The organism is Burkholderia sp. BC1 (assembly GCF_052683555.1).
Genome location: NZ_JBQYLP010000007.1, coordinates 1 through 57671, shown reverse-complemented (window position 1 = coordinate 57671; position 57671 = coordinate 1). Strand labels below are relative to the sequence as shown.

Genomic DNA, 57671 nt, shown 5'->3' with positions numbered 1-57671 from the left:
TGCGGTCGACGCGCTGCTCGCGCAGCGCGGTGCGCCGGCCGTCGCCGACAAGGCCGATCTGCCGACCGTGTCGTGGCTCGACCTGTTTCGCTACCGCACCGTGTGGGGCATGATGATCGGCCTGTTCTGCCTGAACTTCGCGATCTACTTCTTCATCACGTGGTTCCCCAGCTATCTGCTGCAGTCGCGCGGCTTCTCGCTCGCGTCGCTCGGCACCTGGGGCATGCTGCCCGCGCTGCTCGCGATTCCGGGCGGCTGGCTCGGCGGCTACGTGTCGGATAGCCTGTTCCGCCGCGGCTGGAGCGCGACCGCCGCGCGCAAGACTTGTCTCGTGCTCGGGATGCTGCTGTCGTCGTCGATTGCGCTGTCCGCGTTCGTCGATAACGTGTGGGTCTGTCTCGCACTGTTCGCGCTCGCCTATGCGAGCCTGTCGTTCGCGGGGGCGAACGTGTGGACGCTCGTCGGCGAAGTCGCGCCGACGCCCGCGCACGTTGCGTCGCTCGGCGGCATCCAGAACTTCGCGGGCAATCTCGCGGGGATCTTCATCACGACGTTCACCGGCGTGATGCTGTCGCTGACCAAGGGCTCGTTCGTCGTGCCGCTCGCGGTGGCCGGCGCGCTCTGCGTGGTCGGCGCGCTCTCCTACCTGTTCATCGTCGGCAAGGTCGAACCGCTGCCGGTCCCGCGCGGCCGCGCCGCCGCGCGTAGCGCGGAGCCGAACGCGGCGTAATGCGCCGGCCGGCGATGTGCGGGACGGCGACGGGCCGCCCGCGCGTCGCCGCGTCGCTTTCCTTTTCCGCGCACGCATCGGACAATGGCTCGCGCCCGCCGGCGCGGCCTTTCCCTGGCCCGCTCGGCGGCACCGCCGCCCTCCCAGCCCGATGAAACGCTACGAAACCCTCGCGCATACGATCGCCGACGAAATCCGCCACGGCAACCTCGCCGCCGGCACGCGGCTGCCTTCGCTGCGACAGATCATCGCGCAGCACGGCGTCAGCCAGTCCACCGTGTTTCGCGCGTACTACCTGCTCGAACAGTGGGGGCTGATTCGCGCACGCGAACGTTCGGGGTACTACGTCGCGCCGGGCGCCGTTGCGCCGGGCGCCGCCTCGCCGGGCGGCGGACCCGGGCCTGGCCCTGGCGCGTCGGAACCGCGCGCGTCGGGCCGCGCCGCATCCACGCGCAAGGTCGACATCAGCGATCTCGTGTTCTCGGTGCTCGACGCCGCGACGCAGCCCGGCATCGTGCCGCTCGGCTCCGCGTTTCCGTCGCCGCAGCTGTTTCCGCTGCCGCGCGTCGCGAAGTCGCTCGCGCAGGCCGCGCGGCGCATCAGCCCGTGGAGCACCGTCGTCGATCTGCCGCCCGGCAACGAAGCGCTGCGCCGGCAGATCGCGCTGCGCTATCTCGCGACCGGCATCGCGCAGCCGATCGACGAGCTGGTCGTCACGAACGGCGCGCTCGAAGCGCTGAATCTCTGCCTGATGGCCGTCACGCGGCCGGGCGACGTGGTGGCCGTCGAATCGCCCGGTTTCTACGCGGCACTGCAGGCGATCGAGCGGCTCGATCTGCGCGCGGTCGAGATTCCGGTCGATCCGCGCACGGGCCTCGATCTCGATGCGCTCGCGAATGCGCTCGATCGCCACGACGTGCGCGCATGCTGGTTCATGACGAATTTCCAGAATCCGACCGGCGTCACGTTGTCGATCGAGAAAAAGCGCGCGCTCGTCGAACTGCTCGCCGCGCGCGACGTGCCGCTGATCGAGGACGACGTCTACGGCGAGCTGCATTTCGGTCCCGACTATCCGCTGCCGGCCCGCGCGTTCGACCGCCACGGACTCGTGATGCATTGCAGTTCGTTCTCGAAGACGCTCGCGCCCGGCTACCGGATCGGCTGGGCGGCGGCCGGCCGGTTCGCCGAGAAGGTACAGCGGCTGAAGCTGATGACGACGCTATCCGCGAGCATTCCCGCGCAGGCCGGCATCGCGAACTACCTCGAATACGGCGGCTACGATCGCCATCTGCGCAAGCTGCGCGGCGCGCTGCAGGCGCAGCTCGACCGCATGGACGATGCGCTGCGGCGCTGGCTGCCGCCCGGTGTCGAGTGGGTGCGCCCGGAAGGCGGCTATTTCCTGTGGCTCGCGTTCCCCGACGCGATCGACGCGATGGCGCTGCATCGGCAGGCGATCGCGCGCGGCATCAGCGTCGCGCCGGGGCCGCTGTTTTCCGCGGCGCACGGTTTCGCGCGCTGCGTGCGCGTGAACTTCGGCCATCCGTGGAGCGGCGACATCGAACGCGCGATCCGCGTGCTCGGCGAACTCGCCGCCGCATCGGCCGTGCGCGGCGCGGGTTGATCGCGCCGGGCGTGCGCCGCTTCGTTCCGACGAAAAAAACGGGCCGCCCGCAGGCAGCCCGTTCGGTCTCGCCGGCACCGGCCGACGCTGTCATGATGCGCGCGCCGGCGCGCGTTCAGCGTGCGGCGACCGGCCGCTCGAACGCGCGCAGGATCTTCTTCTCGAGTGCGATGTAGTCGCGACCGAAATGATGATCGCCGCCGGTGCGGATCACGTCGACGCCGGTATTCGCGAGCGCCGGGCACATCGTGTCCTGCTCTTGCGCACCGTAGAAGCACTGGACGATCTGCGGCGGCACCTTCGCGATTTCCGGCGCAACCTTCAACGCATGCTCGCTCGCCGGCATCCCGAGCCAGCCCGTCACGCGGATCTGGAAGTCGGCAGCCGGCGCGAAGCCGAGCAGCGACATCACCTGCACCTTGTCGCGCAGATCGGCCGGCAGCCGGTTGTACGCGAACGGCATGACGTCCGCGCCGAACGAGTAGCCGACCAGCGCGACGCGGCTCGCGTGCCAGCGCTTCATGTACGTACGCATCACGCGCGCGAGATCGCGGCTCGTCTGCGCGGGCGGCTTCTCGCTCCAGAAGTAGCGCAGGCTGTCGATGCCGACCACCGACACACCGTCGCGCTGCAGCGCTTCGGCGATCGTCTTGTCGAGATCGCGCCAGCCGCCGTCGCCCGAGATCACGATCGCGAGCCGGTCGCTGCCGCCGTTGGCCGGCAGTTCGACGAGCGGCAGGTCGGACACGTCCTGCTCGTCGGCACTGCCGTCGTCGTGCAGATGCGCCGCGACGAGCGACACGAGCTTCGCCGTATCGCCGGCCGGCGCCATGTCGACGAAGCCCGGCATCGCGCGGCGCACGATCGTCGGATCGGGCGGGCACGGCTTGAAGCGCGGATCGAGCTTCGCGGCCGGCGCGACGGCGACGACGCCGGCGATCGTGTTCTCCGGCGCCATCGCGAGAATCTGCTTCGCGATCGCGCCGCCCTGCCCGACGCCCGCGACGATCGGCGTGTAGTAGCGCGACGACTGCGCGAGCCGTTCGAGCTGATGGCTGACCGCCTCGGCGTCGCCGTCGAGATGGTGGCAAGTCTCGGCCTTCGCGGCGAGCGTCTTCGCATAGCGTTCCGCATCGACGCCGACCGTCATCGCGCCGGCTTTCGCGAGCGCGTCGGCGGCCTGCTGATCGGCGGCGGTCCAGCCGCCCTCGCGCGAGAACAGCACGACGAAGCCGCGCAGCGGGCCGTTCGGCTTCGTCACCGTGACGGGCCCGTAGCGGCCGCCCGGCACCGTTTCGGTCTTCGTCGCGACCGGCTGCGCGGCAAGCGCGGCGCCGGCCAGCATCCATCCCGCGCAGGCGATGGCGGCCCGCGCGATTCCCTTCTTCGACATCATGAGCGCCGACCTCCAGCCAGCAATGACAGATCCGCGAGCGTGACGAACACGCCGACCGAACCGGACGCCGCGAGGTAGCGCGGTTCCCAATGCGGTTCGAACTTGCTCTTGAACGCACGCAAGCCGCGGAAGTTGTAGAAGCGTCCGCCGAAGCGCCACACCATCAGCCCGACCCGGTGCCACGGCGACGGCATCTTCGCCGCCCCCATCCCCGAGAACGGCGCGATGCCGAGGCTCAGCTTGCGGAAACCCGCTTCCTTCAGATGCAGCGCGAGCTGCGTAAACAGATACTCCATCGCGTACGGCGACGCCTCCGGCAGATGGCGCATCACGCCGACCGTCGCCTCGGTATTGAGGTCGGTCGTCATGAACGTGACGAACGCGATCGGCTTGTCGGCCTGGCGCACGAGCATCACCGATTGCGTCGCGAGATAGCCGTCGTGGAACGCGGCAACGGAAAAGCTCTTCTCGCGCGCGTCGCGCGTGTCGAGCCACACGTTCGAGATCTCGCGCAGCACCGGCAGCGCGGCCGGCACGTCAGCCGGTGCGATGACCTCGACCGACAGCGCGTCCTTGTCGCCGCGACGCAGCGCATAGCGCAGATGCGAGCGATGCGAGCCCTTCAGATCGAATTCGTCGAGCGCGATATGCGCTTCCTCGCCGAGCTTCATCAGCGTGAGCCCGGCATCGAGATAGAGCGGCAGCGCATTCGCGCGCACCTGATAGAACGCGGCGCGCCCGCCGTGACGGTGCGCGAGCGCGATGAACTTGCCGATCAGCGCCGGCCACTCGTCGCGCGGGCCGACCGGATCGTAGAGCGCGGCCCACGTGCGGCCGTATTTCGCATACATCAGGAACGCGCGGCGCGAATCGGAGAACAGGAACGACTTGTCGCCCATCAGCGCGAGACCGGCATCACTGCACTCCTGCGCGCGGACGATCCGCTCGGCGTCGAGCAGATCCTGCGGCGTGGGCTTCGTGAAGCGGCCGGGCGCCGGACGCAGCAGCTGCCACAGCGCGAACATCGCGACGAACACGCCGGCCGCGAGCGTCGCGCGCAGCGCCCGCGGCGCGCGCGCATCGAACGAGAAATGCGACCAGAGCTCGCGCGTGTAAGGCACGTCGCGGAACGCGAAGCACAGCACCCACACGGCGAGGATCAGCACCATCGTCACGGACACGAACCAGCTCAGCGTGAAGCGCTCGGCGAGCAGCGACGAATGACGGTTGAAGCGGCGCCGGCTCACGAGCAGCAAGACCAGCAGCGTGCCGAGCACGCCCGCCTCGACGAATGCGAGACCCTTCGCGAGCGACAGCGCGAGGCTCGCGAGCGTCAGCACGAAGGTCATCCACCATGCGCCGTCGAGGCGGCGCAGCAGCCCGCGCGCGACGAACAGCAGCGCGACGCCGAGCACGCTGCAGATCACTTGCGAGCCTTCGAGCACCCAGAGCGGGATGACGTTGCGCAGGATCGCGATGCGATGCCAGAACGCGGGCGTCGCGCTCGAGATCACGAGCATGCTGCCGACCGCGAACGTGACGAGGCTCAGGAACAGCGGCGCGAGCTGCGACACGCGCGCGGCCTGACGCGAGACGAGCCGGCGCCGCAGCGCGCGGCCCTCGAATGCAGCGAGCAGCCCCGCGGACAGCACGAGCGGCACGCCGAAATAGATCGCGCGATAGGCGATCAGCGCGGCCAGCATCGCATGCGCGGGCACGGCGCTGCCGAGCGTGAATACCATCGCCGCTTCGAACACGCCGATCCCGCCCGGCGTATGGCCGATCATGCCGAGCAGCAGCGCGGCCGCGTAGACGGTGATGAACGTCGGGAAGCCGACCGGCGCGGCCGGCAGCAGCACCCAGAGCGTGAGGCCCGCGGCGATCACGTCGAACACCGCCGACACGATCTGCGCGACGAAGTCGCGCCGCGCGGGCACGTCGAACGCGAGCCACTTGAAGCGCGTGACGACGGGCCGCGCGACGGCGCCGCACATCATCGTCATCGCGGCCAGCACGACGAGCAGCACGATGCCGATCGCCGTCATCGCGCCGGGCGCGACGTGCAGCATGGCGCCGAGCGTGCCGGGCACGCACACCATGCCGATCGCCGTCATGAACACCAGCGCGAGCGCGAGCGTGGCGCTCGTGAATACCGTCATGCGGCCGATCTGCGCGGGCGTCACGCCCGACACGCCGTACACGCGCGCGCGCACCGCGCCGCCCGTCAGCGCGCCGAAGCCCGTCGCGTTGCCGAGCGCGGAGCCGGCGATCGCGCCGATCCACAGCGCCGCGCGCGGCACCTTCGCGGCGACGTAGCGCAGGCCGACCGCGTCGCGCGCGACGAGCGCGACGTAGCTGAGCGCGGTCGCGGCGAGCGACGCGCCCCACTCGCCGGCGGACATGTGACGCAGCTCGCGGATCACCGACCGGTAATCGACCGATTGCGACAGGTGCTGGAAAACCAGGATCAGCAGTACGCCGATGCCGAGCGCGAGCAGCGGCGACAGCACGCGCTCGTTGCGGATCAGCGCCGCGACACGGCCGATCGCCGACGCGGCACGGCCGGGCGAACCAGGGTGGCGGGAGGACATAGATTATTCGCGGTGATGCATAGCGGTCGCGGCGCGGATGCGAGGCGGCGACGAATCGGGTTGTTCTGCATGGGCGGCCCGCTGCGGAGCAACGCGAGCGGCGCCTGGATCAGAAACGGTGAGTATACGAAAACTACATTACAAAATCTTTCAGTTTTTTCGCGGGTGGGGCTCTGCGGATCGCATCACGGCGATCGCGCCCGCGGCGCACGTCAAACATGCGCACGGAGCGCATGATAGCCGGAATCGGCGAGGCTGTTTCATCGGATGAATACCCGCGTGGGCGATGCGGAAATTGCCGTGTCGGGGAGCGGCGAAGCCGGTGCGGGAGCGCTCGCCGAACCGCCGGTAAAGACCGGCCGTGAGCGGTTTGCGCGTGAATACGTTTGGCTCGTTGAAGCTGGCAACGCCGGCCGCACGCGCGATGCTCGCACGCGTAAGGTCCGCGAAGGCGGCGCAGTCGGAACGCTGCTGTCGAAACCGGCCGAAGCGTCCGTGCGCGACTGGCGACTGGCGACTGGCGACTGGCGACCGGCGATCGCCGGCGCCGGCGCCGACGCGCACGCCGTCACGGCCGGCGCAGCCGCGCCCGAGACTGCTCAGTACACGTCGCGCACGTAGCGCCGCGCCTTCGCGAGCCGCGCGACGTAATCGTTCGCGGCGTCGTCCGACATCCCGCCGTGCTCGGCGACGACGGCCTTCAGCGCCGCATCGACATCCTTCGCCATCCGCGCGGCGTCGCCGCACACGTAGAAGTGCGCGCCCTCCTCGAGCCAGGCGAACAGCTCGGCGCCGTGCTCGCGCATCCGGTCCTGCACGTAGATCTTGTCGGCCTGATCGCGCGAGAACGCGAGATCGAGCCGCGTCAGGAAGCCGCTGTCGCGCATCGCGGTCAGTTCGTCGCGATAGTAGAAGTCGGTCTGCGCATGCTGTTCGCCGAAGAACAGCCAGTTGCGTCCGCGCGCGCCGCACGCCTGCCGCTCGTGCAGGAAGCCGCGGAACGGCGCGATGCCGGTGCCGGGCCCGACCATCACGATCGGCACGTCGCCGTTCACCGGCGGCCTGAAGTGCGCGGATTTCTGCACGAACACCGGCACGCGGCCGTCTTCCGCGCGATCGGCGAGAAACGTCGAGGCGACGCCTTTGCGTGCGCGCCGGCCGTTGTGATAGCGGACGGCCGACACCGTCAGATGAATCTCGCCCGGATGCGCGCTCGGGCTCGATGCGATCGAGTAAAGCCGCGGCTGCAGCCGCTTCAGCATGCCGACCAGTTCCGCGCCCGACAGCTCGACCGGAAACTCGTGCAGCACGTCCGCGAGCTGCTGCCCCCACAGCCACTGCTTCAGCTCGGCCTTGCGGTCGTCGCGCAGCAGCGTCTTCAGCGCGCCGTTCGCGCTGCGCGACGCAATGAACGCAAGCGTGTCGGGATGCGGGCGCGTGATGTCGAAATGGCGCGCGAGCGCGTCGCCGAGGCGCGTGTCGCCGACGCCCGGCACCGACACCGGCGTATCGGCCTTCAGCGCCGTGACGGCCAGCAACTCGTCGACCAGTTCGGGGCAGTTGGTCGGCCACACGCCGAGCGCGTCGCCCGTTTCGTATTCGAGGTTCGCGCCGTCCGTCGACAGCGACACGTAGCGTGTATCCTTCGCGGCGCCCGGACGGTTCAGCCGCAGGTTCGCGACGAGCTTCGACGGCGCCGGATGGGCCTTGCTCGGCAGCAGCCCCGCTGCGTTGTCGGCGCCGGCCGGCACCGCGTGCAGCGCGGCGTCGGTGTCCTTGATCCGCGCGACCACGCGTTCGAGCCACTGGTCGGCGTCGCGTTGAAACTCGACGTCGCAGTCGACGCGCGCGCAGAGCCGCGTCGCGCCGAGCTCCGCGAGCCGCGCATCGAGCCGGCGCCCGTGGCCGCAGAACTGGTCGTAGTTGCGGTCGCCGAACGCGAGTACCGCAAAATGCACGCCGTCGACGCGCGGCGCCGCGTCGGCCGCGAGCGCGTCCCAGAACTCGCGGCCGTTGTCGGGCGGATCGCCGTCGCCGAACGTGCTCGTCATCAACAGCACGTATTGCGCGCTCGCGAGCGACGCGACCGGATAGTCGGCCATGCATGCGGTACGGATCTCGAAGCCGGCGTTCATCAGCTGCGTCGCGTAATCCTCGGTCAGCGACTCGATGTTGCCGGTCTGCGATGCCCACAGCAGCACGACCTTGGGCCGCGTGCGCACGATCCGCACGCCGCCCGGTGCGGGCGCGGAGGCGTCCGCCGGCCGTGCGCGCGCCACGGCGTCGGCCGCATCGGACGGCGTCGCGCGGCTGAACAGCCCCGCCAGCATGCCGTCGAGCCAGTAGCGCACCGGCGGCGCGAGCGGCGCCAGCGCGGGCAGCACCGGCACGCCGCCTTCGCGGCGGCCCGCGCTCGCCTTCAGCCCGCTGACGAGGCCGGCCACGTACGACCGTTCCGCGTCGGTCAGCGGCGGCGGCGCGAAATCGGCCACGCCGAGCGCGGCCGCGAATGCATCGATGTCTGCCATGTCGAATTCCTGGGTAGCGGCGGCCGGCACCGGCGGCGTCGCCGGCGCGCTGCCGACCTCGTCGGCGTCGGCCGATTGCATCGCCTCGGGCTCGGCCGCGAATGCGCCGGTGTCGACGCGGCGCAGCGCGACCGCGCAGTATTTCAGTTCCGGCTGCTGCGATTCGGCATCGATCGCGTCGTGCGTGACCGCGTTGATGCAGAGGTCGTCACCGTACACGTCGTTCCAGTGCATCGGCGCGAAGCACTGGCCGCGCTGCACGCGCTCGGTCACGATGGCCGGCAGCACCGCGCGCCCGCGCGCCGAGCGAATTTCGACACCGTCCTTCGCACGCACGCCGAGCGCATGCGCGTCGTCGGGGTGCAGCTCGACGAACGGCCGCGCATTGAGCTTGTTCAGCATCGCGACCTTGCCGGTCTTCGTCATCGTGTGCCACTGGTGCTGCAGCCGGCCGGTGTTCAGCACGATCGGGAACGTGTCGTCTGGCAGTTCGGCCGGCGCGACGTGCGGCCGCGCGAAAAAGCGGGCCTTGCCGGACGGCGTCGGAAACGCGAGACGCGGCGTGCGCGCCGCATCGTCCTCGCCCTCGCGCTCGGTCACGGGCGCCGTGCGCAGCGTCTGACTCACGCCGTCGTTCAGATAGCGCAGCGGATGGCGCTCGCGCGCCGTGCCGGGCGCGACGGGCCACTGCACGGGCCCTTCGCGCAGCACCGCGTGGCTCGCGCCGCGCAGGTCGTAGCCGGTTGCCGGATTCGAAAAGCGCACGATCTCGTCGAACACGTCGGCCGCCGACGCGTAGTCGAACGCGTCCTCGAAGCCCATCGCGCGCGCGACCTCGGCGACGATCCGCCAGTCGGGCAGCGCATCGCCGGGCGGCGCGATCGCCTGCCGCATCAGCGTCATGTTGCGTTCCGAGTTCACCATCACGCCGTCGCCCTCGGCCCACAGCGCACCGGGCAGCAGGATGTCCGCGTAGCGGTTCGTTTCGGTATCGAGAAACGCATCCTGCGCGATCACGAGCTCGGCGGCCTGCAGCGCGGCGATCACGTTCTGGCGGTTCGGCACGGTCGCGACCGGGTTCGTGCAGATGATCCAGCACGCTTTCACGTCGCCGGCCTGCATCCGCGCGAACAGGTCGACGGTGCCGCCGCCCGCTTCCGCGCGCAGCGTGCCGTGCGGCACGCGCCACAGATCCTCGACGAACCGGCGGTCCGCTTCCGACAGCGTCGAACGCTGGCCCGGCAGCCCGGGCCCCATGTAGCCCATCTCGCGGCCGCCCATCGCATTGGGCTGGCCCGTCAGCGAGAACGGGCCGCTGCCGGGCCGGCAGATGCGGCCCGTCGCGAGATGCAGATTGCAGATCGCGTTCGTGTTCCAGACGCCATGCGTGCTCTGGTTGAGCCCCATCGTCCAGCAGCTCGTCCACTCCGGCGCGTCGCCGATCCACTGCGCGGCCGTGCGGATGTCGGCTTCCGCGAGGCCCGTGATCGCGGCGACGCGCTCGGGCGTGTAGTCCGCGAGAAACGCGGGCATCGCGTCCCAGCCTTCGGTGAATTCGGCGATGAACGCGCGATCGATGCGGCCGTTCGCGTGCAGCAGATGGAGCAGCCCGTTCATCAGCGCGAGGTCGGTGCCGGGCCGGATCTGCAGGAACAGATCGGCCTTGTCGGCGGTGCCCGTGCGGCGCGGATCGACGACGATCAGCTTCGCGCCGGCCTTCACGCGATCCATCATGCGCAGGAACAGGATCGGATGACAGTCGGCCATGTTCGCGCCGATCACGAAGAACAGGTTCGCGCGATCGAAGTCCTGGTACGAGCCCGGCGGGCCGTCCGCGCCGAGCGACTGCTTGTAGCCGGTGCTCGCGCTCGCCATGCAGAGCCGCGAATTCGACTCGATGTTGTTGGTGCGCACGAAGCCCTTCGCGAGCTTGTTCACGAGGTACTGCGCCTCGATCGACATCTGCCCCGATACGTAGAACGACAGCGCGTCCGGGCCGTGCGTGTCGAGCACCGCGCGCAGGCGGCGCGCGGTCTCCGCGATCGCGTCGCGCACCGGCAGCGGTACGTGATCTTCGTCGCGCGCGCGCCGCACGAATGCGCGGTCGAGCCGCCCGGAGCGGCGCAGCGGGACGTGCGCCGACGAGCCCTTCGTGCAAAGCCGCCCGAAGTTGGCCGGATGATCGGGGTCGCCCGAGACCTTGACGACCTCGCCGTCCTCGACGTGCAGCACCATCCCGCAGCCGACGCCGCAGTACGGGCACACGCTCTTCACGCTGGTGGCGGTCATGCGCGCTCCGCGATCGTCAGGCCGCGACCCACACGTAGCCGTCCTCGACGCGCGACGGATACGCATTGACCGACTGCTCGGGCGCCTCGACGCATTCGCCGGTGCGCAGGTCGAAGTGGTGCTTGTAGAGCGGCGAGGCGACCACCACGCGCTCGCCGAGGCTGCCGATCAGCCCGCGCGACATCACGGCCGCGCGCGAGACCGGATCGACGTTGTCGATCGCGTACACGCCGCCGTCGCCGTGCGCGACGTGGAAGACGGCGACCTGTTCGCCGTTGACGAGTGCGCAGACGCCGGTGTTCGGCACGATGTCGTCGAGTGCGCAGACGCGCGTCCAGGACTGCGGAAGACGATCGTTCATCGGACTCTCCTTGAAGATGACGGTGGCACGGATCAGACGGTTTCGGATTCGGCGACGCGCTCCGCCGCGACGACCGGGATCGCGACGCGCTTGCCGCCGACGCGTTCCTCGGGCGTGGCAGGCCGGATCTGGCCGCGCGTTTCGACGAACGCGATGGTCGTGTCCGGCGCATCGCTGTTGACGAAATGGCGGAAGCGGCGGCGCGTGTCGGGATCGTTGACGGCCTTCTTCCACTCGCACTCGTACGTGTCGACGACGTGCTGCATGTCGGCCTCGAGTTCGGCCGCGATGCCGAGCCGGTCGTGCACGACGACGTCGATCAGATAGTCGAGGCCGCCTTCGAGGTTGTCGCGCCACACGCTCGTGCGCTGCAGCCGGTCGGCGGTGCGCACGTAGAACATCAGGAAACGGTCGATATAGCGGATCAACGTGTCGCGATCGAGATCGGCGGCGAGCAGCTCCGCATGCCGCGGCTTCATCCCGCCGTTGCCGCAGACGTACAGGTTCCAGCCCTTCTCGGTCGCGATGATGCCGACGTCCTTGCCCTGCGCTTCCGCGCATTCGCGCGTGCAGCCCGACACGCCGAACTTGATCTTGTGCGGCGCGCGCAAGCCCTTGTAGCGGTTCTCGATGTCGATCGCGAGCCCGACCGAATCGTCGACGCCGTAGCGGCACCACGTCGAGCCGACGCACGACTTCACGGTGCGCACGGCCTTGCCGTACGCGTGCCCCGATTCGAAGCCGGCCGCGATCAGCTCTTCCCAGATCGACGGCAGCTGCTCGACGCGCGCGCCGAACAGATCGACGCGCTGGCCGCCGGTGATCTTCGTGTACAGCCCGTACTTCTTCGCGACCTGCCCGACCGCGATCAGCCCTTCGGGCGTGACTTCGCCGCCCGGCATGCGCGGCACGACCGAATACGTGCCGTCGCGCTGGATGTTCGCGAGGTAGTAGTCGTTCGAGTCCTGCAGCCCCGCGTGTTCCTTCTTCAGCACGAATTCGTTGAAGCACGACGCGAGAATGCCCGCGATCGCCGGCTTGCAGACGTCGCAGCCGAGCCCGCGGCCGTGCTTCGCGAGCAGTTCGTCGAAGGTTCGGATCCGCTCGACGCGCACCAGATGGAACAGCTCCTGCCGCGAATACGCAAAGTGCTCGCACAGATGGTTGTTGACCGCGAGCCCTTGCTTCTTCATCTCGGCCTTCATGATCTGCGTGACGAGCGGCACGCAGCCGCCGCACGAGGTGCCGGCGCCCGTGCACGACTTCAGCGCGCCGAGGGTCGTCGCGCCGTCGTTCACCGCCGCGCAGATCTGCGACTTCGACACGTTGTTGCACGAACAGATCTGCGCGCCCGCGGGCAGCGCGTCGACGCCGAGCGCGGGTTTCGCCGCGCCGTCCGACGACGGCAGGATCAGGAATTCGGGCTGCTCGGGCAGCTCGATGCGGTTCAGCATCATCTGCAGCAACGTGCCGTATTCGGTCGCGTCGCCCACCATCACGGCGCCGTGCAGGAACTTCCCGCAGTCGGACACGACGAGCTTCTTGTAGATCTGTCGACGCTCGTCCGCGTACTGATAGGTGCGGCTGCCGGCCGTCGTGCCGTGCGCGTCGCCGATGCTCGCGACGTCGACGCCCATCAGCTTCAGCTTCGTGCTCATGTCGGCGCCGGCAAACACGGCGGCTTCGTCGGTGCGGCCCGCGAGCTGTTTGGCGACCACGCGCGCCATGTCGTAGCCGGGCGCGACGAGCCCGTACACGGTGCCGTTCCAGGCCGCGCATTCGCCGATCGCGTAGATGTCGGCGTCGCTCGTGCGGCACGCGTCGTCGATCGCGACGCCGCCGCGCGGGCCGATCTCGAGCCCGCAGGCGCGCGCCAGTTCGTCGCGTGCACGGATGCCGGCCGAGAACACGATCATGTCGGTATCGAGATGCGTGCCGTCCGCGAACACCATGCGATGCGTGCCCTCCTCGCCGTCGACGATCTCGAGCGTGTTCTTGCCGGTATGGACCGTCACGCCGAGCGCTTCGATCTTCGCGCGCAGCATGCGGCCGCCGCCGTCGTCGACCTGCACGGCCATCAGCCGCGGCGCGAATTCGACGACGTGCGTATCGAGCCCCATGTCGCGCAGCGCTTTCGCGCATTCGAGGCCGAGCAGACCGCCGCCGACCACGACGCCGCGCTTCGCGCGCGCGCCGCACGCCTGCATCGCTTCGAGATCCTCGATCGTCCGGTACACGAAACAGTCCGCGCGATCGTGGCCCGGCACCGGCGGCACGAACGGGCGCGAGCCCGTCGCGAGCACGAGCTTGTCGTACGCGAGCGTGTCGCCCGACGCGAGCGTGACCGTGTGCGCGGCGCGGTCGATCGACACGACGCGCGCATTGAGCCGCAGGTCGAACTGCGGATGACGCGCGAAGAAGCCGGGCTCGACGAGCGAGAGGTCGTCCGCCGATTTGCCCGCAAAGAACTCGGACAGATGCACGCGATCGTACGCCGGACGCGGCTCCTCGGCGAGCACGGTGGCCTGCACCGCCGCCGTTTCGGCGGCGACGCATTCGAGGAGCTTGTGGCCGACCATCCCGTGGCCGATGACGATGAGTTTCATGATGGCGTTTCCTTCGATCGATCAGTTCGCGGCGTTCGCGGCAGCGAGTGCGCGGTCGCGCAGCTCGGCCTCGCGCGCCTTGTGTTCTTCGCTGAAGCGCACGGCCATCGCGCAGAGCGCCGTCGCGGTGACGGCGAGCCCGAGCAGGCTCAACGCGTGCTGCACGTCGCCGACGCCCTTCAGCAGGAAGCTCGCGGCGACCGCGCCCGCGTTGCCGCCGGCACCGACGATCCCGGCGACGCCGCCGAGCGCCTTGCGGTCGATGAACGGCACGAGCGCATAGGTCGCGCCGCACGCCATGTGCGTGAACAGGCCGAAGGTTAGCATCGCGACGAGCGCGATGCCGACGCTCTGGGCGTGCGAGAACCAGATCAGCCCGAGCCCTTCGCCGACGATCAGCGCACAGAGCAGCGTCGCCCGCACATCGAGGCTGCGGCGCGCGGCGACCTTGTCCGACAGCCAGCCGCCGAGTGCGCGCGCAAACAGCGCGAGCAGCCCGAACAGGCCGGCCGCGAGGCCCGCATCCTTCAGCGACAGATGGAAGTGATCGACGTAGTACAGCGCGGCGATGTTGTGGATGAACACCTCGACGCCGAAGCACGCGCCGTACGTGACGAACAGCATCCACACGCGATAGTTCGCGCACGCGGCGAAGAAGCTCGCCCAGCCGCCCTTCTTGCCGCTGTCGATCGTCACGCCCGCTTTGCGCAGCGCGATGAAGTCGCCCTGCGGGCAGTCCTGCGCATAGCGCCAGTACGCCCACGCCATCACGAGCATCGCGATGCCGGGCACGACGAGCGCGGCGCGCCATGCCGAATCGTCGCCGAGGCCGAGCATGAGGCCGGCCGCGACGAGCAGCGGCATCAACGCCTGCGTTGCGCCGGCGCCTGCGTTGCCCCAGCCGGCCGTCGTCGCGTTCGCGGTGCCGACGACGTTCGGCGCGAACATCACCGACGTGTGGTACTGCGTGATCACGAAGCCCGCGCCGATCGCGCCGATCCCGAGCCGGCAGATCAGAAACGACAGGTAGTCGTGCGTGAACGACACCGCGAACACCGGAATCGCGCCGAGCACGAGCAGGCCGACGTAGACGCGGCGCGGACCGAAGCGGTCGCACAGCGGGCCGACCAGCAGCCGCACCGCGATGGTCGCGGCGACGGCCGCGATGTTGATGTTCGCGACCTGTGCGGCGCTCAGATGGAATTCACGTGCGATCAGCGGCATCAACGGCGCGCACGCGAACCACGCGAAGAAGCAGACGAAGAACGCCATCCACGTCAGATGGAACGCGCGCATCGGCGCGGTGCGGAGGCTGAAGAGATCGATACGGGTAGCTTTGTCGGTCATGTCATCCGCCAAACGAAAAACGGCGTCCTGCGCACACGGTCTCGTCTGTCGAGAGCCGGTGCGTAGGACGCCGTTGCCCATGAAGCCCGTTGCCGGGCGCGTCGGTATTCGGTACTGCGAGCCGGATCGCCGTTGATCCGCCCGGACGCTGTTACGCAAGCGCCGTGCCAATGACGCGGCCAGCGCGCCGCAACGCCCGCCGCACAAGGCGCGCGCGGCATCGGACCATGCGCGCGGCGCCCGCGCGGACGACGCACGCCGACGCAGCGAGGCACAGATGTGGTGCGATGCAGCACTGAAGCCGTGCGACATCGCGGTGCGCGGCAGCCGCCAACGATGCACGTCGATGCGGCATCGCGTCGGCCCGCATCGCGCGGCCCTGCACGCGCACCGCGCGATTGCGCCGCGCATCGCGATGCGCGCGATACCGGTTGGCCCGGATATTGCTGAATCGAGAGCGGACATCGGCAACGACGCCGATGTGCAGTGTCGGAACGAGCGGCCCGTCGATGCGGACGGGCAAATCGGGACAACGGCGTCCGTTGCGTGCGCGGCATCGCCGGGTGCGGCCGTCATAGCGGCTGCCGACGCTGCCGCAATGACCGCGTTGAACGACCGCCCGCCCGGGCGGCGATGGAATACGACATGACGACTGGAAAAGTCACGCTGCTGGGCGCCGGGCCCGGCGATCTCGATCTCCTCACGCTGAAGGCCGTGAAAGCGCTGGCGGCCGCCGACGTGCTGCTGCTCGACGATCTCGTCGACGCGCGCATCGTCGAACTCGCGCCGCATGCACGCGTCGTGCGCGTGGGCAAACGCGGCGGCTGCCGCTCGACGCCGCAGGCGTTCATCGAGCGGCTGATGCGCCGCTACGCGCTGCGCGGCGCGCACGTCGTGCGCGTGAAAGGCGGCGATGCATTGCTGTTCGGCCGCGCCGGCGAAGAACTCGCGACGCTGCGCGCCGCCGCGATTCCGGTCGAGATCGTGAACGGCATCTCGTCGGGCTTCGCCGCTGCCGCGAGCCTCGGCGTGTCGCTGACGCACCGCGAGCATTGTCAGGGCGTCACGTTCGTGACCGCGCATCGGCAGGATCACGGCGAGCCCGACTGGGCGCAACTCGCGGCAACCGGCACGACGCTCGCGATCTATATGGGAATGAGCCGCATCGAGCGAATCGCCGCGGGCCTGCTCGCCGCATTGCCCGCATCGACGCCCGCCGCGGCCGTGCAGTGGGCCGGCACGCCCGCCGAACGGCGCTGGATCGGCACGCTCGGTGCGCTGGCCGACGGCGTCGAAGCGGCGCGGCTCGGCAGCCCCGCCGTGATTCTCGTCGGCGCGGCGATCGGCGAAGCGGGCGCGCTCGCGCTCGATGCCGATCGCGCCGCCGCCCTGTCGCGGGCCGCGTAGCATGCGCGGCGTCATCCCGCCTCTCGTCGAATCCCGCGTGCGGGCTGGCTGCGGCACGCGACGGCGATACGTCGTCGCGTGTCCGGTTCCGTCCGCCATCGATCCGCAACCGTTCCCGTTCGTGCAATGAGCTCGCCCGTTCTGTCCGGCCGCTTGCGCGTGCTGCTCGTTACCGACACCGACAAACCGATCGGCGAACTGCGCACGGCGCTCGCGCAGCGCGGCTACGACATGCTCGCCGACGTCGCGACGCCCGCGCGTCTGCCCGCCGCCGTCGAGGAGCAGCGCCCCGACGTCGTGATCATCGATACCGATTCGCCGTCGCGCGACACGCTTGAACAGCTCGCGGTCATGCACGCGACTGCGCCGCGTCCGGTCGTGATGTTCAGTCACGACGCCGATCAGGCGCTGATCCGCGCGGCCGTCGGCGCGGGTGTCAGCGCGTATCTCGTCGAAGGGCTGTCGGCCGAGCGGCTCGCGCCGATTCTCGAAGTCGCGCTCGCGCGCTTCTCGCACGACGATGCGCTGCGTCGCCGGCTCGCCGACGTCGAGCGCGAGCTCGCGGAGCGCAAGCTGATCGACCGCGCGAAGCGCCTGCTGATGGATCAGCGCAGGCTGTCCGAGCACGACGCATACGCGACGCTGCGCAAGCGCGCGATGGATCAGGGGCTGCGCATCGTCGACGTCGCGCGCCAACTGCTCGATGCGTCACCTTCGTCTTCCTCGTCATGAATACTTCGCCCCCCGCAGCGCCCGAACGCTGCCATCTCCGCATCGGCTTCGTCGCGCTCAGCGACGCGGCACCGTTGATCGTCGCGCAGCGCCTGAAGCTCGGCGCGGCGCACGGCCTCACGCTCGAACTGAGCCGCGAGCCGTCGTGGGCCGCCGTGCGCGACAAGCTGCTGAGCGGCGAGCTCGACGCCGCGCATGCGCTGTACGGGCTCGTCTGCGGGCTGCAGCTCGGCATCGGCGGCCCGCGGGCCGACATGGCCGCGCTGATGGTGCTGAACCGCAACGGTCAGGCCATCACGTTGTCGCGCCCGCTCGCCGATGCCTATCGCGCGCACGGCAGCGTGCGCGACGCGTTCGCGACGCTCGGCCGCAAGCCGCTGCTCGCGCAGACGTTCCCGACCGGCACGCACGCGATGTGGCTCAACGCGTGGCTCGCGTCGCACGACGTCGATCCGCTGCACGACGTGCGCAGCGTCGTGATTCCGCCGCCCGAGATGGTTGCCGCGCTCGCCGGCGGCGAACTCGACGGCTTTTGCGCGGGCGAGCCTTGGCATGCCGTGGCCGATGCCTGTGGCGCGGGCCGCACGGTCGCCGTCACCAGCGAGATCTGGCCCGACCATCCGGAGAAGGTGCTCGCGAGCCGGCGCGATTTCGTCGCGCTCTATCCGGCGACCTCGCGTGCGCTGATCCGCACGCTCGTCGACGCATGCGCCTGGCTCGACAGCGCCGCGCACCGCCGCGAAGCGGCCGACTGGCTCGCGTCGCCGGACGCGCTCGGCGTGCCGGCCCGGCTGATCGCACCGCGCCTGCTGGGCGACTACGGGGCGGGGCCGTTCGCGCAGCCGCCGCTGCCGATCCGCTTCCACGACGGCGGCGCGGTCAACCGGCCCGATCCGCGCGACGGCCGCTGGTTCCTCGCGCAATACCGGCGCTGGGGCATGCTCGACGGGCCGCACGACGACGCGGGCATCGCCGCGGCGATCGCGCAGACCGCGTTGTATGATGCTGCGGTCGCCGAACGCGGCATGACCGGCGCGTGATAGGCCGAATGCGCCGAATGCGCCGAACGGGCTGAACGCGCTGCGACGCGCGCCGGCAAGCCGGCATGGGCGCGCGGCCTCTCGGGCGCCGTCGCCGATATGCACGCCCGCCACGTGCGGCACGCGCCGCCGCCGTTCGGGACGACGCCGTACCGCCCGCTCCGTCCCCCGATCCGAACCGATGCCGAAACGATCGCGCACGCCGCTCGACGTGCTGCTCACCGAAATCCGCGCCTGCCGCGCCTGCGAAGCCGACCTGCCGCTCGGCCCGCGCCCCGTCGTGCGCGCGCACCGCGATGCACGCATTCTGATCGTCGGCCAGGCGCCCGGCGCACGCGTGCATGCGAGCGGCATTCCTTGGGACGACGCAAGCGGCAAGCGGCTGCGCGACTGGCTCGACGTCGACGCCGACACGTTCTACGACGACACGCGCTTCGCGATCGTGCCGATGGGCTTCTGCTACCCCGGCCGCGGCGCGAGCGGCGACAATCCGCCACGCGCCGAATGCGCGCCGCTGTGGCTCGAGCGGCTGCTCGCGGAGCTGCCGTCGATCCGGCTGACGCTGCTGATCGGCCAGTACGCGCAGCGGCATTTCCTGCGCGACACGCGCAAGCCGACGCTGACCGACACCGTCGCCGCATGGCGCGATTACGGCCCCGACGTGCTGCCGCTGCCGCATCCTTCGCCGCGCAATCAGGCCTGGTTCAAGCATCATCCGTGGTTCGACGCCGAAGTCGTGCCGGAGCTGCGGCGGCGCGTCGCGCCGCTCGTCGCGGGCTGAGCGCGGGCCGCGCCGATTCCGGCCGCGCGCCGTTCGCTGTACCATCGCGGCTCCACAGCGTCACGAACCGCAGAATCCGTCATGTCCTCCCCCGCCCCGCCGCGCCTGTACGGGATGCCCGAACGCAGCGACCGGCTCGATTTCTACATCCGCGATCAGGCGTCGCGGCAGGCGATCACCGAGCCGCACCGGCACGCGTATTTCCAGATCCAGTTCAATCTCGGCGGCGACACCGAGCAGCGGATCGGCGGCGTCACGCGGCCGTTTCCGCGCGGCGCGCTCGCGTTCGTGCTGCCGTATCGCGAGCATCTGATTCCGCATCCGGAAGGCGCCCACTTCATCGTGATCAACTTCAGCCAGGCGTTCCTGCGCGCGGATCTCGACGTCGACCCGCTCGATCTCGAGGACGTGCCCGCGCACCGCTTTCCCGAGCTGACGCCGTTCCGCTTCCAGGAGCATCTCGACTTCATCCTGACCGGCGACACGTTCGACGAGGCGCGCCGCCTCGCGTTGTGCATGATCGACGCGGACCGTGCGCGCACGTTCGGCTCGACGACGCTGCTGCGCGGCTACCTGCTGCAGCTGATCGGCCTCGTCTGCACGCAGTACGCCGGTGCGCTCGACAAGCTCGCGCAGCGCGGCGCACAGCGCGCGGGCCGGCGCGATGCGCTCGCGCGCGTGCTGCGCCACGTGCGCGCGAACCTGACGCGCGAGGATCTGACGCTCGCGGCGACCGCGGAAGCGGCGTTCCTGTCGCCGAACTACCTCGCGCATCTGATCCGCAAGGAAACCGGCAGCACGTTTACCGATCTCGTGACCGAACGCCGGATCGCGCTCGCGCAGTCGCTGCTGGCGCATACGAGCCGACGCATTGCCGACATCGCGCGCTCGGTCGGGTTTCGCGACGAAGGCTATTTCGCGCGGCGGTTTCGCGCGCGTGTCGGGGTGTCGCCGAAGGCGTATCGTGACGCGAACGCGGCGCTGCCGGTTGACGATGACGCGTGAGTGGACGACGCGTGAGCGGTGCGGGGTTGACGGGGGCGGTCGGCGGGTGGCGGCGCGTCTCGGACGGCGGGCGGCCGATCGGTGCGGTTGCCGCGCGTTGCGTGCTGTTCGGCGATTTTGATCTTCTGACTTGCGCCTTTCGTCGGTCGCCGCCCGCCGGTCACCATTCGTCTGCCGCTTTCCCGCCTTTCGCCTTTCGCCTTTCGCCTTTCGCCTTTCGCCTTTGGCCTTCCGCCGCCCGCTTTCCGCTTCCTCGTTTCCGCTCCCCGCCCTGCGCGCGTAGTTTTGTCCCGGTAAACCGCAAATGCGTCGCATCCGGTCGCGCGCGGCTCGGGTATCGTTCAGGCATGCCGGCCCGCGCGTCGCGCGCGCCGCTGTCCGTCTTTCTGTCGAACGAGGCCATCCGATGTCCGAAACCGTCATCGACGCTCCCGAGCGTCCTTCCGTCGAAGTCGATCAGTCGTCCGCACGCTTTCCGCTGCGCCGCGTATTCTGCGTCGGCCGCAACTATGCGGATCACGCGCGCGAAATGGGCGCCGATCCCGACCGCGAACCGCCGTTCTTTTTCATGAAGCCCGCCGACGCGATCGTGCCCGCGCGCGGCACGGTGCCGTATCCGCCGCTGACGCAGGACCTGCATCACGAGATCGAGCTGGTCGTCGCGATCGGTACCGGCGGCCAGTCGATCGACCCCGCGAACGCGCTGTCGCACGTGTGGGGCTACGGCGTCGGCGTGGACCTGACGCGCCGCGACCTGCAGGCCGAAGCGAAGAAGCTGAGCCGGCCGTGGGACTGGGCGAAAGGCTTCGACGCGTCGGGCCCCGTGACTGCATTGCGCCCCGCATCGGCGATCGGTCATCCGGCGACCGGCCGAATCTGGCTCGAGGTGAACGGCGACACGCGCCAGCAAGGCGATCTCGCCGACATGATCTGGGGCATCCCGGACGTGATTGCCTATGTGTCGCGCTCGGTCGAGCTGAAGGCCGGCGACCTGATCTTCACCGGCACGCCGGCCGGCGTCGGCGCGCTGCAGCCCGGCGATCGCGTGACGGGCGGCGTCGACGGCGTCGCGACATTCGAGTTCACGGTCGGCGTGAAGCCTTAAGTGCTGTGCTCGCACGTTGCCGATGCGAATCGGTTGCGTGCGCAACGATCTTGCCGCGGCATGTGCGCAGCCGATTGCGGCGCATGCCGCGGTACCCTTTCGGACGGGTTTCGAGTACGGCGCGATTGCGTTCGCGCTGGCTGTGTCGCGCACATCGAATGCGCGCACGCACGCCGCGGACGACGACGCCGAAGCAACAACCGCATGCGGGCGTCTTTCGCGCCCTTGACGCACCTCACGTGGAAATCGGCGAGCGTCGTCACCTGCCGAGCGGTGTCACTTCGCCGCAATCGCGCCCGCGCCCGCCGCGTCAAGCGCACCCGACGACCGCGCGCAGCACGCGGCATAAGCACCGCCGAAGCAACAACCGCAGGCAACAGTGTCTTTCGCGCCCTTGACGCACCTCACGCGGAAATCGGCGAGCGACGCAACTTGCTGAGCAGCGTCACTCCGCCGCGATCGCATCTGCGCCGGCCGCGTCGCGCGCATCGAACGACCGCACACAGCACGCGGCGGCCAGCGCCGCCGCCGCGGACAACAGCATCATCGCAAGCGGTGCATAGCCGGCATTGCGCGACGTCACGACCGCGCTCGTCAGCGACGACAGCGCAGCGCCGCCCGCGATCGTCATCGCGCCGGCAAGCCCGGACGCGCTCCCGGCCAGCTCCGGTCGCACCGACAGGGCGCCCGCATGCGCGCCGGGATTCGTGAACCCGTTGCCGAGCCCGACCAGCACGCACGGCCGGAACCACGCAGCCGCATGCGTTGCGCCGCCGACCTGGAGCGCCAGGGCGATCAGCGGCCCCGCGCAGGCGACGATGCGGCCATACAGAATCGTCGTCGCGAGCGGATAGCGATGCGCGACGCGGCCCGCGAGAAAGCTGCCGCATACGAAACCGGCCGTGATCGTCCCCATGCAGACGCCGAGTTCGGCCGGCGCGATCGCGAACACCGCGCGGGCCGCAAGCGGCGCGCCGGCGAGGAACGCGTAGAACGTACCGGTCGAAAACGCCATGCAGAGCGCGTACGCCCAGAAGCGGCGCGCGCGGAGCAGCGCCGGATACGCGCGGAACTGGCGGGCGAGCGTCGGCGACCGGTGCGTATGGGTTTCGGCGAAATCGGACGCGCACCAGGCGAACAATGCGACGCCGACGGCGCCGAGTAGCCAGAAGTTCGCGCGCCAGCCGGCCGCCTGTTCGAGCGCGCCGCCGAGCGTCGGGCCGATCATCGGCGCGAACGCGGCCGCCATCGCCGCATAACCGATCCGGCTCGCCGCGCGGCTGCCGCCGGCGGCGTCGCGGATCGTCGCCATCGAGACCGGATACACCGACGTGATCGCGGCCTGCATCAACCGGCACGCGAGAAACGTGCGGATGTCGGTCGCCAGCGCGCAGCCGATTGCGCCGAGCGTGAACACGCCGACGCTCGTCAGCACGATCGGGCGCCGCCCGAAGCGGTCCGATAGCGGCCCCATCAGCAATTCGAGCGATGCGGCGAGTGCCGCGTAGCCGCCGATCGCGAGCCCGACGAGCGCATAGTCCGCACGCAGGTCGCGCGCGATGGCCGGCAGCGACGGCAGGAACAGGCTCAGCGGCAGCACCGAGAACGCACACAGCAGCATCAGCGTCGCGCGCGCGGGCGCGCCGCTGGCCGGACCGTTCGACCGATTCGATTGCAAGCGAATGCCCTCCGCGCACGCGCGCGAGGCCGTGCGCAAACACGTGAAAATCCCGATCGAATCGGGAAGACGGGGATGTGGCGGACACAGAGCCGCGATCGGCGGGTGCGTGCGCGGGAAGCGGCAGTCGAACGGGTCGCGCAGGCCGGATCGGCGCTGCGCGACGCTGCGCGCGATGATGGTAGACAGGCGCGGCGGCCCCCGTCAACGCGCTATCGCACGCGCACCGACACGAACCTGCGTGCGTGGTTGCGCTGGATCAGCACCGCGATGACATCGCCGCCGTTCGCCTCGAGCGCCGGCACGTCGGCCGGCGATTCGAGCAGCGTGTCGTTCAGCTCCAGCACGACGTCGCCCGGCTCGATGCCCGCACGCGCCGCCGGGCCGCGCACCGCGTCCACCATCATGCCGACGGGCAAGCCGGTCGACCGCCGTTCGTCGTCGGTCAGCGGATGCATCGTCAGCCCGAGGCGGTCGCCGTGCTGCGGCGGCCGCGCGGCGGTACGCGTGACGGTCGCGGTCCCGACCGGCGCGGCGGCCGTGTGCATGGCCGGTGCCGCGCGCGTGGCGGTTGCCGCGGGAACGACGTCGTCGCCGTCCTCGCCCGCTGTACCGGCTGCGCGCAACGCGGGCGCGCCGGCGTCGGTCGCGCCCGAGCCGGCAGAGCCAAGGCCAGCCGCGCCTACGCCGGCCGCTCCTATGCCGGCCGCGCCTAAGCCGGCCGCGCCTGAACCGGCCACGCCGGCGGCGGCCGAGCGCGTCGTACTTGAGCTAGCGGCGCCTGCGCCAGCCGCGCGTGAGCCCGCTGCAATCGAGCGGCTCGTACTTGAGCCGGCTGAACCTGCCCCGGCCGCGCCCGAGCCGGCGGCGACCGGGCGGGTCGTACTCGAGCCCGCTGCGCCCGCCCCGGCTGCGACCGAGCGCGTCGTACCAGAGCTGGCGACGCCCGAGCCGGCCGCACCTGAGCCGGCCGCGCCTGAGCCGGCCGCGCCTGAGTGCGTCCCGCTTGAGCGGGCCGCACTTGAGCCGGCCCCCAGATCAGCCGCATTCGATCCAACGACGCGTGATCCGACCGTACCCGCGCCGGCGCCAGCCGCGCCGACCGCGCCTGAACCGGCCGCACGCAAATTGGTCGCAGCTGCCCCGGCCGCCCCCGCTCCGGCCGTGCGCGAGCCGGCCATACCCAAGCCATTCGCACCCACGCCCGCCGCCCCGCTCTCGTCCTCGCCACCGCTCGCACCGGCGACACCGCTCGTCCCATCGGCGCCGACCGCATTCGCGCCCGCGTCGCCGTTGACCGCGACCGTCAGCACGACCGGCGCGCGATTGCGAATCAGCCGCATCGGTGCCTGCTCGCCCGGCGCCAGCGTCGCCGCGAGGTCCTTCAGTTCGGCCGCGCCCGCGACCGGTCGATCGCCGAACTGCACGATTACGTCGCCCGCGCGCACGCCCGCCACCGCGGCCGGCGAACCGGCCTCGACGCCGTCGACGAGCGCACCCGACGCGCGCGGCAGCCCGAGCGCCGCGGCCAGCCCCGCGCCGACGTCCTGCACATCGAGGCCGAGCGCATTGGCGCCCGACCCGCGCGCCGCCTGCGCGGGCGGCTGCAGTTGGTCACGCAGCTTCGCGCCGAGCGCGATCGGAATCGCGAACGTGAGGCTCGCGTAGCGATCCGCGCCCGTATAGACCTGCATCGCGATACCGACCACGTTGCCCGCGCGATCGAACACCGGGCCGCCGGAGTTGTCGGGATTCACCGCGATGTCGGTCTGCAGGAACGGGAACGCGCTGCCGTCCGGGAGCCGCCGCGGCGTCGCGCTGACGATGCCGGCCGTGACCGTGTTGCCCGCGCCGTCCGGCGCGCCGATCGTCATCACGGGCTCGCCGGCACGCACGCGCGTCGCGTCGGCAATCGGCACGTAAGGCAGCCGTGCACCGTCGATCCGCAGCACCGCGACGTCGCTCTGCGGATCGTCCGCCACCACGGTCGCGTGGAATTCGCGGCCATTGGCGAGCCGGACCGTCGCATCGGTCGCGTCGCCGATCACGTGGGCGGACGTGAGGATCGCGCCATCGGGGCTGACGATGAAGCCCGAGCCGCTACCGGTGATCGCGCGCGGCGACGTATCGGGCGCCGGCGGTTGCGGGCCCTGCGCGCGCGGCGGCGCACCGCGTCGGAAGAATGCGGCGAGCGGATCGTCGGGATCGAGAATGGCGAACGTCGGCTCGCCGGTCTGCGGATCGAACGCGCTCGTGCGGATCGTGACGACCGCCGCGCCGTAGCGGTCGACGATCGCCGGAAAACCGTCCGATGCGACGTCGGACGCGGCGGGCGGCCCGCTGCCGTTGTCGAGAGGCAGTGCGACCGTCGCCGCGACGGCGGTCGGCGATGGCGAGGCAACGGCGAGCGCGAGCGCGCTCAGCGCGGCGTGAAGGACGGCGCGTGCAAGCGTCTGGCGAACCACGGTGCACCTCCCCCGGGGCAGTCGCGGCAACGCGCTGCGCGACACGCGCAGACACCCGACAAGCACCGGTACACGCCTTCATTTATACCTCACGCGCGTCGGTCGGGCAGCCGGACGCAACCCGTACGCCGGCACCCGCGTCGCGTCGCAAAACCGCAATGGCATTCGTTCCGGACAAAGTCGGCGGTTCGTCAATCCGAACATTCACCGCACACGGTGCACGACCACGACGCGAGGCGCAGATGACGCGCCAGCACTCATTCGGGCCACGCGGTCGCGCGGCGATCGAGCGCGTCGCGCACCGCACGCGCGAGATCGTCGAGCGCATAAGGCTTGCCGATCAGCGCGACGCCTTCGTCGAGCTTGCCGTCATGGAAGATGATGTCGCGCGTATAGCCGGACGCGAACAGCACGCCGGCGTGGTACGGCGGCGCGCTCGCGATCCGCGCGAGTTCGCTGCTGCGCACGGCGCCCGGCATCACGACGTCGGTAAACAGCAGATCGAAGCGCTGCCCGCTCTGGATCAGGCGCAGCGCCGCATCGCCGTCCTGCGCAGACAGCACCTTGTAGCCGAGCCGCGCGAGCATCTCGATCGCCGCGAGCCGCACGTCGCAATTGTCCTCGACGACGAGGATCGTCTCGCCGCCGCGCGTGGCCGGCGCGGTCGCGGGCTTCCCCGGTTCGCGCTCCGTATCGAGACAGCGCGGAAAGTAGAGATCGACGGTCGTACCCTCGCCTTCGGCGCTGCTGATATGGACGCAGCCGGCGCTCTGCGAGACGAACCCGTGCACCATGCTGAGCCCGAGACCGGTGCCCTGTCCTTCCGCCTTCGTCGTGAAAAACGGTTCGAACGCGCGCAGCTTCACGCGCTCGGGCATGCCGTGACCGTCGTCGGCGACCGACAGCCGCACGTAGTCGCCGGCCGGCACGCCGGCCTGCGCCGCGCGTCGGTCGCTCGACGCGTCGACGGCCGTCACGGCGATCCGGATCGTGCCGCGCTCGTCGATCGCGTCGCGCGCATTGATCACGAGATTCAGCAGCGCGCTTTCGAGTTCGTTCGGATCCGCATAGATGTGCCAGCCGGCGTACGCATCCTCGATCGACAGCTCGATCGACGCCGGCAACGTACGCCGCAGCATCTCGGCCGTCGCTTCGACGAGCCGCATCGGATTGAGCACGGTCGGCACGAGCGGCTGCCGGCGCGCGAACGCGAGCAGTTGCGACGCGAGCTTCGCGCCGCGCGACACCGCATTGCTCGCGACGGCGACGCGCCGTTCGAGCTCCGCGTTACCCTGCGTCATCAGCTGAATCAGCTGCAGGTTCGCCGCGATCACCTGCAGCACGTTGTTGAAGTCGTGCGCGACGCCGCCGGTCAGGCTGCCGATCGCCTCGAGCTTCTGCGCCTGCCGCAGTTGCGCTTCCATCGCGACGCGCGCCGCGACTTCTTCGGCGACCCGCTGCTCGAGCGTCTGCGTGAGCTGCATCAGCGCGTATTCGGCCTCGTGGCGCCGCGCCTCCGCAACGACCTTCGCAGTCGTCTCGAACACGATCGCGATGACGCCTGCCGGCTGCCCGTCGTCGTCGAATACGGGGCTGTAGCCGAGGTCCATCCAGACGTCCTCGGGGCGGCCCTGGCGGTACAGCACGAGCTGCTTGTCGCGATAGGTCAGCGTGCCGCCGGCGAGACAGGTGTCGACCACGTGCCGGTTGAACGACGCGACCTCCGGCCAGCCGACCTCGACCGGCTTGCCGAGCAGGAATGGATGGCGCCCGCCGGCAAACGACGCATAGGCGTCGTTGTAGAGCATCGTGCCTTCGCGGCCCCAGAGGATGACCAGCGGCGACGGCGACGCGAGCACGAGCCGCACCGCGGCGGCAAGGCTCGGCGGCCACGTCGAACGCGGCCCGAGCGGCGTGTCGCTCCAGTCGAACGTCGCGACACGACGCGCCATCTCGCCGCCACCCCACTCCGGACTGCCGCTCACCGACAGTGCAAACTCCGACTCGACAGAAATTTCGCTCATACGGTAACGCTCACGCGATCTGGAAACTTTTGCACGAACCAACGTCGATCCGTTGCCCGCCGGCCGCTTCGGCGGCCTGTCCCGCCTGCATCGGCGCAAGGGCTGCAGCGTGTAGCAAACGTCGTTCCCGCGACGCTTCCGTCGCTCGATCTTCGCCGTCCTCGATGCGGACGGGCCGCCGAACGGGACGGCCCGCGATTTTTTTGCCGAGTGTATACGCGGCGCGTCGAGCGTGTAACCGCATTGCCGGCGCTCCGGATGGGCGCACGCACCTCACCCCGCGCGCGCCGCGCGTCACGCGCCGCCGATCCGCTTCGCGATCGCGGACAGCGTGCGCAGCATCGGCGCGAACGCATCGGCCGACGTATTGCCGAAGCCGAGCACGAGCCCGTTGCGCGACGATTTTGCGTGCATCGAGAACGCGGACAGCGCAAACGGCCCGATGCCGTGCGCGCGCGCCGCGTCGACGATCGCGCGGTCGCGATAGCCTGCCGGCAGTTGCAGCGCGAGATGCAGCCCGCACGGCCCGCCTTCGACGCGATGTTCGATGCTGAGGCTGTCGTCGAGCGCCGCGAGCAGCGCGCGGCGCCGATCGCGATAAAGCCGGCGCATGCGGCCGAGATGCCGGCCGTATTCGCCGGTCTCGATGAAATCGGCGAGCGCGATCTGCACGTGACGCGTGCCGCCGCGCAGCATCTCCGGCAGCGCCGGCCGCACGGCGGCGAGCAATGCGTCGGGCAGCACGAGGAAGCCGATCCGCAATGCCGGAAACATCGTCTTGCTGAACGAGCCGAGATAGACGACCGGCGAATCGGCCGCGAGCCCGTGCATCGCGCCGATCGGCTCGCCGGTATGGCGGAACTCGCTGTCGTAGTCGTCCTCGACGATCCAGGCGCGATGCCGGCGCGCGGCGTCGATCAGCGCGAGCCGCCGCGAAATCGACAGCACCGCGCCGGTCGGGAACTGGTTCGACGGCGTCGTATAGACGACGCGCGGCGTCCGCTCGCGCCAGTCCGCCTCGGTCGCGCGCAGCCCTTCGGCATCGACCGGCATCGGCACGACGTCGAGGTTGGCCGCCTGCATCGCGGTGCGCGCGCCGCGATAGCCGGGATCCTCGACCCACACCGTATCGTCGGGATTCGTCAGCAGCTGCGCGCACAGCGCGATCGCGCCCTGCGCGCCTTCGGTGATCACGATCTGCTCGGGATCGCAGCGCACGCCGCGCGTCACCGCGAGATGGCGCGCGATCGACTCGCGCAGCGCGGGCTCGCCGAGCGGATCGCCGTAGGCGAGCAGGTCGCGGCCCGTGCGGCGCAGCGCGCGGTCGATCGCGTGCCGCCACGCGTCGATCGGGAAATGCGACAGCGCCGGCACGCCGGGCCGGAAGCCGTGCGTGTCGTCGCTGTCGCCGACGCTCGGCCGAATCCGCTCGAGGCGCTGCGCAACCGCGGACGGCGCCGTTCGCCGGCGCGGCGCCGCCGGCCGCGACAGCCCGACCACGCGCGTGCCGCGACGATCCGACTGCAGAAAACCCTCCGCGACGAGCTGCTCGTACACGGCCGCGGTCGTGTTGCGCGACACGCCGAGCAGATCGGCGAGCGCACGCGTGCCCGGCAAGCGCGTGCCGGCCGGCATCGCGCCGCCGAGAATCGCGCCGCGCACGCGCTGCAGCAGTTGCCGCTGCAACGAAGGCGCGCCCGGCGCACGGGACAGCGGCGCATCGAGCGGCACCGGCGGAGCGGAATCGAGAGGCGGAACGGTCGTCATCGGAGCGGGCGAAGGCAAGCGATCGGGCGCCACATGCGTGGCACCATAAATTCGGCGATGTCTGGCACTTCTCATGGTACCTCGACGCGACTACGATCGTCTGCACGCCGGCATGTCGCCGGCCGCCAACCGACGCGAGACCGACCTTGCCCACCCTGACGAACGCCTATCGACAGCCCATCGGCCAACCGCTTCCCGACTGGTCCGCGCGCCCGCGCCCGGAGCGCATCGTGCTCGAGGGACGCTACTGCCGTCTCGAACCGCTCGACGCCGACCGCCATGCGGCCGATCTGTACACCGCCTATGCGCAGGCGCCGGACGGCAGCGACTGGACCTATCTCGCACACGGCCCGTACGACGACGAAGCGAGCTACCGCGAGTACGCACGCGGCGCGGCGGCGAGCGCCGATCCGCTGCACTACACGGTGATCGACCGCGCGACGAACCGCGCGGTCGGCACGCTCGCGCTGATGCGCATCGATCCGGCGAACGGCGTGATCGAGGTCGGCTCGGTGACGTTTTCGCCGCTGCTCAAGCGCACGCCGGCGTCGACCGAAGCGCAGTACCTGTTGATGAAGTACGCGTTCGACACGCTCGGCTACCGGCGCTACGAATGGAAGTGCGACGACCTGAACGCACCGTCGCGCAAGGCGGCCGTCCGGCTCGGCTTCCGCTACGAAGGGACGTTCCGGCAGGCGATCGTCTACAAGGGCCGCAATCGCGACACCGCGTGGTATTCGATCGTCGACGGCGACTGGCCGGCCGTCGCGGCCGCGTTCGACGCCTGGCTGTCGCCGGACAATTGCGACGCGCATGGCAGCCAGCGCCAGTCGCTGAGCGCGATCCGCGCCGCGCAGGCGAACGCGCGCGTTGCCGCGGGCCGCGCGAACGAGGCGACGCGCGTCACGGTGCGGCCGCTCGTCGCCGCCGACGAAGCGGCATGGCGTCCGCTGTGGCAGGGTTATCAGGCGTTCTACGAGACCGCGCTCAGCGATGCGGTATTCGCGACCACGTGGGCGCGGCTGATGGATCCGGACGAGCCGATGTTCGTGCTCGGCGCGTTCGACGCGTCGGGCGCGCTGATCGGCATCGTGCATGCGATCTACCACCGGTCGTGCTGGACCGAAGCGCCGTATTGCTATCTGCAGGACCTGTTCACCGCACCCGACGCACGCGGACAAGGCGCCGGCGCCGCGCTGATCGAGGCCGTGTACGAACGCGCGCGCCGCGACGGCGCGAGCCGCGTGTACTGGCTCACGCACGAGACGAACACCACCGCACGCGCGCTGTACGACCGGCTCGCGAACAACGCGGGGTTCATCCAGTACCGCAAGGACCTGAAGTAATCGCGCAAAAGGACTGAAGCAACGCGATGGCCGCGCCGCAACGCGCGGCATTGCGTTCAGCCGAACGCGTCGGCCGGCTCGTCCGCGGGCGCGTTCGCGTCCACGCGTGCCGTGTCGCGCGGCACCGACGCCGGGCAGATCATCTCGTCGCCGTTCGCCGGCACCGGGCGGCGCACCGGCCGGAACACCGGCTCGCCCGGCGCGATCGGTCGCCCCGAGATCGCGCAACGGCCCGGCTGCACCGCGGTTCGCAGCCGCCAGCGCTGCTCGCCGTAATGACAGCGGCCGCTCTCGACCCAGCGCACGAGCAGGCTGTCGTCGTCCGCTTCGAGCACCGCGACGAACAGTTGCGCGCGCAACGGAGAGGCGATCGCGCCCGCGTGCTCGCCGGCGTCCGCGTGCGGCGACAAGACGGGCGGCGCGGCGGCGGCATCCGGCGCCGCTGCGCGGATCGGTCGTTCGATGCGGTTCGACATGCTTGATGCAACTCCGTGAAAGCGTGAATCGGATCGACGCTCAGCGCCGTGCGGCCGGTTCGCGCAACAATGACAGGCCGAGCGCCGCACCGACGAAGGCGGCGGCGATCATCAGCGCGATCCCGCCCGACCAGCCGAGCGCGCCGACGATCGTGCCGATCGCGAGCGGCCCGATCACCTGGCCGAGATAGTTGCCCTGCACGACCCATCCGATGCCGAGCGGCGCAAGCGACGGCGACGGCACGGACATCGGCGCGCACGCGAGAATCGTCGCGGGCAGCAAACCGGCGATCGCGGAAAACGCGAAGCCAAGCGCGACCGCGACCGGCGCGGGCGTTGCCGCCGCGAACAGTCCGGCGCCGGCCGCGCCGATCGCCACCGACGTCGCGGCCATCACGATGCCCGGACGCGCGCCGCGCGCGAGAAGCCAGCCGGCCGTGAGATTGCCGATCACGCACGATGCGACGATCGCGGCCGCGATCAGTCCCGCCGCACCGACCGATACGCCGAGACGCTGCATCAGGAACACCGGCAAGAACGTCATCGCCGCGAAGAACTGCACGTTGTATGTCGCGAAGGCGAGCGCGAGCAGCGTCGTCGCGCGCGATGCGACCACGTCGCGCAGCGCGGCGCCGACGCGCGGCGCGTTCGCATGCGCGCCGTCCGGCGCGTCGGCGGACGTCGTCATCGGCAGCGCGGCAGCCGCGGCGAACGTCAGCACCGCGGCGCCGACCCAGCCGCTGCGCCAGCCGCCGAGCAGCGGGCCGACCACCATCGACAGTGCGATGCCGGCCGGCATGAACGTGCTCCACAGGCCGAACACGACCGTGCGCGACGCGGGCGGCGTCACGCGGTTCAGCACGGCCGGCGCCGCGACGACGACGATCACGAAGCCGACGCCTTCGGCGACGCGCGTGGCGAGCAGCACCGCGAAGCTGTCCGCGGCCGCGCCGGCGACGCTGGCGACGCCGAGCGCGACGAGTCCCGCGATCAGCAGCCGGCGATCGCCCCAGCGCCGCACGAGCAGCCCGGCCGCGATCCCGCCGAATACGCCGACGAACGGAAAGACCGACATGATGGCGCTCAGCGACGCGAGCGAGCCGCCGAACTGTTGCTGGAGCGACGGCAGCGCGATCGTCGCCTTGCCGACGTGCAGCGCCGACACGATGCTCGCGAGCACGACGTTGACGACGGCCGCGCGATAGCCGCGCGACGGCGAGGCCGCGGCCGGCGCCGTGACAGACGATTCGGTCATCTGCGATCTCCGTGGTGGGCGGTCGCGCGCATCGGCGTATCCGTTGCGGGCGCGAGCGAACCGGCGCCCATCATACAAATTGAAGTTCACTTCAAGTAAAGGGGTGCGGCGCGCAACGATGCGTTTCGCGGATCGAGGGAATCGGCGTAATCGGTGCAATCACCGCGTATTGCTGCGATGCAGGCCACGCGTACGCGTCCTGCGCGACGAAGAATGCGCAATCGACCGCGCGCTCTCGGCGACGGCACGCCACAGTCGAAGCCCGTCCGTCTCGCAAACCGTCTCAATCGGCTGAGACGAACGTCCCAGCGTCTCACCTGCAGCCCGATGCGCACATGCAGCACCGCGCGTCGGCGCGCTCGCATGACGCCTTGGCCGGCGCGGCTGCGCACGATGGTGCGCCGCCCATCGCCTGCCCCGCGCGGCGCCCGCACGCCGGCGACCACACGCTGGCCCCGTTCCTGCATGCGCTGCGTCCCGCGATCGCACAGCGCGCCGCGGTGCCGCGCATCGCGGCACGACGACAGACAAACCCACGGAGACGACAACATGAGTACAGCCGCATCGAGTTCCGCCCGCAGCATGAAGGCCGCCGTGTGGCGCGGCCGCCGCGACATCCGAGTCGAAGAGGTTCCCGTACCGGAGCGGCCGCCGGCCGGCTGGGTGAAGATCCGCGTGCACTGGTGCGGCATCTGCGGCTCGGACCTGCACGAATACGTCGCCGGCCCCGTATTCATTCCGGTCGACGCGCCGCACCCGCTGACGGGCCTCAAAGGCCAGTGCATCCTCGGTCACGAGTTCAGCGGCGAGATCGCCGAGCTCGGCGACGGTGTGACGGGCTTCGCGATCGGCGACCGCGTGACGGCCGACGCCTGCCAGCATTGCGGCACCTGCTGGTACTGCACGCACGGGCTCTACAACATCTGCGAAAACCTCGCGTTCACCGGACTGATGAACAACGGCGCGTTCGCGGAATACGTCAACGTGCCGGCCGAACTGCTGTACCGGCTGCCCGACGGCTTCCCGACCGAAGCCGGCGCGCTGATCGAGCCGCTCGCGGTCGGGCTGCACGCGGTGAAGAAGGCCGGCAGCATCGTCGGGCAGACCGTCGTCGTGGTCGGCGCGGGCACGATCGGGCTGTGCACGATCATGTGCGCGAAGGCCGCCGGCGCGGGCCGCGTGATCGCGCTCGAGATGTCCGACGCGCGCAAGGCGAAGGCGCTCGAAGTCGGCGCGAGCGTCGTCATCGATCCGAAGACGTCGGACGCGATCGCCGAGGTGAAGGCGCTGACGGGCGGCTACGGCGCCGACGTGTCGTTCGAATGCATCGGCCACACGACGACGGCGAAGCTCGCGATCGACGTGATCCGCAAGGCCGGCAAGTCGGTGATGGTCGGGATCTTCGAAGAGCCGGCGCCGTTCAACTTCTTCGACATCGTGTCGACCGAGAAGGAAGTGATCGGCTCGCTGGCGTACAACGGCGAGTTCGCGGACGTGATCCGCTTCATCGCGGACGGCCGGATCGACGTGCAGCCGCTGATCACCGGCCGCATCGCGCTCGGCGACATCGTCGCGCGCGGCTTCGAGGAGCTCGTCCATCACAAGGACCGCAACGTGAAGATCATCGTGCAGCCGGCGACCTAGCCGGCACTGTGCGCTCGACGCGCTCGGCACCGCCGCGCGATGCCGGCTGCCTCCGCACGGCACGGCCACGCACGGCCGCACGCGGCATCAGGCGATTCTTCGATATACTGGACCGCACAACTTTCGCGCATGCCCGTCCGGCGGGCGTCTTTGCCCGCCCGACCTCCGCATGCGCGTCCTGTCCACACACACGCGAGAGTCGCCCGTGAAACCGCGAGCCGGCCTGATCCTCGAATTCGTCGTGAACCTGCTGCTGCCGTGGGTGGCCTACCGCGTCGCGCATCCGTATTTCGGCGAAACCGGCGCGTTGTACGCATCGGCGGTGCCGCCCGTCGTCTGGTCGATTGTCGAGTTCGTGCGATCGCGGCGCGTCGATGCCGTGTCGCTCGTCGTGCTGTTCGGCATCGCGCTGTCGATCGTCGGGATGGCGCTCGGCGGCAGCGCGCGCACGCTGCTGATGCGCGAATCGCTCGCGTCCGGCGCGATCGGCGTGGTGTTCCTGCTCTCGCTGTTCCGCGAACGGCCGCTGATCTTCTATCTGGCCCGCGCGACCGTCGCACGCGAGATGGCCGGCGGCGCGGCGCGCTTCGAGGCCGTCTGGGCCGAGCAAGCCGGGCTGCGGCAGATGCTTCGGCTGATGACGTTCGTCTGGGGCATCGGGATGACGCTCGAGATGCTGCTGCGCTGCTGGATGGTCGCGACGTGGCCGGTCGAGCGCGTGCTCGTCGTGTCGCCGATCATCGGCTACTCGGTGTTCGGCGGGCTGCTCGCCTGGACGTTCTGGTACCGGCGCCGCATGCGCGCACGCAACAGCGTCGACATCCCGACCCGCGAAGGGCTCACCGAAACCGCCGGCCCCTGAAAAGCGCGGCCGGTTCCCGTGCGGCGCGGCGTCGCCGCTGCGCACGGCCGCCGGTCCGTATCGCTGCGGTATGATGCGCGCTGTCTTGTCTGACGAATCCGCCGCGCCGCATGCCCGCCTTCTCTTTCCCGTTCGTCGCGACGTGGTTCGCGCTGTTCGCGTCCGCCGCGCTCGCGTGGCATCGTCCGCTGCACCGCGCGAGCCTCGTGCTGGCCGTGCTCGGCTATGCGGGCGCGCTCGCGCTCGGCGAGCTCGCGCCGATCGCGCTGCTGCCGCTCGCCCTGCTGGCCGCGATTGCGTGGGGTGTCACGCCGGGCCGTCCGCCGACGCTGCGCATCGTCGCGCACATCGTCTTCGTCGCGCTGGCGATCGCGCTGAGCCTGCATCTGCTGCCGGGTTTTCATAATCCGCGCGTGATCGGCCCCGTGCGCTTCACGCCCGATGCCGTGCCGTTCACGATGTACCTGAATCTCGACAAGCCGCTCGTCGGACTCTGGCTGATGTGGGTGCTGCCGTGGGTCGCGCCGCCCGTGCCGCTGGCACGCGCCGTGCGCGTCGGTGCCGCGGCCGCCGTCGCGACGGCCGGCGCCTGTCTCGCGGGCGCACTCGCGTTCGGGCTCGTCGGCTGGGCGCCGAAATGGCCGCCGGCCGGCTGGCTGTGGCTCGCGAATAACGTGCTGCTCGTCACGCTCGCCGAAGAGGCGCTGTTTCGCGGCTATCTGCAAGGCGGGCTCGAACGCGTGCTGCGCCGGTTCTCGTGGGGCGCACCCGCCGCACTCGCGATCGCCGCGCTGGCGTTCGGCGCCGCGCACGCGGCCGGCGGCTGGCCGTGGATCGTGCTCGGCACCGTCGCGGGCATCGGCTACGGCATCGCCTGGCGGCGCGGCGGGCTGTTCGCCGCCGCGCTTGCGCACGTCGGGTTGAACGTCGTGCACTTCGCGCTGTTCACGTATCCGATGCTCGCCGCCACGCGCTGACGGCAAGCGGCGCCGCGCGCGATGCGCGACGGCGCCGTCAGTTGAACCCGGCGACCGCGTGCGGCACGTACGGACGTTCGAGCGTCGCGATCTCGTCGTCGGTCAGCTTGAGGTCGAGCGCGGCGAGCGCGTCGTCGAGCTGAGGCAGCTTCGAGATGCCGACGATCGGCGCCGTGACGCCGCGCTTTTGCGCCACCCAGGCGAGCGCGACCTGCGCGCGCGGCACGTTGCGTGCGGCCGCGATCGCGGCGACTGCATCGACGATCGCGCGATCCGCGTCGGCCGTCGCATCGTACAGCCGCTGGCCGACCGCATCGCTCTGCTGCCGCTCGGACGATTCGTCCCAGTTGCGCGTGAGGCGCCCGCGCGCGAGCGGGCTCCACGGAATCACGGCGATCCCTTCGGCTTCGCAGAGCGGCAGCATTTCGCGCTCCTCCTCGCGGTACAGCAGGTTCAGGTGATTCTGCATGCTGACGAAGCGCGTCCAGCCGTGCTGACGCGAGGTGTACAGCGCCTTCGCGAACTGCCACGCGTACATCGACGACGCGCCGATATAGCGCGCCTTGCCCGCCTTCACGACGTCGTGCAGCGCCTCGAGCGTCTCCTCGATCGGCGTGCTGTCGTCCCAGCGGTGGATCTGGTACAGGTCGACGTAATCGGTGCCGAGCCGCTTCAGGCTCTGGTCGATGTCGGTCATGATCGCCTTGCGCGACAGCCCCGCGCCGTTCGGGCCCGGCCGCATCCGGTAGAACACCTTCGTCGCGATCACGACCTCGTCGCGTTTCGCGAAGTCGCGCAGCGCGCGACCGACGATCTCTTCGGACGTGCCGTCCGAGTACATGTTCGCGGTATCGAAGAAGTTGATGCCGGCTTCGATCGCGCGGCGAATGATCGGGCGGCTTTCCGCTTCCGGCAGCGTCCACGGATGCGTGCCGCGCGATGGTTCGCCGAACGTCATGCAGCCGAGCACCAGCTTCGACACCTCCAGTCCTGTGGATCCGAATTTCACGTATTCCATCGTCTGCCTCGCCAGTCGGGTTGAGCTTGCGGCCGACGCGCGCGGAAATACGACGAAGCGTACGCACGCGCAGCGGTCAAAACGTCGCATGTTATACCGGCCCGCGCGCGCCTGCAGGCGTGCGGATCGGTGCGGAGGCTGCGTCAGCGGATCTGGTCGGCGATCGGCCGCAGGAATTCGGAGAAGCCGGTCAGCATGATCTGCACGCCGACGCACAGCAGCAGGAACGCGGACACGCGCATCGCGACCTTCGTCCCTTCAGTGCCGAGATAGCGCGCGAGCAGCGCGGCACGGCTGTACGTGAGCCAGATCACGACACCGATCAGTGCCGACACCGCGATCGACACGATGCTCGACAGCATGAATTCGGAGAGCTTGTGCGTGCGGTTCGCGTTCAGCGCGATCGCGGTCGCGATGGAGCCGGGGCCGACGGTCAGCGGCACGGTCAGCGGGAAGAACGCGCGCGTCATGATCGCGTTCGCATCGATCGGCTTGACGGGCGTATCGCCGCCGCCCGGCACGTCCGGTTCGTTCAGCATCTGCCAGCCCGACACCGCGACCGCGAAGCCGCCGCCGATGCGCAGCGCCTCCATCGAGATCCCGAAGAAATGCAGCACCGGCGTGCCGACGAAGAACGCGACCATCAGCACGATGAACGCGTTGAACGCGACCTTCTTCGCGAGCAGATGCCGCTCGTGCTCGGTCAGCGTTTCGGTGCGTTCGAGAAACAGGAAGGCGATGCCGATCGGATTGATGATCCCCATCAGGCCGGTGAAACCGAACAGGATCTCGGAGATAAGGCGGTGAACGATCATCGGCGCGAACAAACGGTCAGGGCTGGGCCGGCGGCGTGCCGGGGGTCACGCATTGTAGAGCAAGCGCCTGGCGCCGCGCGCAAATCGCCCACGCGTTGCGCAACGCGCCGCTCGCGCGCGCATCCCGCGAGCGAGGCGAGAACACGATGCGCGGCCCCGCCTCTATTCCGCAGCCGGCTCCCACGCAGGCGGACGCTTCGCGAAGAACGCGGCGAAACCCTCCTTCGCTTCGTCGGTCGCGCGCACGCGCGAGATCGTCTGCGCCGTGAACGCCGCACGCGCGTCCGACGGCGGATACTCGCCGATCGCATCGAAGAAGCGCTTGATCTCCATCAGCGCGTTCGGGCCGTTGCGGCCGAGTTCGGCGAGCGTCTTGTCGAGCGCGTCGTCGAGTGCATCGAGCGGGACGGCCTGATGGATGAGCCCGATCGCGACCGCGTCGTGCGCGCTCAGCTGCGTCGCCGTCAGCGCGAGCCGGCGCGCCTGACGCTGGCCCACTGCCTCGACGAGATACGGCCCGATCACGGCCGGCAGAATCCCGAAGCGCGCCTCGCTGACCGCGAACCGCGCATGCTCGCTCGCGATCACGATGTCGCAGGCCGCGCAGAGGCCGACGCCGCCGCCGAACGCGTGGCCCTGCACACGTGCGACGGTCGGCTTCGGACACTGCCGGATCGCGCGCATCATCGCAGCGAACCGCTCCGCGTCGCGCAGATTCGCGGCCGCGTCGTTCGCGCTCGCACGCTGCATCCACTGCAGGTCCGCGCCGGCGCAGAACGCGCGGCCGTCCGAGCGCAGCACGATCGCACGCACGTCGTCGCGCGCGCCGAGCGCGGTAAACGCGTCGGTCAGCTCGGCGATCATCGTCTCGTCGAATGCGTTCAGCACGTCGCCGCGCTGCAATGCGACGGTCGCGATACCGCGCGCATCGACCGTCACGGCCAGAGTCTTCAATCCATCCATCGAACAGGTTTCCTCGCTAAAAGACAGCAGCGCCGACCACGGCGCCGGGATTACGCGGCGATCCGCCGGTCGACCACGCGGCGCGCCTTGCCGGTCGCGCTCGCCGGAATGCCGCCCGCGGCCAGCACGGTCACGCCGGCCGACACGCCGATCATCGTCTTGATCCGATGCTGCAGCGCGCGTGCGATCTCGGCGTGGTCGCCGTCGGTCACGCTCGCGGTCGCTTCGGAGCGCAGCTCGACCGCGAGGTCGAGCCGGTCCATGTGCCCGTCGCGCGACAGCGTGATCTGGAATTGGCCGGACAGCTTCGGCTGCGCGACGACGAGCTCCTCGATCTGGCTCGGGAACACGTTCACGCCGCGCACGATCAGCATGTCGTCGGAGCGGCCGGTGATCTTCGCGAGACGACGCATCGCGCGCGCGGTCGGCGGCAGCAACGCGGCGAGGTCGCGCGTGCGGTAGCGGATCACCGGCATCGCCTCCTTCGTCAGCGACGTGAACACGAGTTCGCCCTCGCTGCCGTCCGGCAGCACCTCGCCCGTCACCGGATCGATGATCTCCGGATAGAAGTGGTCTTCCCAGATCACCGGGCCGTCCTTCGTCTCCGCGCATTCGCACGCGACGCCCGGGCCCATCACTTCGGACAGCCCGTAGATGTCGAGCGCATCGATGCCCGCACGCGTCTCCACTTCTTCGCGCAGCGCCTGCGTCCACGGCTCGGCGCCGAAGATGCCGATCTTCAGCGACGACTGCGCCGGGTCCATTCCCTGCCGCACCATCTCGTCGATCAGGTTCAGCATGTACGACGGCGTGACGAGGATGATCTTCGGCTCGAAGTCGCGGATCAGCTGTACCTGCTTCTCGGTCTGGCCGCCCGACATCGGCACGACCATGCAGCCGAGCCGTTCCGCGCCGTAGTGGATCCCGAGCCCGCCGGTGAAGAGCCCGTAGCCGAACGCGTTGTGCAGCGTGTCGCCGGGCCGGCCGCCCGCCGCGCGGATCGACCGCGCAGTGACGTTCGCCCACGTGTCGATGTCGCGCGCCGTGTAGCCGACCACGGTCGGCTTGCCGGTCGTGCCGCTCGACGCGTGCACGCGCACGACCTGCTCGCGCGGCACCGCGAACAGCCCGAACGGATAGTTGTCGCGCAGGTCGTGCTTCGTCGAGAACGGAAACTTCGCGAGATCGGCAAGCGTTTTCAGATCGTCCGGATGCACGCCCGCCGCGTCGAACGTGCGGCGATAGTGCGCGACGTTGTCATACGCATGACGAAGCGACCATTTGAGGCGCTCGAGCTGCAGCGCCTGCAGTTCGTCGCGACTGGCGGTCTCGATCGGCTCGAGCGCGGCGGCGGGGTGCGTCGGGTAAGTCATCGGGGTGCTCCTCCAAGGGAATATGTCGTTGTCGTGATCGGGATCGCGGCTACGCGCGCAACGACCGGCCGGCCGCGTGCCGCGCGGCGATGCGCGGCGAGACGCGATAGCGGTCCTCGCCGTAGCTCGCGGCGAGGTTCGACAGCACGCGGTACACGCGGCCGACGCCGATCGCATCGGCCCACGCGAGCGGGCCGCACGGGTAGTTGACGCCCTTCTCCATCGCGAGATCGAGATCGGCGGGCGAGCAAACGCCCTGGTTCACGGCGTCGGCCGCCTCGTTCGCGAGCATCGCGACCGTGCGCATCGCGATCATCCCCGGCACGTCGCCGAGGCCGATCACGCGGAAACCGGCCTGCTGGAACACACCGACCGCGTCCGCATAGGCGGCGTCGCTGCATTGCAGCGCGCGCGCGAGCGCGACGACGCCGGCCTGCGTGTAATCGCGCGCGAGATCGACGAGCACGAGATCGGTCATGCCGGTTTGCGCGGCACGCTCGGTCGCGGTGCGGCCGTCCGTCAGCGCGATCGACGCGCGGCCGGCCGTCGCGATCAGCTCGTGCGGATGCGCATCCTGCACGCGCGCGCCCGCGATGCGCTCGGCCAGGCGCGCATGCAGCGCGGCGGCCGGGCCGTCGACGGCGAACAGCACGACGTCGGCCGGCGCATCGCGCGGCGGTTCGACATCGGCGACGGGCGGCGCGGCGCCGTCCGCGTAGGAATAGAAGCCGCGCCCCGACTTGCGGCCGAGGAAGCCCGCGTTCACGAGCTCCTGCTGAATCAGCGACGGTGTGTAGCGCGGATCGTTAAAGTACGCGCGGAACACCGATTCGGTCACCGCGAAGTTCACGTCGTGGCCGATCAGGTCCATCAGTTCGAACGGCCCCATCCGGAAGCCGCCGGCGTCGCGCAGCACCGCGTCGATCGACGCGGGCGTGCCGCCCTGTTCGTTCAGCACGCGCAGCGCCTCCGCGTAGTACGGCCGCGCGACGCGATTGACGATGAAGCCGGGCGTCGACTTCGCCATCACGGGCTTCTTGCCCCACGCGGCCGCGGTCGCGTAGAGCGCCTGCGCGACCTCGGGCGCGGTCGCGAGCCCGCTGACGACCTCGACGAGCGCCATCAACGGCGCCGGGTTGAAGAAATGCAGGCCGGCGACGCGCTGCGGCGCGCGCAGCCCGGCCGCAATCGACGTGATCGAGATCGACGACGTGTTGGTCGCGAGCAGACACGCATCGTCGACATGACGTTCGAGCGTTGCGAAAATCTCGCGCTTCACGTCGAGCCGCTCCGCAGCCGCCTCGACGATCAGCGCCGCGGGCGCGAAATCGGCGAGCGCGCGCACGGCGCGGAGGCGGCTGCCGGCGGCGTCGGCCTCGGCCGGCTCGAGCCGCCCTTTCTCCGCGAGCCGCGCGAACTGCGCGCGAATGCCGGCCAGCGCCTTGTCGCAGGCGGTTTCGTTCAGGTCGTACAGCAAGACCGTGTGGCCGGCCGCGGCCGCGACCTGCGCGATACCCGCGCCCATCGCGCCGGCGCCGATCACGCCGACGACAGCCGACAGCGGCAACGCGCCGGGGTTCGTCGAATGTGCAGAAGAAACAGCCATCGCTTGCGATCCGTCATCAAGTGGAAGTGCGAGCGATTATAAACCGACCGGTCGGTAGATTTATGTCAGGGCGAGCCCGAATTTATCGGGCAACAGAGCGTTACGGAATCTGCAACGACACAAAATCGACATGCCCGGGCACTTTTTTCGAGCAGAAAGGTCAATGTAAGCGTTCGAAAACGAGATACCGGCCCCGGAACGCCTGATAAGATTCGACGAATCGTCGGCTTTCGGGGGAAAACCGCGTGTCGAGCCGTCATCGGCGCCCGGCGTCGGTCATGCGGGGCCGGAACGGCACTGCGATCGACGCGCCGGCCGCATCGAACCGTTTCATCCAGCGACGGGCTCCGGCCCGCCCGCGCCCGTCGCGGCCTCGCGGCCGCACACCTCGGCGACGCTACCGCGCCGCCATCCTTCAGCTGCATCGTCCTCGTTCGGCGGATTGTCCGGCCGGGCTTCGTCAACCCGTGTCGACGCATCGCGCGTCGCCACTCGAATAAGGAAACCCTCCATGCCGATCTCGTCCAACCAGCTTCCACGCTGGACCCTCTGGGCCCCGCTTGCCGCCTGGCTGGTACTCGCGCTGTCGCGCGCCGTGCCGGCCGAAGGCCTCGTCATCGCGCTGTTCGCCGCCGCACTCGCGGGCGCCGTGTTCGCCGCCGTTCACCATGCCGAAGTGGTCGCGCATCGCGTCGGCGAGCCGTTCGGCACGCTCGTGCTCGCGGTCGCCGTGACGGTCATCGAAGTCGCGCTGATCGTATCCGTGATGCTCGGCGCCGGCCCCGAGAAATCGGGCCTCGCGCGCGATACCGTGTTCGCCGCCGTGATGATCATCTGCAACGGCATCGTCGGGCTGTGTCTGCTCGTCGGCGCGTGGAAGCACGGTGAGCAGGACTTTCAGGGGCGCGGCGCGAGCAAGGCGCTCGCGGTGCTCGCCTCGTTGTCGGTGTTGTCGCTCGTGATGCCGAACTACCTGAGCGCGGCGCCCGGCCCGATGCTGTCGAAGTCGCAGCTCGCGTTCGCCGGCGTGTCGTCGCTCGTGCTGTACGGCGTGTTCGTGTTCGTGCAGACGGTGCGCCATCGCGACTACTTCCTCGCCGATCACGACAGCGCGAACGAGGCCGTGCATGCGGCGCCGCCGAGCGGCCGCACCGCGCTGATCAGCCTCGCGCTGCTGTTCGCGAGCCTCGTCGCGGTCGTGCTGCTCGCGAAGCTGCTGTCGCCGGCCGTCGAACATGCCGTGATGAAGCTCGGCGCGCCGGAAGCGGCGGTCGGGATCGTGATCGCCGCGCTCGTGCTGCTGCCCGAAGGGCTCGCGGCCGTGACGGTCGCGCGCGCGAACCGGCTGCAGACCAGCATGAACCTCGCGCTCGGCTCCGCGCTCGCGAGTATCGGCCTCACGATCCCGACGGTCGCGGCCGTGTTCATCTGGGTCGGCCAGCCGCTGACGCTCGGCATCGGTCCGATGGAAACCGTGCTGCTCGCGCTGACGCTGCTCGTCAGCACGCTGACGCTGAGCCAGGGTCGCACGACCGTGCTGCACGGCGTCGTGCATCTGTCGCTGTTCGCCGCGTATCTGTTTCTGTCGGTCACGCATTGACCTGTCGCCGGGCCTGGCCGCGCGTCGATTCCGGCGTGCGGCCAGGCCTGCGCTCCGCCGCTTTCCCCTCGCCTTTTCCCTTCGACCCTTCCCGCTTGCACTCGCGCGCCGGCGCGACGCTTACGCGATGGCGCCGTCCGCGCTTTCCGTCAGAAACCGCTCGACCATCGCATTGAATACCGGCAGCGCCGGATTGTCGTTGTCGGTCCGCCACGCGAGATACAGCTCGGCCGCGACGTCGACGTCCGCGAGCGGACGAAACACGACGCCGTCCACGTGCAGCTCGCGCGCGGACGCCGGCACCAGCGCCGCGCCGAGCCCCGCGCGCACGAGGCCGAGGATCGTATGCGTCTGCCCGACGTAATGCAGGTAGTTCGGCAGCCGCCCGGCGCTGGCGAACATCCCGGAAATCATGTCGTGGAAATACTTGCCCTCGTTCGGCGAATACGCGATGAAGGGCTGGCGATCGAGATCGTCCGGGCCGATCCGTTCGTGTACGGCGAGCGGCGCGCCTTCCGCAACCGCAACGAGCATCGGCTCGCGCTGCACGAGCCGGTATTCGAGCGGCTGGCGCGCGGCGCGCTGGCGCACGAACCCCGCATCGAGCATCCGCGACGCGAGCGCGTCGATCTGCACCGTCGACACCATCTCGCGCAACTCGACGTCGACGTCGGGCAAGGCGTGCGCCGCATGCGCGAGCAGCATCGGAATCATCCGGTATGCGCTGACGGCCGTGAAGCCGAGCGTGATGCGGCCCGCGCCGCCGTGCGCGACGCGCTGCGCGGCCTGTTCGGCTCGCGCCGAGAATTCGAGGATGTGCCGCGCGTCGCGCAGAAAGCGTTCGCCGGCCGCGGTCAGGCTCACCTGCCGGCTGCTGCGCTCGAGCAACGCGATGCCGAGCGCATGTTCGAGCAACTGGATCTGCCGGCTCAGCGGCGGCTGCGTCATGAAAAGCCGCTTCGCGGCGCGCCCGAAGTGCAGTTCCTCGGCGACCGCGACGAAGCAGCGAAGCTGGTGCAGTTCGATCATTCAATAGTTGAATCAATCAATAGGCGTTTGATGTTAGACCAACATCGATGCGATTCCTATACTCGGTTGCACCCGATGCGCGACCCGCGCCGCGCACGCTGACCGAGACTCTGATGACCATCGATATCCTGCTTACCCAGCCGCTTCCCGACGCGATCGACGCCGAACTGTGCGCCCGCTACGCGGTGCATCGGCTATATGCGACCGATGACCCCGACGCATTGCTCGCGCGCGTCGCGCCGCGCATCCGCGGCGTCGTGACGGGCGGCGCAAACGGCTTGTCCGCCGCGCTGATGGACCGGCTCGGCGCGCTCGAAATCGTCGCGATCAACGGCATCGGCACCGACGCCGTCGATCTCGAACGCGCACGCGCACGCGGCATCCACGTCACGACGACGCCCGACGTGCTGACCGACGACGTAGCCGACATGGCGATGGGGCTGATCCTGATGACCTTGCGCGATCTCGGCCTCGGCGAACGCATCGTGCGCGCCGGCCGCTGGGGCACGTTCGCGCAGCCGCTCGCGACGCAGGTGACGGGCAAGCGGCTCGGCATCGTCGGCCTCGGCCGCGTCGGGCGCGCGATCGCGCAGCGCGCGCAGGCGTTCCGGATGCCGGTCAGCTACTTCGGCCCGCGCGAGCATCGCGACAGCGGCTACCGGTTCGTGCCCGACCTGATCGCGCTCGCGCGCGACAGCGACGTGCTGGTCGTCGCCGCATCGGCCGATCACGGCAAGGTGCTGATCACGGCCGAGGTCCTCGCCGCGCTCGGCCGCAACGGCTTCCTGATCAATGTCGCGCGCGGCAAGCTCGTCGACGAAACCGCGCTCGTGCGCGCGCTGGCGGACGGCACGATCGCCGGCGCCGGCCTCGACGTGTTCGCGAACGAACCGCAGGTGCCGCCCGCGCTGCTCGAACTCGACCGCGTCGTCGTGCAGCCGCACCGCGCGAGCGCCACGCGCGAGACGCGCGAGGAAATGGGCCGCATCGTGCTCGCCAACCTCGCCGCGTGCTTCGCGGGCCAGCGGCCGCCGACCAGCGTCACGACCTGAACGGGTCGCGCCGCGCAAGCGGCGCGCGCCCGCCTCGCCACGACACAACATCCCTCCGCACGACGGAGGCCAGGAGACACGCATGCCCAACCGATCCTCCGGCGCCGCCGTCGCCGCGCCCGCAGCCGCCAACTCGCGTACGATCGGCCGCGTCCGTTACGCGGTCCTCGCCCTGATCTTCGCCGTCACCGTCGTCAACTATGCGGACCGCGCGACGATGTCGATCGCCGGCACCGGCGTCGCGCGCGACCTCGGGCTCACGCCCGTGCAGCTCGGCATCGTTTTTTCGGCGTTCGCGTGGGCCTATGCGATCGGGCAGATTCCCGGCGGCTGGCTGCTCGACCGTTACGGCGCGCGGCGCGTCTACGGCCTGAGCCTGCTGCTGTGGTCGGTATTCACGATGTTGCAGGGCACGGTCGGATGGCTCGGCGTGCAGGCGGGCGCCGCGACGCTCGCGCTGTTCGCGATGCGCTTCATGCTCGGCCTCGTCGAATCGCCGGCCTTCCCCGCCAACTCGCGAATCGTCGCGTGCTGGTTTCCGACCGCCGAACGCGGCACCGCGTCGGCGCTGTTCAATTCCGCGCAATACATGGCCGTCGTGCTGTTCACGCCGGCGATGGCGTGGCTCACGCATGCGCTGGGCTGGACGCACGTATTCCTGTGGATGGGGATGCTCGGCATCGCGCTCGCCGCGCTATGGTTCGCGTGGTATCGCGAACCGCACAGCCACCCGCGCGTGAGCGACGCCGAGCGCGACTATCTGCGCGCGCACGGCGCGCTGGTCGATCTCGAGGCGAACCGCGTCCGGCATCGCGCGCGCGTCTCGTGGCGTGACGCCTCGCAGCTGTTCCGCCACCGCAACCTGTGGGCGATCTACATCGGCCAGTACTGCATCACGGCGCTCACCTACTTCTTCATCACCTGGTTTCCGATCTACCTGATCAAGGGACGCGGCATGACGATCATGGAAGCCGGCTGGGTCGCCGCGCTGCCGGCGATCTGCGGCTTCACGGGCGGCGTGCTCGGCGGCGTGCTGTCGGACTGGCTGATCCGGCGCGGCGTGCATCCGTCGCGCGCACGCAAGACGCCGTTCATCGCGGGGATGGCGATGGCGACGCTGCTGGTGCTCGCGAACGGCGCATCGTCGAACACGGTCGTGATCGCGCTGATGACGATCGCATTCTTCGGCAAGGGGCTGGCGGCCGTCGGCTGGGCCGTGCTCGCCGACACCGCGCCGGCAGGCATGGTCGGCCTGAGCGGCGGTGTGTTCAACGGTCTCGGCAATATCGCGGGCATCGTCACGCCGCTCGTGATCGGCTACTTCGTCGCGCACACGGGTTCGTTTTCCGGCGCGCTGTGGTTCGTCGCCGCGCACGGGCTGATCGGCATCGCCGCGTATGCGTGGCTCGCGGGCCGCTTCGAGCGCATTCGCGTCGCAGCGGACCGGTGATCGCCGCGGTGCAGGATCGCGCGTTCGAGCGATACGCGCGCGCGCCGCATCACGCGCGCTTCAGCCCGCCGCTTTGCGCCTGCTCGATCGTGAGCCGGTCGAGTTCGCGCAGATCGTTCTCCAGCGCCGGCGTCAGCGTCGTGCGCAGATGGTCGAGGAACGTGCGGATCTTCGCATCGAGATAGCGGCGCGTCGCATAGACCGCATAGACGCTGACGGTCTGCAACCGGTACTCGGGCAGCACGCGGATCAGCCGCCCTTCGCGGATGTCGTCGAGCACCGTATAGAGCGCGACGCAGGCGATCCCGCGCCCTGCGCGCACTGCGACGCAGAGCGCGTCCGGCACGTTGACCTGGAACGGCGCGGGCTGCAGTTCGTACACGGTCTCCTCGCCGTCGGCGCGTTCGAGCCGCCACTCGCTCGCGGGCGACGCCGGTGTGTCGAGGCGCAGGCACACGTGGTTCGGCAGATCGTCCGGCGTCTGCGGCGTGCCGTGCCGCGCGAGATAGTCGCGCGACGCGACGAGCACGCTGCAGCTCGTACCGCAGGTCTGCGCGACGTAGCCGGAATCGGGCAACTGCGACGCCGTGACGATCGACACGTCGTACCCTTCCTCGACGAGGTTCGGCATGCGCTGCGCAAGCGTCAGCTCGACCGACACCTCGGGATTGTCCTCCTGATAGCGGACGATCGACGACACGACATGACTCTGCCCGAGCCCCGTCATCGCATGGATGCGCATCTTCCCGCTCGGCCGCAGCAGCGCATTGCGCGCCTCGGCGTTCGCGTAGTCGATCTCCGCGAGGATCGATTTCGCACGCTCGAAATAGCGCTCGCCGCTTTCGGTCAGACCGAGGTGGCGCGTCGTGCGATGCAGAAGACGCGTCTGCACGTGCGCTTCGAGATTCGACACGGCGCGCGACACCTGCGCCGTGGTCGCATCGATCTCTTTCGCAACCGCGGTGAAACTGCCGGCTTCGACAACGCGCACGAACAGGCGCATGTTTTCGAGCATGTCCATTGAATTGGCTTCGGGAGAGTCTGTGGGGAGAAGGCGTCGGCCGCGCGCGCGTCAGCCGGGCGATGCAGCACGGCCGCGAACCGCGCGACATCGCTCACCGTGCCGGGGAGAAGGCGGGAGAGCGGGCATGGCGGACGGGGTTCTGACATAGCGGGGATTCGGTGGCCGGAATTGTACGCCGCCGCAGACAAATTTGCGCAATGACGCACGCGGCGCCTTTCATCGAATGAAAGGTTTCCGCAAGGAACGCGCGTCGCCTGCGCGCAACGCGTTGATGCAGCGCGACAATTTGTATCACGACGCGATATAATTCCGGCCCGGCCCGCGGCATGCCGCCGCGATGCGTCCGATCTTTTCAACCGTTACGTCCATGTCGTCAGGCTCCTCCCCGTCGCGCCGCACGCTGCGCCAATGGCTGCACAGCTTCATTCCCCACCCGATGACACTCGGCTGGCGCGAACGCCTGCGTTCGTGCACGGGCGCGCTCGTCGGCATTGCGACGGTCGGCGTCACGATGCGGCTGCTGCCGGGCGTGCCGGGCCTCGTGCCGCTGCTCGTCGCGCCGATGGGCGCCTCGGCCGTGCTGCTGTTCGCGGTGCCCGCGAGTCCGCTCGCGCAGCCGTGGTCGATCATCGGCGGCAATCTCGTCGCCGCGACTGTCGGCGTCGCATGCGCACAGTGGATCGCGGATCCGATCACGGCCGCCGCGGTCGCGATCGCCTGCGCGATCGGCGGAATGTTCGTGCTGCGCTGCGTGCACCCGCCGTCGGGTGCCGTCGCGCTCACGGCCGTGGTCGGCGGCCCGGCGATCCATGCGCTCGGCTTCGGCTTCGTGCTCGAACCGATTCTGCTGCAATCGGCGATCCTGCTGTCGGCCGCGCTCGCGTATCACGCGCTGACGGGCCACCGCTATCCGCACGGCAGCGCGCGCGGCGACGCGAAGCCGCAGGCGGCGACGCCGGCCCGCGGCGGCTTCAGGCGCGAGGATCTCGACGCCGTGCTCAAGCGCCGCAGCGAATGGCTCGACGTCGATCCGGACGATCTCGAAACGCTGCTGCGCGAAACCGAAATGCAAGCCTACGCGCGCACCTTCGGCCAGCTTACGTGCGCCGACCTGATGACGAAGAACGCGATCAGCATCGCGCCGTCGACGTCGATCACCGCGGCGCTCACGCTGCTCGACCGTCATCGCGTGAAGGCGCTGCCCGTCGTCGACGCGGACGGCCGGCTGACCGGCATCGTCACGCGCGCGGACCTCACGCGTCCGCTGCGCCGGCCTGCCGCGCTGTGGCAGCGCCTGTCCGCGCGGCTGCCCGAATCGTTCGGCGGCCAGCCGCCGAGCGTGTCGACCGTGATGACGCGCGACGTCGCGTCGGTGCCGCAGACGCTGCCGCTGACCGCGCTCGTGCCGCTGTTCACGCATTCGGGCCACCACCATATTCCGGTCGTCGACGCATCGCGCCGGCTCGTCGGCATCATCACGCAGACGGACCTCATCACGGGCCTGTACCAGCAGACGCAGATACTCGAAGCCGCGTAACGCGCGCGAAAGCCGAATAACGTAAAACACCGTTCAAATCCGGTCATTTATATCATGTTGTGATATATTGGCGCGCTATTGAAACCGACCTTCCGCCCCTGCGATGACCGATAGCCGACGTGCGCTGACCAAAAGCGACTTCCAGCAACTGTCCGAATTCCGCTACCAGATGCGGCGTTTCGAACGCTTCTCCGAGCGCGCCGCGCAAAGCGAAGGCGTGACGCCGCTGCAATACCTGCTGCTGCTGCACATCAAGGGCTACCCGCACCGCGAATGGGCGACCATCGGCGAGCTCGCCGAGCGGCTGCAGGCGCAGCATCACGGCGTCGTCGCGCTCGTCACGCGCTGCGAGGCGCTCGGCCTCGTGAAGCGCAAGCCGAGCGAAGCCGATCGCCGGCAGGTCGAGGTGCACCTCGAGCCGGCAGGCGAAACGCTGCTTGCGCGCCTCGCGGCGATGCATCGCGCCGAGCTGAAGTCGCTCAAGGGCGCATTCCAGGTTCCCCAGATCGATTACTGACCTCCGTTTTTCCGACTCCGATGAACGCACCGCACAAACGCGATTTCTCGACCAACGAACGCCTGCCCAGGATCGCGTTGCTTGCCGCCGTGATCGGCCTGCTTAGCACGCTCGCGGCGTTCGTGCTGTTGAGCCTGATCCATCTGTTCACGAACCTGTTCTTCTTCCAGCAGTTCTCGTTCGCGGACCGCTCGCCCGCCGGCAATGCGCTCGGCGCATGGGTCATCGTCGTACCGGTGATCGGCGCGCTCGTCGTCGGGCTGATGGCGCGCTTCGGTTCGGAGAAGATCCGCGGGCACGGCATCCCCGAAGCGATCGAGGCGATCCTGTTCGGCAAGAGCCGCATGTCGCCGAAGGTCGCCGTGCTCAAGCCGCTGTCGTCGGGCATCGTGATCGGCAGCGGCGGCCCGTTCGGCGCCGAAGGCCCGATCATCATGACGGGCGGTGCGCTCGGCTCGCTGATTGCGCAATGCGTGCATGTGACGGCCGCCGAGCGCAAGACGCTGCTCGTCGCCGGTGCGGCCGCCGGCATGACGGCCGTGTTCGGCACGCCGGTCGCCGCGGTGCTGCTCGCCGTCGAGCTGCTGCTGTTCGAATGGCGGCCGCGCAGCTTCCTGCCGGTCGCGCTCGCCTGTGCGGTGGCCGGCTTCGCGCGCGCGCTGTTCTTCGGCGTCGAGCCGCTGTTTCCGCTGACGACGGCCGCGCCCTCGCCCGTCGCGCTGCTGTCGTGCCTCGTCGCGGGCCTGCTGTCCGGCGTGCTCGCCTGCGGGCTGTCGGCGGCGCTGTATCGCGTCGAGGATACGTTCGCGAAACTGCCCGTGCACTGGATGTGGTGGCCGGCGCTCGGCGCAATCGTGATCGGTGTCGGCGGCTGGCTCGAGCCGCGCGCGCTCGGTGTCGGCTACGACGTGATCGGCGATCTGCTGCATCAGCACATCGCGCTGCAGATCGCCCTTGCGTTGCTCGTCGTGAAAGCCGTGATGTGGGTCATCGCGCTCGGCTCGGGCACGTCGGGCGGCGTGCTCGCGCCGCTGCTGATGCTCGGCGCGGGCCTCGGCACCGTGCTGTCGCCGGTGCTGCCGGGCGGCGATCCGGCGCTGTGGCCGCTCGTCTGCATGGCGGCGACGCTCGGCGCGACGCTCGGCGCACCGCTGACCGCGATCGTCTTCGCGTTCGGACTCACGCACGACGCGAATGCGCTGCTGCCGCTGCTCGCCGCGACGCTCGTCGCGCACGGCTTCGCGACGGTCGCGATGAAGCGCTCGATCATGACCGAGAAGATCGCGCGCCGCGGCTATCACATCTATCGCGAATACGGCGTCGATCCGCTCGAACGGCACGATGTCGGCGAGGTGATGACGCCCGCCGACGCGCTCGTCGCGATCGACGGCACGGCGACGCTCGAGGCGGTGGCCGCGCAGTTCTTCGGCGCGCAGCAAACGCATCGCGCCTATCCGGTCGTACAGAACAGCCGGCTGCTCGGCGTCGTCGATCGCGCGTTCGTCGACGCGCAGCGCGCGCAACGCACGCCCGACACGTCGATCGCGACCGCGCTCGCCGATCGCGCGCCGGCGATCGCGCTGGCGCACGAGACCTGCCGCCTAGTCGCGTCGCGTCTCGCGATGCTCGGGCTCGAGCGGCTGCCGGTCGTCGACGATCCGCAATCGATGCGCCTCACCGGGATCGTGTCGCGCAGCGATCTGATCAAGCCCGCGCTTCAGCATTTCGACGACGAACACAAGCGCGAGCGCTTCCGTCCGATCGTGCCGGCGAACCTGCGCGATCCGGGCGCGCGCAAGGCGGGCTGATGCGGTCGCAGGGCCGCGTTGCCGCGTTGCGCCGCTCCGCGCCGCACCGTCGCGGCGTTTAAAGTTGGTTGACAATCAATCAGACAAAAGTTTGTCATCATGGCACTCATGCGACGGGGCCATCAGCAGTCTTTCCAGCCATTCCAACCTCGCAGTTCGATAACGACAATCAACGATCCGGCGCGCGGCGCGGCATGGCGGCAACGCATGCCGCGTCGCGATCGCCGCGATCGTCGCGTTGCCCGATCGCAGAGCGCGGCGGGTTCGTCGATGCACAGCTCGTGAAATACGAATGCTGCAGTTGGTCGGCCGGCGCCCCTTCGACAAGGACGTCTCGGCAACCGCCAGCGCTTTCCCCGATAGAACGGAACGCGCGATCAGCGCCCGCTTGCGACGCACTCGCAATCCATCGCCGCCTGCGCACGAACGCTGCAAGGCGGTCTTCGAATTCCCATACGTGAATGAGATGAGGCGCGGTACGAACTGCGCGGCATCACTTAGCGCGCCTATCGTTTTCGTACTCGCCCGGCCGGCATTGCGCGCCAGTCTGCGATGGCGCACCTGCGGCGCGAGAAACGGCATTGGCGAACGCTTGCCGTCGCGTGCATTTCAATTGCACGCAAGATCGCGTCGACCGGAATGGCCGGCAACACGACGGAAGGAGCCGACGACGAGAGTTGGCGCAACCAGCCGGCCAGCCTGCTGACAAACACGTCGGCACACGACGCGCTCGAAGGCGCCCGGGAAACGGCCGCCGCGCTGCCGCAGGTCTCCGCGCGGAGCGCGAAGCGCGAAGCCCACCCTCACCGCGACCTTCACACCCGGCGATCCGACGACGATCGACGCGACGACGCACGCGTGCGCCGCTTCCGCCTGCCCGTGCCGCGCCGCTCGATCGGCACACCGTGCTTTCGGCGGTCGGACCGCGCGACCGCCGCACCGTCGAGCGCGAAACCGGCCGCTCGCGTACAGCGCATCGCGAGCGGCCGCCCCACCTTCAGAACTTCCACAACAGGTTGCCGTACAACGCGTGATCGCTGACGTGGCCGCCGACCTGGCCGCTATACGACAGTCCCACCGACAGGTTCTTCGTGACGGCCGCATCGACGCCGACCTCGAGCACTGCGGCATCGCGCGCGACCGGCACGCCGACCACGTTGAACGGCGTCCCGCCGCTCGCGAACGACAGCGTCGAACCGGGCTGCGTATTGCCGAACGCATGCCGCCAGCCGACCGTGCCGTACGCGGAGACCTTGCCCTTCGTCGTGACCGCCAGATCGGTCGACGCACGCACGCCGAGCGTCGAGAAGCCGAGCCCGCTCGTGCGCGATTCGCCCTGCAGCGCGGCTGCGCCGCCGCTCTCGTTGAAGCCGCCGGTATGCACGCTCGCGTAGGCGAGGCCGACGAACGGCTCGAGCGCGACGTTGCGGATCGCGGTCGAGTAGCCGATCTCGGTGAACACCTGCGTCGCGTTCGCGTCGTAGCTGGCGGTGTCGTGATCGGAGAAGCTGCCGAACGACGGATTGCGCTCGCTGTGCACGCGGTACCACGACTGCGCGAGGCCACCCCGGATGTTCCACGCGTCGTATCGGCCGCTCGCGTACAGCGCGATCGTCTCGCCGTTCACCTTCGCCGATTCGTTCTGGTCGGTATTGAGCAGGCTGCGCGATGCGCCGCCCGCGATACCGACGCGCCAGTGGCTGCTGACTTCCGCGTCCGTGCCGACGATGAAGCCATACAGGTTGCGGTCGATCGATGCGACGTCGTCGCCGTCGAAGCGGCTGTGCGAGCCGTAGATGCGGCCCCAAACCGCCGGCTTGAACGACTTCGCCGGCGTACAGCCGTTCTCCGCCGCAAGCCGACGGTCGAGCGACGCCGCATGATCGTCCGCCGACACCGGCGCCTCGCAGCCGCACAACGCCCCGCCCGGCTGCGAGCCGAGACGCGCACGATCGAGCACCGCGTCACGCACGTAGCGGCTGTCCGACAGCAGCACGCTGCGCGTGCTCGGATACAGATCGCCGGCCAGTTGCGCGAACGCGCGGCTCGCGGTCGGCGCATCGGCCGTCAGCACCGTATCGAACAGCGGGTTGCCGGCGCCCAGCGTGCCGACCGCGCCGGCCGCCGCCTGCCCGTCGGGCGTCGAGGCCACCGACGCGAACGGCGTGCCGTTCGGCGCGAGCGACAGCAGCACGCGCGATGCGTCGTACTGGAGCGTCGGCGTGAGGAACGCATACGTCGAGTTCACCGCGCTGAATTGCCCCTGCACGCCTGCGCCCGCATTGACGATCGTGTAGAGCTTGCCCGGCTGATACTGCCCGGTCGCCGCGACGACCTGCACCGTCCCGCCGTTGAGCGCGGCCGAACCCGTCACGTCGAGGCCGCCGCTTTGCTGCGGCGTGGCGCCGACCTGCAGCGTCGAGCCGGGCTGGAACGTCGCGTTGCCCGCCACCTTCAGCGGCTGGCCGAGCTGCAGCACCGATGCGGTGCCGCCGCCCGACACGACCAGACCGCCGATCGTGCCCGTTCCCGTGACCGTCGCGCCGTTGCCGACCGTCACCGGCGAGTTCGCCAGCGAACCGGTGACGGCAAGCGTGCCGCCGGTCACGTTCGTCGGGCCGGACAGCGGGTTCGTCCCGCTCAGCACTTGCGCGCCCGTGCCGGCCAGCGTCAGCGGGGCGGTGCCCGACAGCGTGCCCGCAAACGTACCGGTGCCCGCCGTGTTCACCGTCAGCGGCGTGCTGCCGAGGTTCACGTTCGAGCCCGTCGTGCCCGACAGCGCGCCGATCGACTGCGGTGCGGCCGAGCCCGTCAGGTTCAGCGTCGCGCCGCTGCCCGCGAGCGTCACCGGGCTCGTCGGCGCGAGACTGCCTGCGCCGGACAGCGCGAGCGTGCTGCCGCTGCCGATCGTCGTGCCGCCGGTGTACGTATTCGCGCCGGTCAGCGTCTGCGTCCCGCCGCCCTGCACCGCGAAACCGCCGCTGCCGGCGATCGTGCCGCCGAACACGCCGCCCGCGGGGCCGGCCACGGTCAGCGTATTGCCGCCGAGGTTCACGGTCGAACCGGCCGTGCCCGACAACGCGCTTGCCGTCTGCGGCGTCGTCGCCCCGCCGACGTCGAGCGTCGCGCCGTTACCCGCCAGCGTCAGCGCACTGGCGGCCGACAGGCTGCCGTTGCCGCCGACGGCCAGCGTGCTGCCGGTGCCGATCGTCGTGCTGCCGGTGTACGTGTTCGCGCCGCTCAGCGTCGTCGTCGACGGGCCGTTCACCGCGAGGTTGCCGCCGCCCGAAATCGGGCCGCTCAGGCCGAGGTTGTTCGCGCCGCCGACCGTCAGCGTCGAGCCCGTGCCGAGGTTCACCGCGTTGCCGAGCGTCGTGCCCGCCACACTGGTGCCGAGCGTGCCGCCGCTGCCACCGACGCTCAGCGTGCCGCTGCCGAGCGCCGTCGGCGTGCCGGCCACCAGCGTGCCGCCGCCCGTGACGAGCGTGCCGCCGCTGTAGCTGTTGGCGCCGGAAAGCGTCGTCGTCGACGGGCCCGTGAGCGCGAGCGTGCCGCTGCCCGAGATCTGGCCGCTCAGGCCGAGGCTGTTCGTGCCGCCGACCGTCAGCGTCGAGCCGCTGCCGAGATTCACAGCGTTGCCCAGCGTCGTGCCCGGCGTGCTCGCGGCCAGCGTGCCGCCCGCGCCGCTCGTGTTCAGCGCGCCCGTGCCGAGTGCCGAGCTGCTGCCCGCGATCAGCGTGCCGCCGCCGGTCAGGTTCGTGCCGCCCGTGTAGGTGTTCGTGCCGGTCAGCGTTTCGGTACCCGTGCCCGACAGCGTCAGGCTGCCGCCCGTGCCCGCGATCGTGCCGCCGTACGTGCCGTTGCCCGTGCCGCCCAGCGTCAGGTTGTTGCTGCCGAGGTTCACCGTCGAACCCGCGACACCCGAGAGCGTGCCGGTTGTTTGTGGCGTGGTTGCGCCGCTCAGATCGAACGTTGCGCCCGCACCCGTCAGGCTCACCGGTGTCGTCGCCGACAGGCTGCCGCCCGCGCCGATCGCCAGCGTGCCGCTATTGATCGTCGTCGCGCCCGTGTAGGTGTTGTTGCCCGTCAGCGTTTCAGTGCCCGTGCCCGACAGCGTCAGACCGCCCGTGCCGCCCACCGTCCCGCCGAACGTGCCGTTGCCCGAACCGCCGAGCGTCAGCGTGTTGCCGCCGAGGTTCACGGTCGAACCCGCGACACCCGACAACGCGCCCGTCGATTGCGGTGTCGTCGCAGCGCTTACATCGAGCGTGGCGCCCGTGCCGGCCAGATCGATCGCGCTGCCACCCGACAAGCTCCCGCCTGCCCCGACCGCGAGCGTGCTGCCGCTGCCGATCGACGTATTGCCGGTGTACGTGTTGGCGCCGGTCAGCGTCGTCGTCGACGGACCGTTCACGGCCAGATTGCCGCTGCCCGAGATCGTCCCGCCGAGGCCGAGATTGTTGGCACCGCCGACCGTCAGCGTCGAACCCGCACCGAGATTGACCGCGTTGGTCAGCGTCGTGCCTGCGACGCTCGTGCCGAGCGTGCCGCCCGCGCCGCTCGTGTTCACCGCGCCCGTGCCCAGAGCCGAACTATTGCCGGCCAGCAGCGTGCCGCCGCCCGTCAGGTTCGTGCCGCCCGTGTATGTGTTGTTGCCCGTCAGCGTCTCGGTGCCGGTACCCGCCAACGTCAGGCTGCCGCCTGCACCCGCGATCGTGCCGTCATACGTCCCGCTGCCCGAACCGCCGAGCGTCAGCGCATTGCCGCCGAGGTTCACGGTCGAACCCGACACGCCCGAGAGCGCGCCCGTCGATTGCGGCGTCGTGGCGGCGCTCAGGTCGAGCGTCGCGCCGGCGCCGGCCAGATTCACCGCACTGCCGCCCGACAGAGCGCCGCCCGCACCCACAGCGAGCGTGCTGCCGTTGCCGATCGTCGTGTTGCCCGTGTACGTATTCGTACCGGTGAGCGTCGTCGTCGACGGCCCGTTCACGGCCAGATTGCCGCTGCCCGAGATCGTGCCGCTCAGGCCGAGGTCGTTCGCACCGCCGACCGTCAGCGTCGAACCCGATCCGAGATTGATCGCGTTGGTCAGCGTCGTGCCTGCGACGCTCGTGCCGAGCGTGCCGCCTGCGCCGCTCGTGTTCAGCGCGCCCGTGCCGAGTGCCGAGCCGTTGCTCGCGATCAGCGTGCCGCCGCCCGTCAGGTTCGTGCCGCCCGTGTACGTGTTCGTGCCGGTCAGCGTTTCGGTGCCGGTGCCGGCCAGCGTGAGGCTGCCGCCCGCACCGGCGATCGTGCCGTCATACGTGCCGCTGCCCGTGCCGCCCAGCGTCAGGTTGTTGCCGCCGAGGTTCACGGTCGAACCCGCGACACCCGACAGCGTGCCCGTCGTCTGCGGCGTGGTCGCGCCGCTCAGGTCGAACGTTGCGCCCGCACCCGTCAGGCTCACCGGTGTCGTCGCCGACAGGCTGCCGCCCGCGCCGATCGCGAGCGTGCCGCTGTTGATCGTCGTCGCACCGGTGTAGGTGTTGGCGCCCGTCAGCGTTTCCGTGCCCGTGCCGCTCATCGTCACGCCGCCGGTGCCGGCGATGTTGCCTGCGTAGGTGCCGTCGCCGGACCCGCCGAGCGTCAGGTTGTTGTTGCCGAGGTTCACCGTCGAGCCCGCCACGCCCGAGATCGTGCCCGTCGATTGCGGCGACGCAGCGCCGCTCAGGTCGAGCGTCGCGCCGGCCGCCGTCAGGCTGACCGGGCTGCTCGACGAGAGGCTGCCGTTGCCGCTGATCGCGAGCGTGCCGCTGTTGATCGTCGTCGCGCCCGTGTACGTGTTGTTGCCCGTCAGCGTTTCGGTG

At 70.0% G+C, this 57671-nt stretch carries 41 protein-coding genes (1 of these 41 running past the window's edge); 20 read left to right on the top strand and 21 right to left on the bottom strand.

Going from position 1 to position 57671, the window contains the following annotated elements:
* Together ACSHSS_RS05340 and ACSHSS_RS05335 are read left to right on the top strand one after the other, a co-directional pair.
* On the top strand, window positions 1-730 hold the 3' portion of the coding sequence (locus ACSHSS_RS05340) for an MFS transporter (RefSeq protein ID WP_012216937.1). It extends 581 nt beyond the left edge of the window; 730 of the gene's 1311 nt are visible here — the last part of the coding sequence; the start codon falls outside the window, past its left edge; it ends in the stop codon at window positions 728-730.
* A 151-nt stretch (window positions 731-881) separates the two neighbouring features.
* A complete protein-coding gene (locus ACSHSS_RS05335; protein WP_445544655.1) occupies window positions 882-2351 on the top strand; it encodes an aminotransferase-like domain-containing protein in 1470 nt (489 codons plus the stop codon).
* A gap of 115 nt (window positions 2352-2466) precedes the next feature.
* On the opposite strand, the gene ACSHSS_RS05330 is transcribed toward ACSHSS_RS05335, so the two are convergent.
* Window positions 2467-3747, bottom strand: coding sequence for a virulence factor family protein (locus ACSHSS_RS05330; RefSeq protein WP_217083878.1), 1281 nt, complete (start codon window positions 3745-3747; stop codon window positions 2467-2469).
* Window positions 3744-6338, bottom strand: coding sequence for a bifunctional lysylphosphatidylglycerol flippase/synthetase MprF (gene mprF / locus ACSHSS_RS05325; protein WP_059840822.1), 2595 nt, complete (start codon window positions 6336-6338; stop codon window positions 3744-3746). Before mprF ends, ACSHSS_RS05330 begins: the two co-directional genes overlap by 4 nt.
* 279 nt (window positions 6339-6617) lie before the next feature.
* On the opposite strand from mprF, the gene ACSHSS_RS05320 reads away from it, so the two are divergent.
* Window positions 6618-6959 (top strand): hypothetical protein, encoded by a 342-nt coding sequence (locus ACSHSS_RS05320; RefSeq protein ID WP_445544654.1) that lies wholly within the window; start codon window positions 6618-6620, stop codon window positions 6957-6959.
* On the opposite strand, the gene ACSHSS_RS05315 is transcribed toward ACSHSS_RS05320, so the two are convergent.
* From ACSHSS_RS05315 to ACSHSS_RS05295, 5 genes are all read right to left on the bottom strand, one after another.
* Window positions 6938-11155 carry a molybdopterin-dependent oxidoreductase gene (locus ACSHSS_RS05315; protein WP_445544653.1) on the bottom strand — a complete coding sequence of 1406 codons (4218 nt, stop codon included), beginning with the start codon at window positions 11153-11155 and terminating at the stop codon, window positions 6938-6940. The genes ACSHSS_RS05320 and ACSHSS_RS05315 overlap by 22 nt on opposite strands.
* Window positions 11156-11171: 16 nt before the next feature.
* The gene (nirD, locus tag ACSHSS_RS05310; protein ID WP_006396957.1) at window positions 11172-11516 is read right to left on the bottom strand and encodes a nitrite reductase small subunit NirD; all 345 of its coding nucleotides are present in this window, start codon (window positions 11514-11516) and stop codon (window positions 11172-11174) included.
* 32 nt (window positions 11517-11548) lie between these two features.
* A complete protein-coding gene (nirB, locus tag ACSHSS_RS05305) occupies window positions 11549-14122 on the bottom strand; it encodes a nitrite reductase large subunit NirB (protein WP_445544652.1) in 2574 nt (857 codons plus the stop codon).
* Window positions 14123-14143: 21 nt separating this feature from the next.
* Window positions 14144-15469: an MFS transporter gene (locus tag ACSHSS_RS05300; RefSeq protein WP_012216931.1), complete on the bottom strand. Its 1326-nt coding sequence runs from the start codon at window positions 15467-15469 to the stop codon at window positions 14144-14146.
* 151 nt (window positions 15470-15620) lie between these two features.
* A complete protein-coding gene (locus ACSHSS_RS05295) occupies window positions 15621-15992 on the bottom strand; it encodes a hypothetical protein (protein ID WP_445544651.1) in 372 nt (123 codons plus the stop codon).
* Window positions 15993-16114: 122 nt separating this feature from the next.
* Between ACSHSS_RS05295 and cobA the strand changes: the two genes are divergently transcribed.
* The 6 genes from cobA (at window position 16115) to ACSHSS_RS05265 (ending at window position 21539) form a co-directional block, all read left to right on the top strand.
* Window positions 16115-16876: a uroporphyrinogen-III C-methyltransferase gene (gene cobA, locus ACSHSS_RS05290; RefSeq protein ID WP_006396954.1), complete on the top strand. Its 762-nt coding sequence runs from the start codon at window positions 16115-16117 to the stop codon at window positions 16874-16876.
* 126 nt (window positions 16877-17002) lie between these two features.
* Window positions 17003-17608 carry an ANTAR domain-containing response regulator gene (locus ACSHSS_RS05285; RefSeq protein WP_006396953.1) on the top strand — a complete coding sequence of 202 codons (606 nt, stop codon included), beginning with the start codon at window positions 17003-17005 and terminating at the stop codon, window positions 17606-17608.
* Window positions 17605-18648 (top strand): CmpA/NrtA family ABC transporter substrate-binding protein, encoded by a 1044-nt coding sequence (locus tag ACSHSS_RS05280; protein WP_035954966.1) that lies wholly within the window; start codon window positions 17605-17607, stop codon window positions 18646-18648. Before ACSHSS_RS05285 ends, ACSHSS_RS05280 begins: the two co-directional genes overlap by 4 nt.
* 181 nt (window positions 18649-18829) lie before the next feature.
* A complete protein-coding gene (locus tag ACSHSS_RS05275) occupies window positions 18830-19429 on the top strand; it encodes a uracil-DNA glycosylase family protein (protein ID WP_176157161.1) in 600 nt (199 codons plus the stop codon).
* Between the two features lie 81 nt (window positions 19430-19510).
* Window positions 19511-20434, top strand: coding sequence for a helix-turn-helix transcriptional regulator (locus ACSHSS_RS05270; RefSeq protein ID WP_012216927.1), 924 nt, complete (start codon window positions 19511-19513; stop codon window positions 20432-20434).
* A gap of 406 nt (window positions 20435-20840) precedes the next feature.
* Window positions 20841-21539 carry a fumarylacetoacetate hydrolase family protein gene (locus tag ACSHSS_RS05265; protein WP_445544650.1) on the top strand — a complete coding sequence of 233 codons (699 nt, stop codon included), beginning with the start codon at window positions 20841-20843 and terminating at the stop codon, window positions 21537-21539.
* 445 nt (window positions 21540-21984) lie between these two features.
* Here ACSHSS_RS05265 and ACSHSS_RS05260 read toward each other — a convergent pair whose 3' ends face one another.
* From ACSHSS_RS05260 to pdxR, 4 genes are all read right to left on the bottom strand, one after another.
* The gene (locus ACSHSS_RS05260) at window positions 21985-23256 is read right to left on the bottom strand and encodes an MFS transporter (protein ID WP_445544649.1); all 1272 of its coding nucleotides are present in this window, start codon (window positions 23254-23256) and stop codon (window positions 21985-21987) included.
* 173 nt (window positions 23257-23429) lie between these two features.
* Window positions 23430-25682 (bottom strand): trypsin-like peptidase domain-containing protein, encoded by a 2253-nt coding sequence (locus ACSHSS_RS05255; RefSeq protein ID WP_445544648.1) that lies wholly within the window; start codon window positions 25680-25682, stop codon window positions 23430-23432.
* Window positions 25683-25939: 257 nt separating this feature from the next.
* Entirely contained in the window at window positions 25940-27706 is a 1767-nt protein-coding gene (locus ACSHSS_RS05250; RefSeq protein ID WP_048804689.1) for an ATP-binding protein, read from the bottom strand.
* Window positions 27707-28000: 294 nt separating this feature from the next.
* Entirely contained in the window at window positions 28001-29473 is a 1473-nt protein-coding gene (gene pdxR / locus ACSHSS_RS05245; RefSeq protein ID WP_445544647.1) for a MocR-like pyridoxine biosynthesis transcription factor PdxR, read from the bottom strand.
* A 146-nt stretch (window positions 29474-29619) separates the two neighbouring features.
* Between pdxR and ACSHSS_RS05240 the strand changes: the two genes are divergently transcribed.
* Window positions 29620-30819, top strand: a complete 1200-nt coding sequence (locus ACSHSS_RS05240) for a GNAT family N-acetyltransferase (protein ID WP_445544646.1) — start codon at window positions 29620-29622, stop codon at window positions 30817-30819.
* Window positions 30820-30875: 56 nt separating this feature from the next.
* On the opposite strand, the gene ACSHSS_RS05235 is transcribed toward ACSHSS_RS05240, so the two are convergent.
* Both ACSHSS_RS05235 and ACSHSS_RS05230 read right to left on the bottom strand, forming a co-directional pair.
* Window positions 30876-31295: a DUF3331 domain-containing protein gene (locus ACSHSS_RS05235; RefSeq protein ID WP_445544645.1), complete on the bottom strand. Its 420-nt coding sequence runs from the start codon at window positions 31293-31295 to the stop codon at window positions 30876-30878.
* Between the two features lie 40 nt (window positions 31296-31335).
* Window positions 31336-32550, bottom strand: coding sequence for an MFS transporter (locus tag ACSHSS_RS05230; RefSeq protein ID WP_445544644.1), 1215 nt, complete (start codon window positions 32548-32550; stop codon window positions 31336-31338).
* A gap of 582 nt (window positions 32551-33132) precedes the next feature.
* On the opposite strand from ACSHSS_RS05230, the gene ACSHSS_RS05225 reads away from it, so the two are divergent.
* From ACSHSS_RS05225 to ACSHSS_RS05215, 3 genes are all read left to right on the top strand, one after another.
* On the top strand, window positions 33133-34194 hold the full coding sequence (locus ACSHSS_RS05225; protein ID WP_006409386.1) for a 2,3-butanediol dehydrogenase: 1062 nt from the start codon (window positions 33133-33135) through the stop codon (window positions 34192-34194).
* A gap of 205 nt (window positions 34195-34399) precedes the next feature.
* Window positions 34400-35056, top strand: coding sequence for a VC0807 family protein (locus ACSHSS_RS05220; RefSeq protein WP_006415339.1), 657 nt, complete (start codon window positions 34400-34402; stop codon window positions 35054-35056).
* A 110-nt stretch (window positions 35057-35166) separates the two neighbouring features.
* Window positions 35167-36033 (top strand): CPBP family glutamic-type intramembrane protease, encoded by an 867-nt coding sequence (locus ACSHSS_RS05215; protein ID WP_445544643.1) that lies wholly within the window; start codon window positions 35167-35169, stop codon window positions 36031-36033.
* Between the two features lie 37 nt (window positions 36034-36070).
* On the opposite strand, the gene ACSHSS_RS05210 is transcribed toward ACSHSS_RS05215, so the two are convergent.
* From ACSHSS_RS05210 to ACSHSS_RS05190, 5 genes are all read right to left on the bottom strand, one after another.
* Window positions 36071-37051: an aldo/keto reductase gene (locus tag ACSHSS_RS05210; protein ID WP_012216916.1), complete on the bottom strand. Its 981-nt coding sequence runs from the start codon at window positions 37049-37051 to the stop codon at window positions 36071-36073.
* A gap of 143 nt (window positions 37052-37194) precedes the next feature.
* The gene (locus tag ACSHSS_RS05205; protein WP_043281580.1) at window positions 37195-37866 is read right to left on the bottom strand and encodes a MarC family protein; all 672 of its coding nucleotides are present in this window, start codon (window positions 37864-37866) and stop codon (window positions 37195-37197) included.
* Window positions 37867-38028: 162 nt separating this feature from the next.
* Window positions 38029-38829, bottom strand: a complete 801-nt coding sequence (locus ACSHSS_RS05200; protein WP_217097196.1) for an enoyl-CoA hydratase-related protein — start codon at window positions 38827-38829, stop codon at window positions 38029-38031.
* A 50-nt stretch (window positions 38830-38879) separates the two neighbouring features.
* The gene (gene paaK / locus ACSHSS_RS05195; protein ID WP_445544642.1) at window positions 38880-40202 is read right to left on the bottom strand and encodes a phenylacetate--CoA ligase PaaK; all 1323 of its coding nucleotides are present in this window, start codon (window positions 40200-40202) and stop codon (window positions 38880-38882) included.
* Window positions 40203-40251: 49 nt separating this feature from the next.
* Entirely contained in the window at window positions 40252-41808 is a 1557-nt protein-coding gene (locus ACSHSS_RS05190) for a 3-hydroxyacyl-CoA dehydrogenase (RefSeq protein ID WP_445544641.1), read from the bottom strand.
* 511 nt (window positions 41809-42319) lie between these two features.
* Here ACSHSS_RS05190 and ACSHSS_RS05185 point away from each other — a divergent pair.
* Entirely contained in the window at window positions 42320-43408 is a 1089-nt protein-coding gene (locus tag ACSHSS_RS05185; RefSeq protein WP_445544640.1) for a calcium:proton antiporter, read from the top strand.
* A gap of 120 nt (window positions 43409-43528) precedes the next feature.
* Here the strand turns inward: ACSHSS_RS05185 and ACSHSS_RS05180 are convergent, their stop codons facing one another.
* Complete coding sequence (locus tag ACSHSS_RS05180; RefSeq protein WP_060099534.1) at window positions 43529-44437, bottom strand: LysR substrate-binding domain-containing protein; 909 nt, start codon at window positions 44435-44437, stop codon at window positions 43529-43531.
* A 113-nt stretch (window positions 44438-44550) separates the two neighbouring features.
* Between ACSHSS_RS05180 and ACSHSS_RS05175 the strand changes: the two genes are divergently transcribed.
* A complete protein-coding gene (locus ACSHSS_RS05175; RefSeq protein ID WP_445544639.1) occupies window positions 44551-45489 on the top strand; it encodes a 2-hydroxyacid dehydrogenase in 939 nt (312 codons plus the stop codon).
* 82 nt (window positions 45490-45571) lie between these two features.
* Window positions 45572-46939 (top strand): MFS transporter, encoded by a 1368-nt coding sequence (locus tag ACSHSS_RS05170; RefSeq protein ID WP_445544638.1) that lies wholly within the window; start codon window positions 45572-45574, stop codon window positions 46937-46939.
* A gap of 49 nt (window positions 46940-46988) precedes the next feature.
* Here the strand turns inward: ACSHSS_RS05170 and ACSHSS_RS05165 are convergent, their stop codons facing one another.
* A complete protein-coding gene (locus ACSHSS_RS05165; RefSeq protein WP_006396922.1) occupies window positions 46989-47960 on the bottom strand; it encodes a LysR family transcriptional regulator in 972 nt (323 codons plus the stop codon).
* 370 nt (window positions 47961-48330) lie between these two features.
* Between ACSHSS_RS05165 and ACSHSS_RS05160 the strand changes: the two genes are divergently transcribed.
* The 4 genes from ACSHSS_RS05160 (at window position 48331) to ACSHSS_RS05145 (ending at window position 52866) form a co-directional block, all read left to right on the top strand.
* A complete protein-coding gene (locus ACSHSS_RS05160; RefSeq protein WP_445544637.1) occupies window positions 48331-49500 on the top strand; it encodes an HPP family protein in 1170 nt (389 codons plus the stop codon).
* A gap of 103 nt (window positions 49501-49603) precedes the next feature.
* Window positions 49604-50017: a MarR family winged helix-turn-helix transcriptional regulator gene (locus ACSHSS_RS05155; RefSeq protein ID WP_006396919.1), complete on the top strand. Its 414-nt coding sequence runs from the start codon at window positions 49604-49606 to the stop codon at window positions 50015-50017.
* A gap of 20 nt (window positions 50018-50037) precedes the next feature.
* Window positions 50038-51825 carry a chloride channel protein gene (locus ACSHSS_RS05150; protein WP_445544636.1) on the top strand — a complete coding sequence of 596 codons (1788 nt, stop codon included), beginning with the start codon at window positions 50038-50040 and terminating at the stop codon, window positions 51823-51825.
* Window positions 51826-52377: 552 nt separating this feature from the next.
* Window positions 52378-52866 (top strand): hypothetical protein, encoded by a 489-nt coding sequence (locus tag ACSHSS_RS05145; protein ID WP_445544635.1) that lies wholly within the window; start codon window positions 52378-52380, stop codon window positions 52864-52866.
* Here the strand turns inward: ACSHSS_RS05145 and ACSHSS_RS05140 are convergent.
* Window positions 52823-57671, bottom strand: a 4849-nt coding sequence (locus ACSHSS_RS05140) for an autotransporter domain-containing protein (protein WP_445544634.1), incomplete at its 5' end; no start/stop codon positions are given. The genes ACSHSS_RS05145 and ACSHSS_RS05140 overlap by 44 nt on opposite strands.

Excerpts from the sequence above, each read along its gene's own strand:
- ACSHSS_RS05250 (WP_048804689.1), bottom strand. The coding sequence starts at position 27,706 with ATGAGCGAAATTTCTGTCGAGTCGGAGTTTGCACTGTCGGTGAGCGGC.
- ACSHSS_RS05335 (WP_445544655.1), top strand. The coding sequence starts at position 882 with ATGAAACGCTACGAAACCCTCGCGCATACGATCGCCGACGAAATCCGC.
- ACSHSS_RS05165 (WP_006396922.1), bottom strand. The coding sequence starts at position 47,960 with ATGGACATGCTCGAAAACATGCGCCTGTTCGTGCGCGTTGTCGAAGCC.
- ACSHSS_RS05185 (WP_445544640.1), top strand. The coding sequence starts at position 42,320 with ATGCCGATCTCGTCCAACCAGCTTCCACGCTGGACCCTCTGGGCCCCG.
- cobA (WP_006396954.1), top strand. The coding sequence starts at position 16,115 with ATGACGACTGGAAAAGTCACGCTGCTGGGCGCCGGGCCCGGCGATCTC.
- ACSHSS_RS05170 (WP_445544638.1), top strand. The coding sequence starts at position 45,572 with ATGCCCAACCGATCCTCCGGCGCCGCCGTCGCCGCGCCCGCAGCCGCC.
- ACSHSS_RS05230 (WP_445544644.1), bottom strand. The coding sequence starts at position 32,550 with ATGACCGAATCGTCTGTCACGGCGCCGGCCGCGGCCTCGCCGTCGCGC.
- pdxR (WP_445544647.1), bottom strand. The coding sequence starts at position 29,473 with ATGACGACCGTTCCGCCTCTCGATTCCGCTCCGCCGGTGCCGCTCGAT.
- ACSHSS_RS05205 (WP_043281580.1), bottom strand. The coding sequence starts at position 37,866 with ATGATCGTTCACCGCCTTATCTCCGAGATCCTGTTCGGTTTCACCGGC.
- nirD (WP_006396957.1), bottom strand. The coding sequence starts at position 11,516 with ATGAACGATCGTCTTCCGCAGTCCTGGACGCGCGTCTGCGCACTCGAC.
- ACSHSS_RS05265 (WP_445544650.1), top strand. The coding sequence starts at position 20,841 with ATGTCCGAAACCGTCATCGACGCTCCCGAGCGTCCTTCCGTCGAAGTC.
- mprF (WP_059840822.1), bottom strand. The coding sequence starts at position 6,338 with ATGTCCTCCCGCCACCCTGGTTCGCCCGGCCGTGCCGCGTCGGCGATC.
- ACSHSS_RS05210 (WP_012216916.1), bottom strand. The coding sequence starts at position 37,051 with ATGGAATACGTGAAATTCGGATCCACAGGACTGGAGGTGTCGAAGCTG.
- ACSHSS_RS05275 (WP_176157161.1), top strand. The coding sequence starts at position 18,830 with ATGCCGAAACGATCGCGCACGCCGCTCGACGTGCTGCTCACCGAAATC.
- ACSHSS_RS05315 (WP_445544653.1), bottom strand. The coding sequence starts at position 11,155 with ATGACCGCCACCAGCGTGAAGAGCGTGTGCCCGTACTGCGGCGTCGGC.
- ACSHSS_RS05145 (WP_445544635.1), top strand. The coding sequence starts at position 52,378 with ATGGCGCACCTGCGGCGCGAGAAACGGCATTGGCGAACGCTTGCCGTC.
- ACSHSS_RS05150 (WP_445544636.1), top strand. The coding sequence starts at position 50,038 with ATGAACGCACCGCACAAACGCGATTTCTCGACCAACGAACGCCTGCCC.
- ACSHSS_RS05180 (WP_060099534.1), bottom strand. The coding sequence starts at position 44,437 with ATGATCGAACTGCACCAGCTTCGCTGCTTCGTCGCGGTCGCCGAGGAA.
- ACSHSS_RS05300 (WP_012216931.1), bottom strand. The coding sequence starts at position 15,469 with ATGACCGACAAAGCTACCCGTATCGATCTCTTCAGCCTCCGCACCGCG.
- ACSHSS_RS05215 (WP_445544643.1), top strand. The coding sequence starts at position 35,167 with ATGCCCGCCTTCTCTTTCCCGTTCGTCGCGACGTGGTTCGCGCTGTTC.
- ACSHSS_RS05270 (WP_012216927.1), top strand. The coding sequence starts at position 19,511 with ATGTCCTCCCCCGCCCCGCCGCGCCTGTACGGGATGCCCGAACGCAGC.
- ACSHSS_RS05160 (WP_445544637.1), top strand. The coding sequence starts at position 48,331 with ATGTCGTCAGGCTCCTCCCCGTCGCGCCGCACGCTGCGCCAATGGCTG.
- nirB (WP_445544652.1), bottom strand. The coding sequence starts at position 14,122 with ATGAAACTCATCGTCATCGGCCACGGGATGGTCGGCCACAAGCTCCTC.
- paaK (WP_445544642.1), bottom strand. The coding sequence starts at position 40,202 with ATGACTTACCCGACGCACCCCGCCGCCGCGCTCGAGCCGATCGAGACC.
- ACSHSS_RS05280 (WP_035954966.1), top strand. The coding sequence starts at position 17,605 with ATGAATACTTCGCCCCCCGCAGCGCCCGAACGCTGCCATCTCCGCATC.
- ACSHSS_RS05285 (WP_006396953.1), top strand. The coding sequence starts at position 17,003 with ATGAGCTCGCCCGTTCTGTCCGGCCGCTTGCGCGTGCTGCTCGTTACC.
- ACSHSS_RS05235 (WP_445544645.1), bottom strand. The coding sequence starts at position 31,295 with ATGTCGAACCGCATCGAACGACCGATCCGCGCAGCGGCGCCGGATGCC.
- ACSHSS_RS05225 (WP_006409386.1), top strand. The coding sequence starts at position 33,133 with ATGAAGGCCGCCGTGTGGCGCGGCCGCCGCGACATCCGAGTCGAAGAG.
- ACSHSS_RS05175 (WP_445544639.1), top strand. The coding sequence starts at position 44,551 with ATGACCATCGATATCCTGCTTACCCAGCCGCTTCCCGACGCGATCGAC.
- ACSHSS_RS05190 (WP_445544641.1), bottom strand. The coding sequence starts at position 41,808 with ATGGCTGTTTCTTCTGCACATTCGACGAACCCCGGCGCGTTGCCGCTG.
- ACSHSS_RS05200 (WP_217097196.1), bottom strand. The coding sequence starts at position 38,829 with ATGGATGGATTGAAGACTCTGGCCGTGACGGTCGATGCGCGCGGTATC.
- ACSHSS_RS05155 (WP_006396919.1), top strand. The coding sequence starts at position 49,604 with ATGACCGATAGCCGACGTGCGCTGACCAAAAGCGACTTCCAGCAACTG.
- ACSHSS_RS05330 (WP_217083878.1), bottom strand. The coding sequence starts at position 3,747 with ATGATGTCGAAGAAGGGAATCGCGCGGGCCGCCATCGCCTGCGCGGGA.